This is a genomic window from Flavobacterium sinopsychrotolerans (assembly GCF_900110375.1).
Taxonomy (GTDB): Bacteria; Bacteroidota; Bacteroidia; order Flavobacteriales; family Flavobacteriaceae; genus Flavobacterium; species Flavobacterium sinopsychrotolerans.
On sequence record NZ_FODN01000005.1, the window covers coordinates 56,262 to 113,932 of the forward strand.

Annotated in this window: 57 protein-coding genes, 1 pseudogene and 1 riboswitch (2 of these 59 cut by a window edge); of the genes and pseudogenes, 32 read left to right on the forward strand and 26 right to left on the reverse strand. The window is 34.4% G+C overall.

The window, feature by feature from the left end; all coding sequences use genetic code 11:
* From BMX64_RS10180 to BMX64_RS10210, 7 genes are all read right to left on the reverse strand, one after another.
* Nucleotides 1-278, reverse strand: the 5' end (the start) of a protein-coding gene (locus BMX64_RS10180) for a YncE family protein (protein ID WP_091171392.1). It extends 781 nt beyond the left edge of the window; 278 of the gene's 1,059 nt are visible here — the first part of the coding sequence; it begins with the start codon at nt 276-278; its stop codon lies off the left edge, out of view.
* Nucleotides 279-281: 3 nt separating this feature from the next.
* Nucleotides 282-2,111, reverse strand: coding sequence for a TonB-dependent receptor (locus BMX64_RS10185; protein WP_091171806.1), 1,830 nt, complete (start codon nt 2,109-2,111; stop codon nt 282-284).
* Nucleotides 2,112-2,142: 31 nt separating this feature from the next.
* A riboswitch (cobalamin riboswitch) is annotated at nt 2,143-2,401 on the reverse strand.
* A 98-nt stretch (nt 2,402-2,499) separates the two neighbouring features.
* Complete coding sequence (gene cobC, locus BMX64_RS10190) at nt 2,500-3,024, reverse strand: alpha-ribazole phosphatase (protein ID WP_091171396.1); 525 nt, start codon at nt 3,022-3,024, stop codon at nt 2,500-2,502.
* Nucleotides 3,009-3,806, reverse strand: coding sequence for an adenosylcobinamide-GDP ribazoletransferase (locus tag BMX64_RS10195; RefSeq protein ID WP_091171400.1), 798 nt, complete (start codon nt 3,804-3,806; stop codon nt 3,009-3,011). The genes cobC and BMX64_RS10195 overlap by 16 nt, the downstream gene beginning before the upstream one ends.
* Nucleotides 3,807-3,863: 57 nt before the next feature.
* Complete coding sequence (gene cobT, locus BMX64_RS10200) at nt 3,864-5,534, reverse strand: nicotinate-nucleotide--dimethylbenzimidazole phosphoribosyltransferase (RefSeq protein ID WP_091171404.1); 1,671 nt, start codon at nt 5,532-5,534, stop codon at nt 3,864-3,866.
* Nucleotides 5,535-5,540: 6 nt separating this feature from the next.
* Nucleotides 5,541-6,047 carry a bifunctional adenosylcobinamide kinase/adenosylcobinamide-phosphate guanylyltransferase gene (gene cobU, locus BMX64_RS10205; protein WP_091171409.1) on the reverse strand — a complete coding sequence of 169 codons (507 nt, stop codon included), beginning with the start codon at nt 6,045-6,047 and terminating at the stop codon, nt 5,541-5,543.
* Nucleotides 6,048-6,049: 2 nt separating this feature from the next.
* On the reverse strand, nt 6,050-6,307 hold the full coding sequence (locus tag BMX64_RS10210; protein ID WP_244273285.1) for a C1orf53 family protein: 258 nt from the start codon (nt 6,305-6,307) through the stop codon (nt 6,050-6,052).
* On the opposite strand from BMX64_RS10210, the gene BMX64_RS15850 reads away from it, so the two are divergent.
* From BMX64_RS15850 to BMX64_RS10225, 4 genes are all read left to right on the forward strand, one after another.
* Nucleotides 6,189-6,434, forward strand: coding sequence for a hypothetical protein (locus tag BMX64_RS15850; protein WP_244273286.1), 246 nt, complete (start codon nt 6,189-6,191; stop codon nt 6,432-6,434). The genes BMX64_RS10210 and BMX64_RS15850 overlap by 119 nt on opposite strands.
* 90 nt (nt 6,435-6,524) lie before the next feature.
* On the forward strand, nt 6,525-7,667 hold the full coding sequence (locus BMX64_RS10215) for an ABC transporter substrate-binding protein (protein ID WP_091171417.1): 1,143 nt from the start codon (nt 6,525-6,527) through the stop codon (nt 7,665-7,667).
* 1 nt (nt 7,668) lies between these two features.
* Entirely contained in the window at nt 7,669-8,700 is a 1,032-nt protein-coding gene (locus BMX64_RS10220; protein WP_091171421.1) for an iron ABC transporter permease, read from the forward strand.
* Nucleotides 8,700-9,482 (forward strand): ABC transporter ATP-binding protein, encoded by a 783-nt coding sequence (locus BMX64_RS10225; protein ID WP_091171424.1) that lies wholly within the window; start codon nt 8,700-8,702, stop codon nt 9,480-9,482. Before BMX64_RS10220 ends, BMX64_RS10225 begins: the two co-directional genes overlap by 1 nt.
* Before the next feature lie 33 nt (nt 9,483-9,515).
* Here the strand turns inward: BMX64_RS10225 and BMX64_RS10230 are convergent, their stop codons facing one another.
* The 3 genes from BMX64_RS10230 to BMX64_RS10240 all read right to left on the reverse strand — a co-directional run bounded on the left by BMX64_RS10230 (nt 9,516) and on the right by BMX64_RS10240 (nt 12,305).
* The gene (locus tag BMX64_RS10230; protein ID WP_091171428.1) at nt 9,516-11,126 is read right to left on the reverse strand and encodes a class I SAM-dependent methyltransferase; all 1,611 of its coding nucleotides are present in this window, start codon (nt 11,124-11,126) and stop codon (nt 9,516-9,518) included.
* A 93-nt stretch (nt 11,127-11,219) separates the two neighbouring features.
* The gene (locus BMX64_RS10235) at nt 11,220-11,696 is read right to left on the reverse strand and encodes a tRNA (cytidine(34)-2'-O)-methyltransferase (RefSeq protein ID WP_091171432.1); all 477 of its coding nucleotides are present in this window, start codon (nt 11,694-11,696) and stop codon (nt 11,220-11,222) included.
* A 24-nt stretch (nt 11,697-11,720) separates the two neighbouring features.
* Nucleotides 11,721-12,305, reverse strand: coding sequence for a pseudouridine synthase (locus BMX64_RS10240; protein ID WP_091171437.1), 585 nt, complete (start codon nt 12,303-12,305; stop codon nt 11,721-11,723).
* Nucleotides 12,306-12,404: 99 nt separating this feature from the next.
* Between BMX64_RS10240 and BMX64_RS10245 the strand changes: the two genes are divergently transcribed.
* From BMX64_RS10245 to BMX64_RS10265, 5 genes are all read left to right on the forward strand, one after another.
* A complete protein-coding gene (locus BMX64_RS10245; protein ID WP_244273281.1) occupies nt 12,405-12,842 on the forward strand; it encodes a hypothetical protein in 438 nt (145 codons plus the stop codon).
* A gap of 264 nt (nt 12,843-13,106) precedes the next feature.
* Nucleotides 13,107-14,477 carry a DNA recombination protein RmuC gene (gene rmuC / locus BMX64_RS10250; RefSeq protein ID WP_091171441.1) on the forward strand — a complete coding sequence of 457 codons (1,371 nt, stop codon included), beginning with the start codon at nt 13,107-13,109 and terminating at the stop codon, nt 14,475-14,477.
* Nucleotides 14,478-14,482: 5 nt separating this feature from the next.
* The gene (locus BMX64_RS10255) at nt 14,483-14,848 is read left to right on the forward strand and encodes a 6-phosphogluconate dehydrogenase (protein ID WP_091171446.1); all 366 of its coding nucleotides are present in this window, start codon (nt 14,483-14,485) and stop codon (nt 14,846-14,848) included.
* The gene (locus BMX64_RS10260) at nt 14,849-15,394 is read left to right on the forward strand and encodes an acyl-CoA thioesterase (protein WP_091171450.1); all 546 of its coding nucleotides are present in this window, start codon (nt 14,849-14,851) and stop codon (nt 15,392-15,394) included.
* 192 nt (nt 15,395-15,586) lie between these two features.
* Entirely contained in the window at nt 15,587-16,126 is a 540-nt protein-coding gene (locus tag BMX64_RS10265; RefSeq protein ID WP_091171454.1) for a YceI family protein, read from the forward strand.
* Nucleotides 16,127-16,128: 2 nt separating this feature from the next.
* On the opposite strand, the gene BMX64_RS10270 is transcribed toward BMX64_RS10265, so the two are convergent.
* Nucleotides 16,129-17,043, reverse strand: coding sequence for a TIGR01777 family oxidoreductase (locus BMX64_RS10270; protein ID WP_091171459.1), 915 nt, complete (start codon nt 17,041-17,043; stop codon nt 16,129-16,131).
* 117 nt (nt 17,044-17,160) lie between these two features.
* Here BMX64_RS10270 and BMX64_RS10275 point away from each other — a divergent pair, with 117 nt between their 5' ends.
* From BMX64_RS10275 to BMX64_RS10315, 9 genes are all read left to right on the forward strand, one after another.
* On the forward strand, nt 17,161-17,820 hold the full coding sequence (locus BMX64_RS10275; protein WP_091171462.1) for a TetR family transcriptional regulator C-terminal domain-containing protein: 660 nt from the start codon (nt 17,161-17,163) through the stop codon (nt 17,818-17,820).
* A complete protein-coding gene (locus tag BMX64_RS10280; protein ID WP_091171465.1) occupies nt 17,820-19,127 on the forward strand; it encodes an ABC1 kinase family protein in 1,308 nt (435 codons plus the stop codon). Before BMX64_RS10275 ends, BMX64_RS10280 begins: the two co-directional genes overlap by 1 nt.
* Entirely contained in the window at nt 19,127-19,261 is a 135-nt protein-coding gene (locus BMX64_RS10285) for a DUF2256 domain-containing protein (RefSeq protein WP_082014130.1), read from the forward strand. The genes BMX64_RS10280 and BMX64_RS10285 overlap by 1 nt, the downstream gene beginning before the upstream one ends.
* The gene (locus BMX64_RS10290; RefSeq protein ID WP_091171471.1) at nt 19,237-20,541 is read left to right on the forward strand and encodes a DASH family cryptochrome; all 1,305 of its coding nucleotides are present in this window, start codon (nt 19,237-19,239) and stop codon (nt 20,539-20,541) included. The genes BMX64_RS10285 and BMX64_RS10290 overlap by 25 nt, the downstream gene beginning before the upstream one ends.
* Before the next feature lie 8 nt (nt 20,542-20,549).
* The gene (locus BMX64_RS10295) at nt 20,550-22,034 is read left to right on the forward strand and encodes a cryptochrome/deoxyribodipyrimidine photo-lyase family protein (RefSeq protein WP_091171476.1); all 1,485 of its coding nucleotides are present in this window, start codon (nt 20,550-20,552) and stop codon (nt 22,032-22,034) included.
* 56 nt (nt 22,035-22,090) lie between these two features.
* Nucleotides 22,091-22,375 carry a TIGR03643 family protein gene (locus BMX64_RS10300; RefSeq protein ID WP_091171480.1) on the forward strand — a complete coding sequence of 95 codons (285 nt, stop codon included), beginning with the start codon at nt 22,091-22,093 and terminating at the stop codon, nt 22,373-22,375.
* 61 nt (nt 22,376-22,436) lie between these two features.
* Nucleotides 22,437-23,120, forward strand: coding sequence for an SDR family NAD(P)-dependent oxidoreductase (locus tag BMX64_RS10305; protein WP_091171484.1), 684 nt, complete (start codon nt 22,437-22,439; stop codon nt 23,118-23,120).
* A 152-nt stretch (nt 23,121-23,272) separates the two neighbouring features.
* A complete protein-coding gene (folE, locus tag BMX64_RS10310; RefSeq protein WP_241258514.1) occupies nt 23,273-23,884 on the forward strand; it encodes a GTP cyclohydrolase I FolE in 612 nt (203 codons plus the stop codon).
* 123 nt (nt 23,885-24,007) lie between these two features.
* A complete protein-coding gene (locus BMX64_RS10315) occupies nt 24,008-25,426 on the forward strand; it encodes an SDR family oxidoreductase (protein ID WP_091171488.1) in 1,419 nt (472 codons plus the stop codon).
* A gap of 80 nt (nt 25,427-25,506) precedes the next feature.
* On the opposite strand, the gene BMX64_RS10320 is transcribed toward BMX64_RS10315, so the two are convergent.
* The 7 genes from BMX64_RS10320 to BMX64_RS10350 form a co-directional block, all read right to left on the reverse strand.
* A complete protein-coding gene (locus BMX64_RS10320; protein ID WP_091171491.1) occupies nt 25,507-26,802 on the reverse strand; it encodes a cryptochrome/photolyase family protein in 1,296 nt (431 codons plus the stop codon).
* Nucleotides 26,802-27,263: an SRPBCC family protein gene (locus BMX64_RS10325; protein ID WP_091171495.1), complete on the reverse strand. Its 462-nt coding sequence runs from the start codon at nt 27,261-27,263 to the stop codon at nt 26,802-26,804. Before BMX64_RS10325 ends, BMX64_RS10320 begins: the two co-directional genes overlap by 1 nt.
* Nucleotides 27,264-27,443: 180 nt before the next feature.
* Nucleotides 27,444-27,884 carry a sterol desaturase family protein gene (locus BMX64_RS10330; RefSeq protein ID WP_091171498.1) on the reverse strand — a complete coding sequence of 147 codons (441 nt, stop codon included), beginning with the start codon at nt 27,882-27,884 and terminating at the stop codon, nt 27,444-27,446.
* Nucleotides 27,885-27,929: 45 nt separating this feature from the next.
* Nucleotides 27,930-28,769 carry a phytoene/squalene synthase family protein gene (locus BMX64_RS10335; protein WP_091171502.1) on the reverse strand — a complete coding sequence of 280 codons (840 nt, stop codon included), beginning with the start codon at nt 28,767-28,769 and terminating at the stop codon, nt 27,930-27,932.
* A 1-nt stretch (nt 28,770) separates the two neighbouring features.
* Nucleotides 28,771-30,246 (reverse strand): phytoene desaturase family protein, encoded by a 1,476-nt coding sequence (locus tag BMX64_RS10340; protein ID WP_091171507.1) that lies wholly within the window; start codon nt 30,244-30,246, stop codon nt 28,771-28,773.
* A gap of 36 nt (nt 30,247-30,282) precedes the next feature.
* Nucleotides 30,283-31,182 carry a MerR family transcriptional regulator gene (locus BMX64_RS10345; protein WP_167543054.1) on the reverse strand — a complete coding sequence of 300 codons (900 nt, stop codon included), beginning with the start codon at nt 31,180-31,182 and terminating at the stop codon, nt 30,283-30,285.
* 431 nt (nt 31,183-31,613) lie between these two features.
* A complete protein-coding gene (locus BMX64_RS10350) occupies nt 31,614-33,656 on the reverse strand; it encodes a CotH kinase family protein (RefSeq protein ID WP_091171508.1) in 2,043 nt (680 codons plus the stop codon).
* A 388-nt stretch (nt 33,657-34,044) separates the two neighbouring features.
* Between BMX64_RS10350 and BMX64_RS10355 the strand changes: the two genes are divergently transcribed.
* From BMX64_RS10355 to BMX64_RS10380, 6 genes and pseudogenes are all read left to right on the forward strand, one after another.
* Nucleotides 34,045-34,680: a phosphoribosyltransferase gene (locus tag BMX64_RS10355; protein ID WP_091171511.1), complete on the forward strand. Its 636-nt coding sequence runs from the start codon at nt 34,045-34,047 to the stop codon at nt 34,678-34,680.
* Nucleotides 34,681-34,720: 40 nt separating this feature from the next.
* Entirely contained in the window at nt 34,721-35,356 is a 636-nt protein-coding gene (locus tag BMX64_RS10360) for a dienelactone hydrolase family protein (RefSeq protein WP_091171814.1), read from the forward strand.
* A 103-nt stretch (nt 35,357-35,459) separates the two neighbouring features.
* On the forward strand, nt 35,460-35,897 hold the full coding sequence (locus BMX64_RS10365; RefSeq protein ID WP_091171514.1) for a VOC family protein: 438 nt from the start codon (nt 35,460-35,462) through the stop codon (nt 35,895-35,897).
* 177 nt (nt 35,898-36,074) lie between these two features.
* A complete protein-coding gene (locus tag BMX64_RS10370; RefSeq protein WP_091171517.1) occupies nt 36,075-36,965 on the forward strand; it encodes a dienelactone hydrolase family protein in 891 nt (296 codons plus the stop codon).
* A 231-nt stretch (nt 36,966-37,196) separates the two neighbouring features.
* Nucleotides 37,197-38,240, forward strand: a pseudogene (locus BMX64_RS15855) (DUF4917 family protein).
* 218 nt (nt 38,241-38,458) lie between these two features.
* Nucleotides 38,459-39,430: a hypothetical protein gene (locus BMX64_RS10380; protein WP_091171522.1), complete on the forward strand. Its 972-nt coding sequence runs from the start codon at nt 38,459-38,461 to the stop codon at nt 39,428-39,430.
* Nucleotides 39,431-39,575: 145 nt separating this feature from the next.
* Here BMX64_RS10380 and carB read toward each other — a convergent pair whose 3' ends face one another.
* Nucleotides 39,576-42,428 (reverse strand): carbamoyl-phosphate synthase large subunit, encoded by a 2,853-nt coding sequence (gene carB, locus BMX64_RS10385; RefSeq protein ID WP_091171525.1) that lies wholly within the window; start codon nt 42,426-42,428, stop codon nt 39,576-39,578.
* A gap of 158 nt (nt 42,429-42,586) precedes the next feature.
* Nucleotides 42,587-42,748, reverse strand: coding sequence for a 50S ribosomal protein L34 (gene rpmH, locus BMX64_RS10390; protein ID WP_007136275.1), 162 nt, complete (start codon nt 42,746-42,748; stop codon nt 42,587-42,589).
* A gap of 164 nt (nt 42,749-42,912) precedes the next feature.
* Here rpmH and BMX64_RS10395 point away from each other — a divergent pair, with 164 nt between their 5' ends.
* Both BMX64_RS10395 and BMX64_RS10400 read left to right on the forward strand, forming a co-directional pair.
* The gene (locus BMX64_RS10395) at nt 42,913-43,428 is read left to right on the forward strand and encodes a hypothetical protein (protein WP_091171528.1); all 516 of its coding nucleotides are present in this window, start codon (nt 42,913-42,915) and stop codon (nt 43,426-43,428) included.
* A 159-nt stretch (nt 43,429-43,587) separates the two neighbouring features.
* Nucleotides 43,588-44,283: a TlpA family protein disulfide reductase gene (locus tag BMX64_RS10400; protein WP_091171531.1), complete on the forward strand. Its 696-nt coding sequence runs from the start codon at nt 43,588-43,590 to the stop codon at nt 44,281-44,283.
* Here BMX64_RS10400 and BMX64_RS10405 read toward each other — a convergent pair.
* Together BMX64_RS10405 and BMX64_RS10410 are read right to left on the reverse strand one after the other, a co-directional pair.
* On the reverse strand, nt 44,280-45,173 hold the full coding sequence (locus BMX64_RS10405) for a lytic transglycosylase domain-containing protein (RefSeq protein ID WP_091171534.1): 894 nt from the start codon (nt 45,171-45,173) through the stop codon (nt 44,280-44,282). The two genes, BMX64_RS10400 and BMX64_RS10405, sit on opposite strands and share 4 nt — an antisense overlap.
* A gap of 41 nt (nt 45,174-45,214) precedes the next feature.
* A complete protein-coding gene (locus BMX64_RS10410; protein ID WP_091171539.1) occupies nt 45,215-45,883 on the reverse strand; it encodes an alpha/beta hydrolase in 669 nt (222 codons plus the stop codon).
* Nucleotides 45,884-45,996: 113 nt separating this feature from the next.
* On the opposite strand from BMX64_RS10410, the gene BMX64_RS10415 reads away from it, so the two are divergent.
* Both BMX64_RS10415 and BMX64_RS10420 read left to right on the forward strand, forming a co-directional pair.
* A complete protein-coding gene (locus BMX64_RS10415; RefSeq protein WP_091171541.1) occupies nt 45,997-46,719 on the forward strand; it encodes a pirin family protein in 723 nt (240 codons plus the stop codon).
* A gap of 23 nt (nt 46,720-46,742) precedes the next feature.
* A complete protein-coding gene (locus BMX64_RS10420; protein WP_091171816.1) occupies nt 46,743-47,027 on the forward strand; it encodes a GNAT family N-acetyltransferase in 285 nt (94 codons plus the stop codon).
* Nucleotides 47,028-47,088: 61 nt separating this feature from the next.
* Here BMX64_RS10420 and BMX64_RS10425 read toward each other — a convergent pair whose 3' ends face one another.
* The 4 genes from BMX64_RS10425 to BMX64_RS10440 form a co-directional block, all read right to left on the reverse strand.
* Complete coding sequence (locus tag BMX64_RS10425) at nt 47,089-48,723, reverse strand: ABC-F family ATP-binding cassette domain-containing protein (RefSeq protein ID WP_091171544.1); 1,635 nt, start codon at nt 48,721-48,723, stop codon at nt 47,089-47,091.
* Nucleotides 48,724-48,897: 174 nt separating this feature from the next.
* Complete coding sequence (locus tag BMX64_RS10430; protein ID WP_091171547.1) at nt 48,898-50,361, reverse strand: alanine/glycine:cation symporter family protein; 1,464 nt, start codon at nt 50,359-50,361, stop codon at nt 48,898-48,900.
* Nucleotides 50,362-50,646: 285 nt separating this feature from the next.
* Nucleotides 50,647-51,822 (reverse strand): GlmU family protein, encoded by a 1,176-nt coding sequence (locus BMX64_RS10435; protein ID WP_091171551.1) that lies wholly within the window; start codon nt 51,820-51,822, stop codon nt 50,647-50,649.
* A 123-nt stretch (nt 51,823-51,945) separates the two neighbouring features.
* Nucleotides 51,946-52,197 carry a type B 50S ribosomal protein L31 gene (locus tag BMX64_RS10440; protein WP_039109118.1) on the reverse strand — a complete coding sequence of 84 codons (252 nt, stop codon included), beginning with the start codon at nt 52,195-52,197 and terminating at the stop codon, nt 51,946-51,948.
* 240 nt (nt 52,198-52,437) lie between these two features.
* Between BMX64_RS10440 and BMX64_RS10445 the strand changes: the two genes are divergently transcribed.
* The 4 genes from BMX64_RS10445 to BMX64_RS10460 all read left to right on the forward strand — a co-directional run.
* Nucleotides 52,438-52,968, forward strand: a complete 531-nt coding sequence (locus BMX64_RS10445; RefSeq protein WP_091171555.1) for a DUF4199 domain-containing protein — start codon at nt 52,438-52,440, stop codon at nt 52,966-52,968.
* Between the two features lie 5 nt (nt 52,969-52,973).
* Entirely contained in the window at nt 52,974-53,933 is a 960-nt protein-coding gene (locus tag BMX64_RS10450) for a glycosyltransferase family 2 protein (protein ID WP_091171560.1), read from the forward strand.
* Nucleotides 53,934-54,148: 215 nt separating this feature from the next.
* On the forward strand, nt 54,149-55,876 hold the full coding sequence (locus tag BMX64_RS10455; protein WP_091171566.1) for a phospho-sugar mutase: 1,728 nt from the start codon (nt 54,149-54,151) through the stop codon (nt 55,874-55,876).
* A gap of 79 nt (nt 55,877-55,955) precedes the next feature.
* Nucleotides 55,956-57,671, forward strand: the 5' portion of a protein-coding gene (locus tag BMX64_RS10460) for an ABC transporter ATP-binding protein (RefSeq protein WP_091171570.1). 135 nt of this gene lie beyond the right edge of the window; only the first 1,716 of its 1,851 coding nucleotides appear in the window; it begins with the start codon at nt 55,956-55,958; the stop codon falls past the right edge of the window.

Below are 57,671 nucleotides of genomic sequence, written 5' to 3' on the forward strand. Positions count from 1 at the left end.
ACTATATAACCAAACTCTCCATTAGCATTAAAATCCTGCGCTGTATCGCCCAGTAACTTCCCTTGATTAATCGCGGAATAAAGTGAATTTTGTTGCGTCACAAAATCATTGGTGATAAAAGAAATTTCAGCATTGGCTTTCCCAAAACCTCCTTCATTGATTATAAAAAAACCATTGTCATAAGCTCCCAGTGATTTTTCCTCATTTGTATCATTCGTACAAGACCCTAAAAATAAAGTGGAAGCCAAGACTGCGATTGTAAAAATTTTAAATTTCATGTGTTAATATTTAATTGTTAGAGTTAAATTATAGTTGCTACCAGGCATTGGTCTTACCTCAACGGTTTGGTAGTTTTCATTAAATAAATTCAGTGCTTGAATTCCTATTTTATAATGGTCCAATTCCCCTATTTTGTAATAGACACTAAGATTTGAAACCTGATATTCTTTCAATCTGTAATAATTATCCGCAGAGGTAAAAACTGCACCATTGAATAAATATTGATAATTTAAGGACCAATTTTTATAGGAGTAATCTGCATTCATGGTCATTTTATGATACGGAACATAAATCAGTTGTTTCTGATTGCTTTGATCCACAGACGAAGTATAGCCGTATGCCAAACTGATATTAAAATTATGTCCCCTGAAATTTTTAAAATAGCTTCCTGTTGCCTCTACCCCTTTATTTACAACACTTGCTGTGTTAATAGGCGTCCATTGTCCTGTCTCATTAGGAATCCAACGAATCATTCCTTTGGTTTGAATATAAAAACCTGTTAATGAAAATTTCAAAGCATTGATTTTTAATTCCTGACCCAATTCCATTTGATGGGAAAGTTCCGGAATGAGTTCATGGTTGCCGCTTCCTTCCCAGTATAAATCATTGAAAGAAGGCAGTCTAAAATTTTTAGATGTGTTCAATTTAATGCTGTACATTTCAAGTGGCTGGTAAACTAACCCAAAAGAATATAAAAAGGGATTTCTATAATTTGTGGCAACTTCCTGTCTTACGCTTGCTTCATATTGCATAACGGGACTTAATGTATGTTTAACTAACAGGCTTGCAGCGCCTATACTTCTTTTGGCATTATTAATTGAGGTCCCAAAACCATTAATTTGCGTAAAATCAACAACTGAATTGACGGTGAAGTTTTTTGTTGGAGAATAATCTAAATCATATTTTATTATTTTAGTTTTGGCGCCACCTTCACTAAAAATATCTTTATCCTTATTCTCATAATACTTGTAATTTTCAGTAACATACGCTAATTTCAACTTAGAAGTGAAATCTTTATGTAAGCCAACCCACTCCAGCAAATTTCTTGTGTTCAAATCATAATATTTGCTCACAGAAATGGAAGCTAAAGTCCCGGAAAAATGCCGTAAACCGTCATATACCTGACTATAAAAATTAATTTTATGATTCAAATTGATTTTATAACCAAAACTTCCATTTAAACTGGTGTTGTAATAATCTCCATTTTGATTTTTTTGATTTGAATTGGGATAACTATAATCGTTATCCGAGCTATTTCTGGAGACACTAAACTGAGAAGCAACTTTCTCATCAGAGGCAATAAGCTGATAATAATATCCTTGCGTATTAAAACTTCCAAAATTCATTCGTAAAAGATTCTGAAATTGTTTTTTGAAATGGAGCTCATTGTTCAAATGAATGCTCCCACCTATAGCTGAACTACCATAAATTCCGCTACCACCACCAGTTCTTACAGAAACATTAGTATAACCCAAAGGGGTTATGGTATTAAAATCCGTTTGTCCCAGAAGCTGTGAATTTATGTTAATTCCATTCCAAATCACTGCTGTTTGTGCAGCAGTTGTACCTCTGAAGGAAACAGAAGAAGTCATTCCATTTCCATATTCTTTCAGATAAAGCAAGCTATTGTATCGCAATAAATTGGTCAATGAACTGTAATTCCTCTGAATCATAGAATCATTTAATACCTGAACCTGTAGTGTTTTTGAATATTTTTTTAAAGCGCCGTCAGTTACAATTACTTCGTTTAAAGAAATTGCAGGTTTATTTTGAGCCAAAACACATTGGCACACACTTAAAAAACAAAATAAAAGTATTTTTTTTGTAGTCATAATTTCTGAACTCTTTTTCCCGAGAGTTCGATATTTGTTACGTAAAAAGGCAGGTCTCCTGGCTTGCGTCTTGTTGTTAACCTTCCCATCCAACAAGCGGACAGTGGTTTTGTAGATAACAACAAGCTTATTAGCTTACAGTTGCGGGTACAGCCCAGGATTTTGATTTAGAAATTTTGACTTACGATTTATTTAAAAACCTGTAATCTAATTATCTACAATCAGTCACCTGATTCCCTTTTAATGCTGAATTGAAAACAAAAACAGCAACCTCAATACGGCGGCAAAGATAACGCTTTAATCAACTAAAAATCAATTTTTAATGTCAATTAAAATAAATTTGAAAACAAAATACATTGAATCAACAACTTACGTAAAAATAAAAAACTTACCAATCTATTTTCAGTACTGAGCCATAATCGACTTTATTCTGAAAAGCATCTTTTAATGGTAAGCTTGCTATTTTGCATAAGATACTTCGAATTACTCCTGCATGGGCAACAATAACAACTGGTTTTAAAGTGTCTTTTTGAAATTCGTTCATCATAAAGTCAACAACTCGATTGTACAAATCAACAAATGACTCACCGTTAGGAACCCGAACGTTTACAAAATCATTCATCCAAGGTGTAAAATCATTCACAGGAATGTCATCCCAATTTTTCAATTCCCAATCCCCAAAATTCATCTCCATCAAGCGATGATCTGTAATTACAGGCGTTTTTGCTATATAATTAGCTAATTGTGCACAACGGATTAGCGGGCTGGAGAACACCTTTGCCTGGTCAGGAATTTGTGCTTTTATAGTTTCAAAATGTTCCAGATAAGGTTCCAAAATCCCCACATCAGATTGTCCGTAGCAAATACCTTTTTCACAAATCGTTTCGGTATGACGCACTAAATAAATTTCCATAAAGCTAGTATTGATATATAAAATATGACTTCGCAAACCTGTTGTGCAGCTCCCAGACAATCTCCGGTATACCCGTCAATCCATTTATAAAAATAACGAGCCAGAAAAAATCGAGTTAAAAAAATGGGTATTAAAACCAATACTATTTGCCATTGAAAAAAAGACAATATAACGAGTGGCAGTAACCCAAAAAATAAGGAACCGACTACTTCTTGCCAAGCATACGTTTTTGCGATAGGTTTACTTTTGCTTGTTTCATCATCTCTGGAATAGGAATAAGTGAATATAATGGTGATTGCCACAAAACGACTTACTGATTGTGCCGTAACAAATAAAAGAAAAATCGTCAATGTAGCATTAGGAGTCAGCATCGAGGATTCAGCAATCATCTCGCTTATTACTTTAAACTTAAGTACTAAAAGCAGCAAAATACCAATTGCTCCATACGCTCCAATCGCGCTGTCTTTCATTATTAAAAGAATTTTTTCTTTGGTCCAGCCTCCACCAAAACCATCACAAACATCAGCAAATCCATCTTCATGAAAGGCACCAGTAGTTAGAATTCCAGCAATAATTCCCCAAATAACGGCTGTTTCAGTTTCTAAAAATAACGAAGCCAGATAGTAGGCTACAAATGAAATAGTACCAACTATCCAACCAATCAGCGGAAAGTAACGCGTTGCTTTGTTTAAATAATCAGGATTGTGGTCTATGTTTTTAGGACACGGAATTCGGGTGTAAAACATCAAGGCTGTAAAAAACAGGTGTATTTCTCTTTTCATATTTTGTTGAACGCAGATAAACTTATCGTCGTTTTTATTTTAAATTTATATTTAAGATTACTCTTGATCAACACCGGCACTTTCAAAACTTGCCATTTTATTCAAAAAAACAACCGCTGATTGAATTATTGGAAAGGCGACAGCACAACCAGTTCCTTCGCCTAAGCGCAAATCCAATTGTAAAATAGGTTGTACTCCCAGATAATCCAACAATTTTCGGTGTGCTTGCTCTGCAGAACAATGACAAAAAATTGCATTTTTTTTGACTCCAGGATTTATTTTAAAGGCTATCAAATACGCTACACTACAAATGAAACCATCAACCAGAATAAGCATATTACTTTGATAGGCAGATAACATTCCAGCTGCCATCTGCAGAATTTCAAACCCTCCAAAGTAAGCCAGTTTCGAATTTAAATCGGGCTCTCCTGAATAATTTTCAATTGCTTTTTTTAAAATTTCATTTTTTTTAATTAATTTTTTATCGCCAACTCCTGTTCCCCTACCCACACAATCCGCAATAGATAATCCAGTGATTACGCTCATTAAAACAGAGGCTGTAGCAGTATTTCCTATACCCATTTCTCCAAAACCTATGCAATTGCTCCCTTTTTTTGCAAGCACAGAAACGATTTCTTTTCCTTTACTAAAACACAATTGCAATTCCGTTTGGCTCATTGCTGGACCATGCAAGAACGATTGTGTTCCTTTTCCAATTTTTGCAGAAATCAGATTAGCATTTGTTGGAAAATCATAATTAACACCCGCATCAACAATAGATAAAGCAATACCATGCTGTTTACAGAACACATTTATCGCTGCTCCACCTTCCAGAAAATTTAGCACCATTTGTCGCGTTACGTCTTGCGGATAAGCGCTTACACCATGATTTGCAATTCCGTGATCAGCGGCAAAGGTCACTATGTTAGGGTTTATTATTTGGGGCTCTAAACTTTGAAAAACTTCCCCAATTTGTTTGGCTATAGATTCTAGTACTCCCAAAGAGCCTTTTGGTTTTGACTTATGATCAATTTTATATTGTAATGCATTTGAAAAATCAGTGGAAACGATTTGATCATTAAAATTCGGAATTTCCATTTTATAATGGGATAAATTAGTGATTTCTGTCACCGAAGGCACCTCCGATTTTTGCTTCCAATTTAATTGTTGCAACATAGGCTGGTTTTCATAATTTGTAGCAGGTTTGCCCACACAGAAATATCCCAAAGGCTCCATGTGATCAGGCAACCCTAATAAATGCTTGAACTTATAATAGTTCAAAATAGAAACCCAACCCATGGAATATCCTTGTTCAGTAAGCGACAGCCAAATATTTTGCGCCGCACAAACCGAACTAAACTTTACGGCTTCATTGCTTCCTACGGTTCCAATTGTGAAATTATTGAGTACCGAACGATCGTAACAAATCACTAATCCAAGTGGCGCTTCCTCAATAGCTTCTAATTTCAAGGATTTGTAACTTGCTTTTTGATCTTCATTATCGGTCAGGTTTACGGCTTTTTTATCATATTCCAAAAATAATTCTTTGACCGCTGACTTAATTTCAGCTGACTTAATGGTATAAAATCTTGTCGCATCCGTTAATCCTACTGAGGGAGCCCAATGTCCGGCTTGCAGTGCTTTTTTAAGAACAGCATCAGGGACCTCATCATTCGTAAAATGACGGGTATCACGACGGGATTTTATAATTTCATCTAAATAAGTCATTTGCAATTATTTGATTTTAACTGAAATTCCGGAAACCATCAACACAACATTATCGGCATTTTTAGCTAAATATTGGTTCATCCAACCTTGTAATTCGGTAAATTTCCTGCCAATGTGAGTATCGGCATGAACGCCCATTCCTATTTCATTGGTTACAATAATAATAGTTGCATTTTCTTGATTGGCAATAGCGTCAAATTCAGCTTTAGCTTGTTCTAAGCACAAGGGAACATCATTTTTGGTATCCACGAAAAAGTTCGTTAACCAAAGCGTAACGCAATCGATAATGGCTACTTTCCCCGAAAAATCAATTTCGCTCAAGTGTTTTTCTTTTTCGATATTAATCCATCGTTCGTCACGGTCTTTTTGATGGCGATCGATTCTCTTTTGGAAATCATCATCCCATTTTCGGGCTGTAGCCACATATAGTGGTTTATCCGACAATCCTTTTGCTAAATTTTCGGCATAGCTACTCTTACCGGAGCGTTCCCCGCCAGTTATTAAATATATCATTTTTATATTTTTTTAAATCCATACGGACAATGTCTACATCCGTTGGTACAACAATGTCCTCTTTTGAGATGAAACCAAGCCTTGAAAACATAGTTCCCGTTTTCTAAATAATAGTCGATTCCTTCTATGAGATGAGTTGTTTTGGGTAAATCTTTAGCTTTATTATTTGTTGCAGTTTCAGAAGACAGAGTTGCAACATATTTGTCAATTTTAGTGGAGCAAGCAGCTGTAAAGCAGCTGAAACAGAGACAATCTACCACTTCTGTCGGTGTAAAAATGGGCGGAAAATTTTTGCACCAACATTTACTTCCTTCAGGTGTGTCCCCGCAATTAAAAGGAGTTCTGCAAGCAGAACAGTTTTTTACTTTAATGCTATTCATTTTGTAAAGATAGTATTTGTTCAATTTTTTACTGCTAAAAATAAACAAGAAATTTTATAAATTTGGTATACCTTTGTTGCTATCGAAAAATTAAATCATGAAGTTCTCCATTAGATTAATCCTTTTTATTTTGTCTTTTTCAACTTTCGTTGGATGTAAAAAAAGCGAAACCTTAAAGGTAAAAGAACCCACAAATTCAAAAAATGCAATCGAATATGCCTCGGGCTTTTCTATAAATAAATATGAAGGATATTCAATAGTGACGGTTTCAAATCCTTGGCCCGAAGCCAATAAAGACTTCACGTATATATTAAAAGAAAAAAACGGTAGCATTCCTGACAGCCTAAAAAAATATAATATAATTCCAGTTCCTTTAAAATCAATTGTCGTTACCTCAACAACTATTATTCCTTTTTTGGAAATGCTGGGAGTTGAAAAATCACTGGTGGGTTTTCCTCATACCGATTATGTTTCTTCTGAAAAAACCAGGAAACTAATTGATGCCGGCACTGTTAAAAACATAGGGCAAAACGAAAAATTAAATATGGAGCAGCTCATTGAATTGGAGCCTAACTTAATCGTAACCTTTGGCATTGACAACAACAATCCTATGATTGATAATTTACAAAAAAGTGGTCTTAAAGTACTCATTCAAGCGGACTGGATGGAACAAACTCCACTTGGCAAAGCTGAATGGATCAAGCTTTACGGTGCTTTATTTGGAAAAGAAAAAGAGGCAAAAACACTTTTTGATGGAATTGTTAAAAATTATAATGACGCGATACAATTGATTGCAACCAAAAAACCTACAGCTACAGTTTTATACGGATCAATGTATCAAGATCAATGGTATGTAGCAAAAGGAAATAGCTGGGTAGCGCAATTTATGAAGGACGCCAAAGCAAATTATTTGTGGGCAAATGTTGCAGGAACAGGAAGTCTTAGTTTGCCTTTTGAAAAAATATTAGAGAAAGCAAAAACGGCAAAATATTGGATTGCAACAGGTTCTTTCAAAAGTATTGCTGAATTTAAAAATAGCAATACGCATTACAGTCAATTTGATGCTGCAAAATCTAAAAATGTGTATACTTTTGAAAGTAAATTAGGCGCAACGGGAGGAACCATTTATTATGAATTGGCACCAAGCAGACCAGATTTAGTATTGAAAGATTACATTAAAATCTTCCATCCGGAACTGCTTCCAAATTATACTTTTACTTTTGCACAAAAACTAAACTAAATTGGCGAATCAAAAACGAAATACGATTCTATTTTTTTTACTTACCTTGGGACTTGTTCTTTTGTTTTTTGTAAACATTAGTTTTGGTTCCATAACGATACCTTTTAAAGAAATTTATACTAGTTTAACTGGTGGTCAAGCGAGTAAATCCACCTGGGAATATATCATCATCAATTATCGTTTACCCAAGGCCATTACAGCAATTCTTGTTGGAATGGGATTATCCATAAGTGGTTTGTTGATGCAAACTTTGTTTCGGAATCCATTGGCAGGACCTTATGTTTTAGGACTGAGTTCCGGTGCCAGTTTAGGTGTCGCTTTTGTAATATTAGGAGCGAGCTTACTTCCTCCTTTTTTAAGTACAATTTTGTTATCTTCTTATGGTGTAGTTTTAGCCTCAACTATTGGAAGTTCTGTTGTATTACTTGCCGTTTTATTGGTTTCTCAAAGGCTTCGCGACACCATGGCCATCTTAATTGTAGGGCTAATGTTTGGTAGTTTCACCAGTGCAATAGTAGGTGTTCTTACGTACTTTAGCTCGGCTGAACAATTGCAAAAATTCACCTTTTGGTCCATGGGGAACTTAGGAAATTTGTCATGGTCTTCTATATTAATTCTAACCGTTTGTGTGGGGATTGGTTTGTTATTAAGTCTGTTTAGCATCAAACCGCTTAATGCGTTGCTATTGGGTGAAAATTACGCTCGCAGTTTAGGTTTGAATTTCAAAAAAACACGATTGATTATTATTTTTGCAACGAGTATTTTAGCAGGAAGCATCACGGCGTATGCAGGTCCAATTGCCTTTATAGGACTGGCAGTTCCCCATATAGCAAAATTAGTATTTCAAACCAGTAATCATTCCGTTTTGTATTGGAGTACATTACTTTTAGGCGCTTCGATTATGCTTATTTGTGATGTACTTTCAGAATTGCCCGGATTGGAAATCACTTTGCCAATCAATGCTGTGACTTCGATAATTGGTGCTCCTGTGGTCATTTGGTTATTGGTTAGAAAACGAAAAATGATTGCCTAATGGAAAATAAAATTATCTTACAAGCGTCTCAAATCACCATAGGTTATTCTCATAAAAAAGAAGAAATCGTAGTGGCTTCGGATATCTCTATTTCTTTAAAAAAAGGAAAACTGATTGCTTTAATTGGTGCGAATGGCATTGGAAAATCAACGCTTTTAAAAACGATAACTGGAATCCAAAAACCGCTTTTAGGTGCCGTTTTCTTGAATGAAAAGAAAATTACTGATTACGAACCTTTGGACTTGGCACAAAACCTAAGCATCGTTTTAACCGAAAAATTACCTCCCAGTAATTTAACTGTTTTTGAACTCATTGCTTTAGGAAGACTGCCCTATACGAATTGGATGGGAACATTATCTGATATTGATATTGTCAAAGTGAATGAAGCTATGGTCTTAACTCAAATCAGTCATTTAGCCACCAAAAAACATTATGAAATTAGTGACGGGCAATTGCAAAAAGTCTTGATTGCACGAGCTTTGGCACAAGATACTCCATTAATAATTTTGGATGAACCTACTACCCATTTGGATTTATTACATAAGGTGGCTTTGTTCAAACTTTTGAAAAAGCTCACTCATGAAACTGGAAAATGTATTTTATTTTCTACTCATGATATTGATATGGCGATACAATTGAGTGACGAAATGATTATTATGACTCCTGAAACTGTGCTTCAAGACGAGCCTTGCAATTTTATTTCAAAAGGAAGTTTCAATACCTTATTCAAAGATGAACATATTATTTTTGATGCTGATAAAGGAAAATTCATGATTGTTTAGTTCCAACATTTCACTATTCAGTCCAAAATCACACTATCCAATTCCTTTAAATAAATTTATACTCACTGTTGCAATAGGAGAATCCGGGAATCTCCTGAAAAAATTAGTATCCGGATACAATCCTGCTTCAGCAGCGATTTTGTGCAAAACAGAAATTTCCACGATGTATTGATCCGAAAAACCATGCGTGGCATCATAAGCCGTAGCAGCCGTTTTTCCTAAATTAGCAGCGGTAAAATTTGGAGCAATAGTATGCAATTCAATCATTAACAATCCAAATTTCCGAACGTACGGCGACCATTTATTCAAATGTTCCAATAGATTATCTTCTACAAGACCATTACTGATTCGCTCTCCCCTATGCGCAAATGCGCCCGTTGAATGACTTACTCTGTCTTTGGTAACATGTTTTGGCATTTCCCAAATTCGGTTATGATCCAAGAAGGTTCTCACATTGAGTAAATCTTTCAAATCAATGTTATAATTTTCCAATAAGTCATTGGCTAACAAATTAGGCTGCCCAATATCGCCCCAAATTACTTTGGCCCAAATATCGGCTTTGATTAAATTGGCTCGGGTTACTTTCAAGGCCACCTGATTATAATCAGCACCAACCAAGAATAAAGGATAATCGTCCAGCATTTTTCCGCGAAGCGTTTGTCTTTCGATTACGTTATAAATATGTTCTATAAATGCTCCATTGCCACAACCCATATCGAGAATTCCTTTCGGCTGGTCTTCTATTGGTAAATTGAATAATTTGATGATAATTTCATCTACGACTTTAAAATAAGTATCGTGAGCACCTGCGCTTCCCCAAACATTCATTTCCCGGTCTACATGAATTTCATCTTCATCTTCGGCAATCGTACGGAGTATATTTGGGTTACCAAAAATCAAATCCTCTATTTTACTGAAAGTAGGCAAATAGGAAACTGTAACTCCATAAGCAGAGGCTCTTTTAGCAAAAAATAACCCCATTTCCGTAAACTGATAGTTGCCTTTTTTTTGGGTAAACCAACCTAAATCAGTAAAGAAATCGAGAATGATTTTGAAATTTTCGGGAGATTTATGAAATTCTTCAGGGCGGAAAGAAATCTCCATAAAATACTTATGAAACATACCGCTCATACCCAATCGCACTAATATTGGTCCAACCAAACAACCTTCAATATGCGTTAAAATCTGATGCTGAATTTCATTGGTCAGTGGATCATTCGAAAATGAAATTTCATATTTTTTTTTATATAAATCGAAAATTAAACCCAATCGAGCGAATGGGATATCGTCTAATAATCGTGTGCGAAATTGCATCGTGAAATGTAGTAAATCAAGCACATCTTCATACAAATAGAACATCGAAAAAGCAATCGCGCTTTTGTTGTTTATGCTGAATTTAATTTGGTCTGTAGAGGTGTTTATGTGATAATCCAAGAATCCTTGGGAACACAAAACACGTAAACCCACATTGAGATAGCCTTCATTGGCTTTAAACTGATCCGAAAGTTCTGTAAGTTTGACTTCTTTTTTGTCAAGAATATAGGACAGCACTCCTTTTTCATGCAAAACATACGCTACAGGTGCGGTAACCAAACCATCCAAATGTTTAAAAATGGTGCTTCTAAGAGTAATTTTATCAATCATAAAAAGTACGTTTTAAAGGAGAAAAAAACACAATTCAATCAAGAATGATCTACTCAAATATATGAAATTTCAACCACAAAATTACGTTACTTTTTACAAGTCCAAATTTACAACTTCCCTTTTACTAGTGATTTGTCTCTTTGCTTCGCCAATGACAAACGCAACCGAATTTGCAATATTAAAACTTCTAATTAGAGGTGACATAGGAATTGTCAGATGGTTGGGGAATTCATTTAAAACAGCTTCGCTCAAACCCTTACTTTCTTTCCCAAAAACCAACCAGTCACCATCCTGAAAATCATTCTCTAAATATGATTTTTCGGCATGGGAACTCATCAGGAAAACTCGGGATAAATCCGGAATTTGTGCTTTCCATTCGGCTACATTTTGATATTCCGTAACATCAAGATGTACCCAATAATCCAAACCGGAACGTTTTAGGTTTTTATCATTAATGACAAATCCAAAAGGATGAATTAAGTGCAAACGACTTTCGGTGCCTACACATAATCGGCCTATATTTCCGGTATTATTTGGTATTTCCGGTTCTACTAAAACGATGTTTAACATTGTAATTATTGTTATTTTTTATTGTTATTTTTCATTCGAATAGACTGCAAAATCAGACACTTCCAAAACTTCTCCTGCCTGCAAATCATTGAGATGTACGTTTCCTATTCGAACACGAACCAAGCGTAACGTTGGAAAACCAACAGCGGCAGTCATTTTTCGGACTTGGCGAAACTTCCCTTCATTCACCGTTATCGAAGCCCAAGATGTCGGACCGTGGCGTTCATCCCGTATTTTTTTTCCTCTGGCTCCAAAAGCAGGAATCTCATGTATCAAAGATGCTTTGCAGGGTTTGGTAATATACTTGGTTCCATTAAAACCAATTTCTACCCCTTTTTGCAATTCATCAATAGCGTCTTGATTAATAATCCCGTCGACTTGAACATAATATTCTTTGTCTACTTTTTTGCTTCGAATGATTTCGCTCATCATTCCGTCCGTGGTCAATAACAACAATCCTTCTGAATCTTCATCAAGACGACCTATTGCCATTGTTCCTTTGGGAAAATCATGCAATTCACCCAACAGTTTCTTTTTTCTTTTTAATTCGTAAATAAACTGACTCAGATACCCGTAAGGCTTATGAATGATGAAATGAGAATGAGACATTTTAGTGTATTAGTTGTGCGTGCAAAGATAGTTTTGTTTTCGCTGGATTTAAAATAGTGTTGCCCTACATTTATTGGTGTAAACCAAAAGCTATGTTAAATGATTGAATTACTTCAAATTAATGACGTAACATTATGGAAGTTAAGCGAATTAACTTTAAAATTAAAGAGTATGGAAAGCAATGATTTAGGTTCAAAAAAAACAAATAATAAGCAAAATATAAACGAAGGATTTAGCGGTAAGAATCTAGCCCAAAATACGAATCCTGAAGTATCGCATTTGAAATCAGAAATAGAAACTGATGCACATGGAGACCAAAAAATTGTCCAAAGAGCACGAAATATAGAAGGAACTTTAGAACAAAATGAGGACACTACTCCTGTTAATTTAAGTTCTGATATTGCTAATGTTTCTGAAGAACAAGCTAAAAAAATGGTAGAAAATAAAGATCATAACTCAGACATCATTCCAAACCGATATCCTAATGAGCATCCTGATAATAAGGAAGACAGAGGAAATATTAAACTGGATGAATAACAATTGATTTTGTTTAAAAAGGCCAATACGAGTTAGATTCGTATTGGCCTTTTTATTTTTAAATCTAAATTACTGCCTCCTTATTTTTCCAATCCCAATCAATAAAGTTCCAAAAAAAAGAAAAGCCAACAACATAAAAAACTTTTAGGCAAGAACTCATTTTTTTAAATTTTAGAACTGTAAAAACTTCCGTTACTATTTTACTTTCTAAAAGGAAACCAGGAAACTTTTGTTTATTTTTACAAACTTACAAAAAGAAATTCTATGTCAAATATGCTTCCGTTTTTATTGATTTTCATCGTTGCGCTCGCCATTGGTATTTTCATCGGTAAAATCATTTTCTCTGCCCGATTCCAATCCGAAAAAATCAGTTTAGAAGAGAAATTAATCGCTTTAAATTCTCAATTCAATCAACTGAAAGAGCAGATTATAGCTGACAAAACTACTTTCGAAAAGCAATTAGAAAACACCAACGCTGAGAAAGAAAGCATTCGAAGTGAGAAAGACAGCTTAGCGATCCAACTTTCAAAAAAGGAAGTTGATTTTGAGAATCTTTGGGAACGAAACAAAGAACAGAAAGAAGAAGTCGAGAAATTACAGGAAAAATTCACCAAGGAATTTGAGAATCTCGCCAACAAAATATTAGACGAAAAATCCAATAAATTCACAGAGCAGAACAAGGAAAATATGAAAAATATCTTGACCCCTTTACAAGATAAAATTCAATTGTTCGAAAAGAAAGTCGAAGATACCCATAAAGAAAGCATTGATTATCATGCGGCTTTGCGCCAACAAATTCTTGGCTTGCGAGAAATGAATATACAGATGAGCAAAGAAACCATCAACCTGACCAAGGCTTTGAAAGGCGACAGCAAGATGCAGGGAAATTGGGGAGAACTAGTTTTGGAACGCGTTCTTGAAAAATCAGGATTAGAAAAAGGCCGTGAATATGAAGTACAACAAGCCTTTACTACAGAAGATGGAAACCGTGTTTTTCCGGACGTTGTCATCAATCTGCCTGATGGCAAAAAGATGATTGTCGATTCAAAAGTTTCTTTGACCGCTTATGAAAAATACATCAATGAGGAAGATGATATTTTAAAAATAAGTTATTTAAAAGAGCACGTTACTTCCATCAAACGCCACGTAGAACAATTGGGAAATAAAAATTACCACGATTTATACCAAATAGAAAGTCCGGATTTTGTCTTATTATTTATCCCGATTGAACCCGCTTTTGCCATGGCGCTGAATGAAGATACCAGTTTGTACAACAAGGCATTCGAGAAAAATATTGTCATTGTTACGCCTGCCACTTTATTAGCTACTTTGCGAACGATTGACAGCATGTGGACCAATCAGAAACAACAAGAAAACGCACTCGAAATTGCGCGACAAGCGGGCGCTTTGTATGATAAATTTGAAGGTTTTGTAGCAGATTTAATCAAAATTGGAAAAAAAATAGACGAGAGTAAAATAGAATACAGCGGAGCGATGAATAAACTCGTAGAAGGAAAAGGAAACCTAATTGTGAGTGTCGAAAAATTAAAAAAAATGGGAGCTAAAGCAAAAAAAGCGCTTCCAGAAAGCATATTAAACAGAGCCGAAAAAGACGAAAATCAATTATTAAATTAAACAAAATGAGAAAATTTTTAATGGTTATTACAGCGATATTGGTGTTATCTATTGTAGGTTATTTTACTTTTTTATACAATGCCACCTACAGCGAAGGAGTACGTTCCGGCGAATTAATAAAGGTGAGCAATAAAGGTGTCGCTTTCAAAACGTGGGAAGGTGAAATAAGCCAGGGGATTTCCGGCGCACAAATATTTTCTTTTTCAGTATTGGACAGTGAGGAAAAAGTGATTGCTGACTTACAAGAATTTGAAGGGCAATACGTGCAGGTAAATTATGTGGAACGTTACCGTACCTTTCCTTGGTGGGGCGATACTCGTTATTTTATTACAGAAGTTAAGAAAGTAAATTCTCCCTTTAAAATAAAATAGATGAATCGTACCTTTAAAACTGTTGCTTCCTCTGACATTAGTATTTCGGAATTAATGTTGCCTTCGCACACTAATTTTAGCGGTAAAATTCACGGCGGATATATCTTATCCTTGCTGGATCAGATTGCGTTTGCCTGTGCCTCAAAATTTTCAGGGAATTATTGTGTAACTGCTTCGGTAGATACCGTAAATTTCCTCAAACCAATTGAAGTGGGTGAATTGGTGACGATGAAAGCCAGTGTCAATTATGTAGGTAACAGTTCCATGATTATTGGCATTCGGGTTGAGGCTGAAAATATTCAAACCGGAAAAATTAAGCATTGCAATTCCTCTTATTTTACGATGGTCGCCAAAGATAGCGAGGGCAAAAGCATGTTAGTTCCTGGATTAATTCTGTCGAATATGAATGATGTACGTCGTTTTTGTAATTGCATCAAACAAATTGCCTTAAAAAAAGAAAAAGACCTGCACGAAGAAGAGTTTGATTACACCTCAAAAGAAGCATTAGAAGGCTTAAAAAAATACAATATCAAGTTAGAGCTATAATCATGGATAGTTATTAACTTTCTAATTGATGAAAAATAGTGTTCTAAGAATTTTTTATCAAAAGCATTTCAATGCAATTTCTCATTAAAAAGGCTAGCAAAAATTAACTGATTCTCAAATTTTTCTACGGATCAACACTTTAGTTTCTTATATTTTTTTTGTAACTTTAAGTAATTTAATTCATAAATCATTATGAAAAAAATTACGCAAATAGTACTACTCATTATTGCGACTACAACTTCTGCTCAAGAAAAAATGATGTCTTACGCAGGAATTACAAATTTTGAGGCTTCAATTCCTTTTTTTGAAGAAGTAAAAGCAATAAATGAAAAAACCACCTGTATTTTGATAACCAAAACAGGCCAAATCGCTTGTTGGATCAACATTAAAGATTTTGAATTTAAAAGAGATTTAATGCAAGAGCATTTCAATAAAAATTACATGGAAAGCAACCGTTTTCCAAAAGCTGTTTTTAAAGGTAAAATTGAGAAATTTGATTTAAAAAACCTTAACTCAGAATCTAGTCAATACCTAATCACCGGCAAAATAACCATACGGGGAAGAACTAAAAAAATAGTGATCAACGGAACTCTGAAAAAAGTGGATAAAGGAATTGAACTCTATTCCACATTCCCATTAAACACGGATGATTTTAATATTGAAATTCCTTTTATAGTGCGAAGCAAAATATCAAAAAATGTAAACACTCAAATTATTTGTGTCTTACAATAAATCTATTTTGTTAAACAATTCCTTAAAGCACCTTCTAGATTTTTAAATTGAAATTTAAAACCGGTTTGTTCAATTTTATTCGAAGAAACCCTTCTCCCTGTCAATACAATTTTAGCCATTTCACCCATCGCTAATTTCAAAACAAAAGCAGGAACATTAGGCAGCCAAATAGAATATCCAAAAACACAGGCTAATGTTTTAGAAAAAATAGAATTCGTCGTATTGTCATTTATTGCTGCATTATACGGTCCGGCCATATCTGGATTAACAATTGCCTGATAGTAAATCGAACACAAATCGTCCACATGTATCCATGGCATATATTGTTTACCCGAACCCAAGGCGGAACCCAATCTGTATTTGAAGAGCGGAATCAATTTCTTCAAAAACCCTTCGTTTTTCCCTAATACCAATCCGGTGCGGATCTTCACGGTTCTAATATTCAAATTCTCAATAAAATCAAGAGAACCTTCCCATTTCTGGCAGGTGTATCCCAAGAAATCATTTGCCGGTTTCATATCTTCCGTACAAATTTCCTCTCCATTTACAGCACCATAAATACCAACAGCCGAAGCTGAAATAAAAGCATCCAGTGTTTTATTGTTCTTTTTTAAAACGGAATACAATAATTGAGTGGATTTTTCCCGGCTATCTATAATTACTGCTTTTCTTTTAGCAGTCCATCTTTTCTCAGCAATATTTTCTCCAGCCAGATGAATTATATAATCCGCTTTTAAAACGGCGCTTTCCTCAATAGTCTGATTTGAAACATCCCATTTATAGTAGAAAATGTCTCCTTTATTTTGTTTTTCACTTCTACTTAAGATGGAAACAGAATATCCTTTGGCTATCAATAAAGTAGTCAAATGTCTTCCGATAAATCCCGAACCGCCGCTTATTAAAACATTTTTTTTCATAATAGTGTAAAGCTAATGATTTATATCGACATAAAATTATATTAAATTTTGTTTAACTTTATTAATATATAGTTAAACATTCACTATCTTTATACTCTAATTTGAAACACAAGAAAAATGGCTACTAAAAAAACAATAATGACTAAGGACAAAATAGTTTCAATGTACATGAATTATGTATTAGAGCACAGTGAAAAACCAAAATCAGTATATCATTTCACAAAAATAAATGATTTTACAGAAACGGAGTTCTATGCATTTTTTGGGACTATTGAAAGTATTGAAAAAGAAATTTTCAAAATGTTTGTAGAAAAAACTATCGATTTGCTGAACAAAAACAAGGAATACGAGATGTATGACATGAAAAGCAAAATGTTAAGTTTTTACTTTACTTTCTTCGAAATTTTGACAGCCAACAGAAGTTATGTCGTGCTTGTTTTACAAGAGCACAACAATCAGTTGAAAAAATTAATGCAGCTTTCCGGACTAAGAAACAGTTTCAAAAATTTTCTTACTGAAATCATTTCAGATGATTTTAGAACACAACAAGAAAAACTTCAAAATTTCCAGGAGAAAACATTTCAGGAAACATCTTGGATTCAACTTTTATTGACACTAAAATTCTGGTTGGATGATTCCTCTCCTGCTTTCGAGAAAACGGATATCTATATTGAAAAATCAGTAAAAGTGACTTTTGAATTAATGAACATTGCTCCTATAGACAGCTTAATCGATTTTGGAAAATTTATTTTCAAAGAAAAAATATACAACAAGTAATGAAAACGATAGACTACATCCCTACTTCAAAAATTGAAAGAGCTACAAAACTGATGCAAACCGGTGCAAAAGTTGGCGTGAACTACTTGAAATATTACGGAGAAAAAATGGTTAATTCTGATTTGACTCGTGATAAATTAAACGAAGATAATGCTGAAGATATTTATGACGGACTAAAAAGTTTGAAAGGAAGTGCACTCAAAGTAGCGCAAATGCTAAGTATGGATAAAAGCTTTTTGCCACAAGCTTATGTTGAAAAATTCTCGTTGTCTCAATTCTCTGTTCCGCCACTTTCGGCTCCATTGGTATTGAAAACGTTCAAGACAAATTTTGGGAAAACACCGTATGAAATTTTTGACGAGTTCAATGCAAATTCCGTTAACGCAGCAAGTATCGGACAAGTTCACGTTGCTGTAAAAGACGGTAAAAAACTAGCTGTAAAAATTCAATATCCAGGCGTAGCCAATAGTATTTCGTCAGATTTGGCTTTGGTAAAACCAATAGCGATTAGGATGTTTAACCTTCAAGGGAAAGATTCGGATAAGTATTTCAAGGAAGTCGAAGATAAATTAATTGAGGAAACCAATTATTTATTGGAACTGAAACAAAGCCAAGAAGTTGTTGAAGCCTGTAACAAGATTGAAAATCTAGTTTTCCCAAATTACTATTCTGAATTTTCATCGGAGAAAATTATCACGATGGACTGGATGACAGGAATTCATCTTTCGGAATTTACCAATAGAAATGACAATCAAGAAATTGCAGACAAAATTGGTCAGGCATTATGGAATTTCTATATGTACCAAATTCATATTCTGAAAAAAGTACATGCTGATCCGCATCCTGGAAATTTCTTGGTAAACAATGAAAACCAATTGGTAGCACTGGATTTTGGTTGTATGAAACAAATTCCAAATGATTTTTACACTCCATATTTTGAATTGATTGACAAAAAAGTCATTAATGATTCCAAAATATTCAACGATAAATTATTTGAATTGGAAATTTTACGTGTGGATGATTCTGCAGCGGAAATAGCTTATTTCACCGAAATGTTCCATGATTTATTGTCCTTGTTTACAAAACCGTTTCAAGCAGAAAAGTTCGATTTCTCGGATGAATCTTTTTTTGAAAGCATCGCACAATTAGGAGAGCGTTTTTCAAAAGATACCAATTTGAGAAAAATGAATGGAAATCGCGGATCTAAACATTTTATCTACATGAACCGAACGTTTTTTGGTTTGTACAATTTGATGTTTGATTTGAAAGCGACAATTGTGGTTAATGCATTTGAAAAATACAAGTAGTGAAGAAGGAAAATCTGCCTTCAAAAATGTGTTTGGTCTGTAACCGACCTTTTAGCTGGCGGAAAAAATGGGAAAAAGTTTGGGACGAAGTCAAATATTGTAGTGAAAAATGCAAAAGAAACAAAAAGGGTTAGTTTGGTTTAGAAATGATTTGAGAGTGCATGATAATGAATCGTTGACAAATGCTATTGATGAAAATGAAACCGTAATTGCGGTGTATTTTTTTGATCCAAGGCATTTTGAGGATACTAATTTTGGATTTAAAAAAACAGAAAAGTTTCGCGCTAAGTTTTTGATTGAATCGGTAACAGCATTGAAACAAAATTTGGAAAAATTGAATATTCCGCTTTTGGTTTATCACCAAAAACCTGAAGATGCGATACTCGAAATAATTACTCAAAATGAAATCAGTTCTATTTACTTCCAAGAAGAATGGACGAGTGAGGAAATGGAAGTTTTGGAGAATGTAAAATCGAAAGTTTCAGATTCAGTAGCTTTCAAAAGCATATACAATCAGTTCTTATTCCATCCTGAAGAGATTCCGTTTGACATTTCATCGATTCCAAATGTTTTTACACAATTTAGAAATAAGTGTGAAAAATCAACAAAAATCCGTCCTGAATTTACAGTTCAACCGATGCAGGAAGACAATTTAATTACAAACGAAACTGTAATTCCCAGCATGGAAACATTAGGTCTTACTGATTTTAAAATGGATTCTAGAACGGCGTTTCCTTTTCGCGGTGGTGAAGATGAGGCAATAAAACGATTGCAAAATTATTTTTGGGAAACCAAAAAACTAAGTGTTTATAAATTGACCCGCAATGGATTAATCGGTACTGATTTTAGTTCGAAATTTTCTCCTTGGTTGGCAAACGGTTCCATTTCGGCGAAAACTATTTATTGGGAAATTATTAAATATGAACAGCAAATCGGGAAAAATGAATCCACCTATTGGTTAATTTTCGAATTGATTTGGAGAGATTATTTTAAACATATATCGTTGAAAAACGGCAATTCAATTTTTAAAATCGGAGGGATTTTAGACAAAAAATACGTTTGGAAAACCAACCAATCAGCCATAAATCATTGGATAAACGGTACTACAGACGAACCATTTGTAAATGCCAATATGATTGAAATGCAACAAACGGGATGGATGAGCAATCGCGGCAGACAAAACGTAGCGTCATTTTTTGCAAAAGAATTACTAATAGACTGGCGCATTGGAGCTGCTTATTTTGAAGCAATGCTAATTGATTACGATGTACACAGCAATTATGGGAATTGGATGTACGTTTCAGGAGTTGGTAACGATCCTAGAGACCGAAAATTCAATATTAAATTACAAGCGTCCAATTACGATGGACAATCAAAATTTCAGAAATTATGGTTGCAACAACAATTATTTTAAAAAGATAAATGAATACAAATAAAAAACATATTAATGTAGTTTGGTTCAAAAGGGATCTTCGTTTACAGGATAATGAGGCGATTTTTAATGCAACAAAAACTGGCATACCCACATTGTTGCTTTATGTATTCGAAAAATCTTTAGAAAATGATTCACATTATAGTCCAAGACACTGGAATTTCATCAAGCAATCGCTTGTAGACATCAATAAACAACTGGAAAAATCGAACACACAGGTATTAGCGGTATCTTCAGAGGTGCTTCAAGTTTTCAATATTCTTGAAGAAACATACAAAATTGAAACCGTGTATTCACATCAGGAAACCGGCTTAAAAATCACTTACGAAAGAGATAAAACTTTCAAACGCTTTTGCAAAAACAATCAAATTAATTGGATTGAAAATACCAACAACGGAATTTTCAGAGCCTTACGTAACAGAACGAATTGGGTTTCAAAATGGGAAGACTACATGAATCAACCGCAATTTATTTTTGATGGGAAACCAGATAATTTTCTAAATACGGAAGCAATATTGGAACTCGAAAAAGCTTTAGAAAAAACCAATTTAGAAACTGTTCCGGATGCTATTTTCCAAAAAGGTGGCAGCAACATGGCCCAGAAATATTTGCAAACATTTTTTGATGAACGATACCACAATTATAATTCTCATATTTCGAAACCTTTATTAGCTCGAAAAAGTTGTAGCAGATTATCACCCTATATTGCTTGGGGGAACTTATCGTCCAGACAAGTGTTGCAAAAAGCAGCTACGTTCCTCTTGACCTGCAACAACAAAAAACAAATTGATTCCTTTGTGTCACGACTGACTTGGCAAGCACATTTTATCCAAAAATTTGAAATGGAAGAAGTCATGGAGTTTGAAAGTGTTAATAAGGGATTCCATTCGTTAAAAAAGAAAGTCAATGAAAATTATATTGAAGCTTGGAAAACGGGACAAACCGGATTTCCATTGATTGATGCTTGCATGCGTTGTCTCAATGAAACTGGCTATTTGAATTTTAGAATGCGTGCGATGTTGGTGTCCTTTTTTACTCATAATTTATGGCAACCTTGGCAAGAAGCGACGCAGCATCTATCACAAATGTTTCTGGATTTTGAACCTGGAATACATTTTCCGCAGTTGCAAATGCAGGCTGGCGAAACCGGAATCAATATGTTACGTATATATAATCCAATAAAGAACAGTTATGAACACGATGCCGATGGAGAATTTATAAAAAAATGGGTACCGGAACTGCGCGATTTGCCACGAGCTTTTGTACATGAACCCTATAAAATGACCTATTTAGACCAAAAATTTAACGATTTTGAAGTTGGAGTTAATTATCCGAAACCAATTGTAAACATGGAAAGAACCAGAAAATTTGCGAGTGATTTTTTATGGAAAATGAAGAAAAATCCCTTGGTAAAAGAAGAAAGTTCACGGATTTTAAAACTTCATACCATGGCAGATATTGGCGATAGCGAATAATTTTCAACAACAATTTCAAAAAAAATCAATAGCAATTTCAAAAAAAATAGAATCTCGTGACTGAAAAAAAAGAACTTACTGATTTAGACAAAGACCGAATCATAGAAATGGCTTGGGAAGACCGCACCACTTTTGATGCGATTTTAATGCAATTTGGATTAAAAGAACAAGAAGTGATCGACCTGATGCGCACCGAAATGAAACCTTCGAGTTTTAGAATGTGGCGCGAAAGAGTGCAAGGCCGAAAAACAAAACATGAAAAATTAAGGGATTTTCGAGAAGGCCGTTTTAAATGTACGATGCAAAGGCAAATTAACAACAACAAGATATCCAAACGATAATTTTTCGATAATTAAGAAACAAATCCAAAATAAATTTTAAATAACTGATTGAATAATACATATGAAAAACATAGTAATCATTGGTGGTAGTAAAGGAATTGGTAGTGCCATTTTGTTGCAACAATTAGAGACAAACTTGGTTTACAACATCAGCAGAAATGCACCTGAAATCACGCATCCCAACCTGAAACATTACTCATTAGATGTTCTAAAAGATACACTTCCAGAAATAGAAGCTGTAGACACCTTGATTTATTGCCCAGGTTCTATTAATTTGAAACCGATTGGAAGTTTGAGCATCGATGATTTCAGAAATGATTTTGAAATAAATGTGATTGGCGCTGTAAAAGCCATTCAAAAATATTTACCTGTCTTAAAAAAAGGAACAAACCCTTCGATTGTTTTATTTAGTACAGTAGCTGCAAAATTAGGAATGCCGTTTCATGCGAGTATCGCTACTTCAAAAGCAGGAGTAGAAGGATTAGTAAAATCATTGGGAGCAGAATTGGCTTCGGTAGTACGCATCAATGCCATTGCTCCGACGATTACCGAAACATCACTTTCGGCAGGTATTTTAAGAAATGACCGAATGAAAGAAAACATGGTAGAACGCCACCCGATGAAAGGCTATCTAAAACCGGAAGAAGTAGCTAATATGGCCAACTTCCTAATTTCGGAAAGCGCCAAATCAATTTCAGGTCAGGTTTTCGAAATGGATTACGGAATCGTGACCTTTAAAATCTAAAAAAGTAGTTATTCCCAATCTAAAAAATAAATTCTTTAACGATTAAAGAAAAAAGAGTTCTAGAATTTTCTTAATTCCTTAATGGTTAAAAAAAAGTTTAAACAAATCCAATAAAATAATTAGCCAAATTTAAAATTATAATACTGCATCGCATGATAAAAGAAATGAAAAGTTACGAGAAAATTGAACAATACGACACCGAAATTACAGAAGCATTAGCAGATAATTACAAAGTTATCATTGAGAATTTAGGTGAAGATGTTACGCGCGAAGGACTAGAAAAAACACCAGAACGTGTCGCCAAAGCGATGCAATATTTAACTCATGGTTACGGATTAGATCCATTAGAGATATTAAAATCGGCAATGTTTACTGAAGACCATCAGCAAATGATTGTGGTAAAAGATATCGAAGTCTACTCGATGTGTGAACACCACATGTTGCCATTTTTTGGAAAAGCACATGTGGCTTATATTCCAAATGGTAAAATTGTAGGTTTAAGTAAAATACCAAGAGTAGTTGATGCTTTTGCCAGAAGAATGCAAGTGCAGGAACGATTGACGGACCAGATTAAAAATTGTATTCAGGACGCTTTGAATCCACTAGGTGTAGCAGTTGTAATTGAAGCGCAACACATGTGTATGCAAATGCGAGGGATTCAAAAGCAAAACTCGGTTACCACGACTTCTTCTTTTACAGGAGCTTTCGAGAAAGACAAAACAAGAAAAGAATTTATTAGCTTAGTTTCCAATAAATTAAGTTAATTTTAATTTCTGGAGAACTTACTGAATAAAAAAAAGTACACAGATTTAACAGATTAATACCGTTTATTTCGTTAGTTGAAAATTGGAGTTAATTCGTGTAATTCGTGGCAAAAAATACAAACTATGAAAATTCTCTTAACAGGCGCAACAGGTTATATCGGGAAGCGACTTTTGCCTTTGTTGGTGGCACAAGGACATGAAATAATCTGTTGTGTAAGAGATAAAAATAGGTTTTATTGTCCAATAGAATTTCAAAAAAGTGTTACGGCAATTGAAGTTGATTTTCTAAAACAAGAAACATTGACAGCCATTCCCGAAAATATTGATGCGGCTTATTATCTGATTCACTCCATGTCAGGATCAGCCTCTAATTTTGATGAATTAGAAAGTTTATCGGCGCTGAATTTTGTGCAACGCTTGAATGAAACCAAAGCAAAACAAGTGATTTATTTGAGCGGAATTGTCAATGACAAATCATTATCCAAACATTTATCTTCCAGAAAAAAAGTAGAAGAAATTTTAAATACAGGAACTTTTGCCGCAACTACTTTGAGAGCGGGAATTATTGTGGGTTCTGGAAGCGCATCGTTTGAAATCATTCGGGATTTAGTGAATAAACTTCCTATTATGATAACTCCAAAGTGGCTCAATACTAAATGCCAGCCGATTGCAATTCCGGATGTTCTCGATTTTTTATCCAAATCATTACTGAATCCACTTACCTACAATCAGAGTTTTGACATTGGCGGACCCGATATTTTAACGTACAAAGAAATGCTTTTGGGTTTTGCAGAAGCAAAAAAATTAAAGAGATGGATCTTCACTGTCCCAATAATGACACCAAAATTATCTTCTTATTGGCTCTATTTTGTAACCTCAACATCGTATAGACTCGCATCAGCACTAGTTAGCAGCATGAAAGTCGAAGTAGTTTGCAGTGATAACAGAATCAATGAGTTATTGCATGTTACGCCGATGTCCTACAAACAAGCGCTTTCCCGTGCATTGATAAAAGTAGACGAAGATAAAGTAGCTTCGAGTTGGAAAGATTCCTTGGTCAGCGGACGTTTTAGCAGAAACATGTCGGAATATTTGAAAGTTCCAAAAAAGGATTGCTACATCGACCGTCGCAAAATGGAAATTATAGATCGTGATTTCACCATCAACAGGATTTGGTCCATCGGTGGTGACACAGGTTGGTATTATGGTGATTGGTTATGGAATTTACGAGGTTTTATTGATAAATTATACGGTGGCGTAGGTTCTAGAAGAGGAAGAACAAACCGACATGATATACATTCTGGTGATGCCTTGGATTTTTGGCGCGTTTTGTATGCCAATAAAGAAGAAGGAAAATTAATCTTATTTGCCGAAATGAAATTACCTGGTGAAGCTTGGTTAGAATTTAAAATTATAGGAAATACTTTGTATCAAGCGGCAACTTTCAGACCCAGAGGAATTTGGGGAAAATTATACTGGTATTCCGTTTTACCCTTTCATGGGTTTATTTTCGAAGGAATGCTGCAGAAACTGATTAAATAATTTTATTTTTTAAATATATAAGTCATTTAAGTTTTTATTTGAACTTTCTAAAACTTAAATGCCTTATATGTTAAATCTTTTTATTTCAAGATTCCGGCTTTGTAAGTCGCAATCGCTCGATCTCTCGCCATGGCGTGTTCTACCATAGGTTTTCCGTAACCTAAATCGAATTCTTTAATCCATTTTCGGATGTAGATTCCTTTCTCATCGAATTTTTTCTGTTGAATCTCTGGATTGAAAACACGGAAATAAGGTGCGGCATCACAACCGGTTCCTGCTGCCCATTGCCAGTTACCAACATTGGCAGACATATCGTAATCCAGTAGTTTTTCGGCAAAATAGGCTTCACCCCATTGCCACTGAATCATTAAATGTTTAATCAGAAAACTGGCGACCACCATGCGAACTCTGTTGTGCATGTAACCCGTTTCATTAAGTTGACGCATTCCTGCATCGACCATTGGATAACCAGTTGTTCCCGAACACCAACGTTTGAAATCTTCTTCATTATTGCGCCACTCAATTCCATCATAAGCCGATTTAAAGTTTTGGGTTACAACTTTTGGGAAACTGAATAAAATTTGCATGAAGAATTCTCTCCAAATCAGTTCACTCAAAAAAACATCATTTTTATGAAAGGCCCAATTGACTAATTTCCGTACGCTTACGGTTCCAAAACGCAAATGCGGTGACAGATAAGAAGTTTTGTCCAAGGCTGGAAAATCTCTTATATCTTGATAATTTGCAATGAATTTTAAATTGTGTGGCTTAACTTTTATGGGACTTTCTTCGAAACCTATTTGTTCCAAAGTTGGAAAATCAAAACTATTTTTATGGAAATTAGAAAAATGGGATTCCGTATTATATTCCTGAACCGGCGCCATTGATTTGTATTTCTCTAACCATTTATTTTTAAAGGGAGTGTAAACCGTGTATGGCAATCCGTCCGCTTTTGTGATTTCTTTTTCCTCGAAAATCACTTGATCTTTAAAAGAATAAGCAATGGTTTTATTTGTTTCCAAAAGTTCACAAATTGCTGTATCACGTTGTATCGCGTACGGTTCGTAATCTTTGTTGAAGAAAACTTCTTTAACATCATATTCTTGTAAAAGTAATTGCCAAACATTGAAAGTTTTTCCTTTTTTGACCAGAAGTGAGCTTCCAATTTCCTGTAATTGCGTATTTATTTTCGAAAGTGAATCATGGATAAAACCTACTCTGGCATCATTTTTTGGTAAACTATCCAAAATGGAATCATCAAAAATAAACAATGGAATCACTGGATATTTTGACCGTAACGCTTGAAATAAACCTACGCTATCTTCTAAACGCAAATCACGTCTGAACCAAAATATAGAAACTTCTTGCTTGCTCATTACTTTGAATTAAACATTTCGTCCACTTTAATTACACGGTACTCGAAAATGGATTTCAATTTATTTTTAACGACCAATGTGTTCATAATTCGGCCCAGAAAACCAAGTGGCAACCCGTAATGCACTACATCAGTCATTTTAGTTCCGTTTGGTGTGGCTTCAAAAAAATGTTTGTGGTGCCAAAAACTGTATGGACCAAAACGTTGTTCGTCTATGAAATAACTATTTTCTTTTACTTGTGTTATTACAGTCATCCATGACAAAGTGATTCCAAAAAGTGGCGTTACTTTATACTGAATAATTTGTCCCGGATACATGGATTTTTGATCAAAATCTGTGATTTGAAAACCCATTCCTTCCGGTGTAATTTTCTGAAGATTTTTTGGATTTGAAAAAAAGGACCAACATTCTTCGACAGTTGCATTTACGTGCTGAACGGTTTCTTGTTTATATATTTTCATGGTTGTGTTTTAAATATAAATGCCTTCATGGAACACTGCGTTCGCGTGAGGGATAAAAGTGGAGCTCTTTTTATAATTGGCCTCGTTTTTTTAGAACGAAACCAGCTATAAAAAAGCGGAAACGGATAGCCCGACCCCGCTGTAACGCTAGTGAAAGCGAGGTCACGCCCCAATTGAACTTTACATTTTATAATATTTGAAAGGCACAAATAACATTCCGAAACACTCGCCGTGTTCCTTACCCAAATGTTTGTGATGCACTTTGTGTGCTTTTCGCAAGCCTATTAAATACTTGTTATTGGTATTTTTAAACCACTTAAATCGTTGGTGAATCAAGACATCGTGAATCATGAAATAACAGAATCCGTAAAATGTGATTCCGAGTCCAATGAAAAAGAAATAATTCATTCCGCCTTGAACGCCAAAGTAGAAAAGAACGATGCTAGGAAGAGCAAAAATCACAAAGAAAATATCATTTCGTTCGAAAATATTTGCGTATTTTGGTTGGTGATGATCGGCATGAAAATACCACATCAAACCATGCATTATGTACTTATGCGTAAGCCAGGTCACACATTCCATAAATAGGAAAACACCCAAAAAGATTAAAAAGGAAATCATTATTTTTTTATTTAATTAAAAATATACTTTTCAAAACAGGCATTATTATACCAATTTTAATTTATAGGTTACAAAAGATTGCGCCAAAAGACCCGCTTTTGTATAATTAGAAACCCGAATTCTTGCATTTCCAATTTCATCGCAAGGCGTGTTTTCTAATTTTTTCAGTAGTTTTTTGTAATACACAAATGCGGTATAGACACCAAACTTAGCTTCTATTGGCAACTTTACAATCCCTTGATAGGCGACTTTAAAATCTTCTTCGATTTCATTGATGATTGCTGTTTTGGCTTTTTCATCGAATGAGTTCAAATCCACACCAGGGAAATAATTTCGGTTCAAAACTAAATTATCGTCCTTCAAATCTCTCAAAAAATTAACTTTCTGGAAAGCAGAACCCAAACGCATGGCTTCGTCTTTCAGTTGCTCGTATCGTTTATTGTCACCGGCTACAAAAACCTTTAAACACATTAGCCCTACGACATCCGCAGAACCATAAATGTAATCATCGTACTCTGCTTTGCTGTGATAATCTGATTTTATCAAATCTAATTTCATACTTTTCAAGAAAGCCTGAATTAAATCATCGGAGATATTGTATTGTTTTACCGTTTGCTGAAAAGAGTTCAAAATTGGATTCAGACTGATTCCTCTTTCCATTGATTTGTAATACTCATCCTCAAACTCAGTGATTAAACTTTCTTTGTCAAAACCGTGAAATGAATCTACAATTTCATCCGCAAAACGAACAAATCCATAGATACTATAAATCGCATCTCTTATACTTGGCGACAACATGTAAACCGCCAGAGAAAAAGAGGTGCTATAGTTTTTTGTAACTAGTTTGCTACATTTAAAAGATACATCATCAAATAATTGCTTCATATTATTGCTCTGAAAATTGCTTATTAATTAATTCTGACACTAATTTTCCAGAAATTAATGCTGGTGGAACACCTGGTCCCGGAACGGTCAATTGACCTGTGAAATATAAATTCTTTACTTTTTTGCTTTTCAATTTTGGTCTCAAAAAAGCGGTTTGCAATAACGTATTCGCCATTCCATATGCATTTCCTTTATAAGAGTTGTATTCCGAAACAAAGTCATTTTTACAAAATGATTGTTTAAATATAATATTATTTTTTACACTTTGCTTTGTTAATGTTTCAAAACGATCCATTATTTTATCAAAATATTCTTCTCGCAACGCTTCAGTATCATTGATTCCAGGCGCCAAAGGAACAAGGAAAAATCCTGATTCCATTCCTTCGGGAGCGGCAGTTTTATCTGTCACTGATGGAAAATTGGCATAAAACAACGGTTCTTTTGGCCATTGTGGTTCATCATAAATATCCTTGGCATGCTGATAAAAATCAACATCAAAAAACAACGCATGATGCGAAATATTTTCTATTTTTTTATTGAAACCAACATAGAATAATAATGACGAAGGAGCAAAAACTCGGCTCTCCCAATATTTCTCAGAATACGCACGATGTTCCTGATCCAATAATGTTTCAGTATGATGGTAATCGGCACCGCTCAAAATCAAATCGGATGCAATCGTTTCGCCATTGACCAATAATCCTTTGGCCGTTTTATTGTTCACGATTATCTTTTCAATATTAGAATTCGTTTTGAATTTCACCCCTAATTCCAACGCTAAACTTTCCATCGCACGAACTACATCAAACATTCCAGTTTTTGGGTGCCAGGTTCCAAGACCAAAATCGGCATAATTCATAAAACTGTAAAACGAAGGCGTATCGGATGGTTTGGCTCCAAGAAACAAAACGGGAAATTCCAGAATTTGAATCAACCTTTCATTTTTAAATTTCTTTCGAACATCTTTACTGATGTTGCTAAAAAACTGTCCAACTTTTTTAGCTGTTTCAACGGTTATTAACTCCAGTGGAGAAACTCCCGGACGATACACTAAATCTTTAATGGCAATATCATAATTGCTTTTGGCTTCAGCCATAAAATCATTTAGTATGGTACCGCTACCTTTTTCGATTGCTTCAAAAGCGAAAATAATATCCGTTAAATTATCCGCAATTGTAATGAAATCATCGATCCCATAATACACTCGGTATGCTGGAGATAACTTTATCAACTCGTAATAATCCGACGTTTTTTTATCAAAATCTGCAAAAAAACGATCGAACACATCCGGCATCCAGTACCAACTTGGCCCCATGTCAAAAGTGAATCCCTCCATTTTTAATTGTCGTGCTCTTCCGCCAATTGTTGGATTTTTTTCATAAACGGTAACATCGTGGCCACTTTGTGCTAAATAACAAGAAGCAGCAAGCGAAGAAAACCCAGAACCTATAATTGCAATTTTTTTTATTTCTTTCATTTGTTTAGCAAATATACAAAAAGTTTAAACAAAAAATTAAATTTCATCTACTAATTCAGAAATAGAATTGAAAATTGATATTTTATCTGAAAGCCCTTCTTTATTTATAAACTCCACCAAGCGTCCAGCATACCATAATTCAGTGGTATCATCTAGCAATTCATTGGACATTTTTTGAATGTATCCATCCAATATATCTCTTTCAGGCTGCACTGTCATATAAGAAACAAAAACAATGGAATTGAAATGTTTTTTTAAATCTTTTAGATTATCAATAGGCATACTTTCCCCTAAATAAATGGTTTTATAGCCATGCAATAGAATCTCATAATTCAGATACATCAAGCCCAATTCATGAATTTCATTCATAGGGAGTGATAGGACAAAAACTTTATCGAATTTGGTTTGCTTTAAAATTTGAAGTTTTTCAGTATTTATTAATAATTTTTGCTTGATTAAATAACTGATAAAATGTTCATGAGCAGGCGTTATGGTATCGGATTGCCACAATAATCCCAGTTCATTCATTAGCGGTATAAAGACTTGATGAAAAACTTCCTTAAATGATTTTTCAGCTATTAACCAATTGTACGTATTGAAAAACAACTCTTGATCAAAGTTCATCATCGCCATTTTAAACTCACTAATAGCATGACTTTTGGCTGTTTTACTCGAAATTATTTCGCGCACTAATGAAGGTATTTTATCTTGGGGATAAGTCGCTATTTTTGAGATTTTATAGCCATAATCATGTAATAAAGTAATATTTAAAAGTTTTTGCAAACTGGCCAAATCATACAAACGAATGTTAGTATCCGTACGCATGGGCTGAAGAATATCATAACGTTTCTCCCAAATACGTATGGTATGCGCTTTTATCCCTGAAAGGTTTTCAAGGTCTTTAATACTGAACACATTTTTTACATTGTTTATCATTTATCGAAATTTAATAAACAAATGTAAAATAAAATTACTTATAAACTCTCATAATACCCCCGAAACTTTTTTAAAACTAAAAAAACTTCCAAACATTCTTAAAGAAAAATAAGTTGGAAACGACCATTGAACCTCTACTAATCCCTTATTTCATGGGTACTATTTTATATTTCTTCATTTCAAAAATAATTAACTCGCTTTTTTCTTTGCCAAAAATTGAATTGTAAATAATTTCAAATTACCAATTGTTAAATCCTAAAATATAAGTTCACAATTAAAATCCATTCTACATTGAAAAAGGGGATACAATTCCATAAATTGATTCTCCGTAGCAATCCAAACTGGATTTTATAAACATCAAAAAACAGATAAGCAATAGTATAAACTTTTACTTATCTGTTCTCGATAATAATTAACTTTTTTGTCCGAAATTATTTTTTCATGATTTTTCTGTTGGTAAAACCGTCTTCATTATATATCGTTAGAAAATAAATACCACTGGAATAGGCACTCAAATCCATATTTATATTTTCTGAGGTTTCCTTAACTTCAGCAACTAAAGCACCCAAAACATTAAATATTTTAATCCCACTCATTGGAGCGCTTGCCTGAATAGTTACCACATTTGTCACTGGATTAGGATAAATTAAGAGTGATGACGCATCCGCAAAAGAATCTCTGGATAAAGCGTCACTAGTTGTAGCTTCCCAACTTGATGCTAAATTATTATCTAATGCAGTACTTATTAATTTAAGATAAGTTCCGCCTCCATCCGGTGTTGTTGGCCAGGGAGCAGCATCAAAATATTCTACTGAATCAATGATATTTCCATCGGCGTCGGCCAACACAATTTTTTGAGATTTATTCGATAAGTTTCTGGTAAACTGACCAAAAGGCACCTCGCCATATTTACTTTGAAAAGTAGCGCTATTACTCGCTAAATAAATTGTTTCGTTTGCTCCAATGGTCGAATTATAAGGAAATTGATACGTCAACCCTAACTGTCTAAAGTAAACCCCAGAAAGATTTACTGAGCGATCACTTATATTTTGAAGTGCAATAAATTCCAAATCATTACTTACCGGAAAACTAGTTGATGTTTTTGGATTGTAATTAATTTTAGTAATTACCAGAGGGGGTACCGAAACATTAGAACAGTTTGAAAAAGATCCTATATTATTCGTTATCCATGTGGATCTGTCAGCAATAAAGGTTCTAATTTTATTTACATCCGTGCTATGATCGTCTAAAGTGCCCCATCTTTGATTCTCACGCGGTATAGCCTCACTAATATAACTTAAGGCATTATCCATATAAGTAATCAGGGCATCTTTGTTTAACGGCTGACCCGGAGCTTTTACTTCGTTCCATCGTTTGGAGAGCAAACATTTGAAATCTCCGTTATCGAATAAATAACTCCAAAATGGCGGTCCTATTCTATTGCCATTATTAAATTGCCATTGATCCACGTGGCTGCTATTTGTGAACGTACTTCCAAATCCTTGGTTAAAATCCCAAACCGGTCCTGCCCGTAATTTTCCACCACGGTCTTTATGAAAAAAGGTACTGGACTGGTACACATCCGCATTAGAACTTAGTTCATTGACCAACATGAAATCAACAAAAGAAGGCACATCAATAATCGTTCTATAGCCATCTTCCAAATCATCGTCATAGGCGTGGTCTTGCATTCTATTAAACTCCGCTTCAATATACTGGGTTTGCTCCAGTGTTGCATTTTCAGGTTTAGGCAAATCATGTACAAATTTAGTTTCATCCATCCAAAACGCTACAGGGTCGCCACCGGTAGTTTTATCCGCTTTTGTAATATATCCGCCTGTTATATTAGGCAAAGAATTATCCGTTGCTTCAATCTTTAAAACATTGACCCGATTTTCATTTGATTTAATTTTTTCCTGAAAAACATACAATCCTTTATAATCGCCATTTATCATTACCTCACAGTATTCCGTTTTAGTTGCATAGTTCCCCAATTGTCTAGCCATATAGTAGGCCAAATAATCCCTAACTAATGATGGATCAAAACCCAATCCATTCAAAATCCAGTCGTTCTCACTTGGCATTCCCAAAACGCTCACATTATTATTTGACGTATTATCTGCTTTCAAAGTCGTCAGCGCATATTGTTTTTTTGGCAAAGTTTGAGTGGATGAGCCTCTGATTTCTATACCTATTCTACCACTATAATTCAAAAATTCAGCTGTGTTTTGATCCGTAAGATAGTTTCTGGTTCCGTCTGGCCTTTTGATAATTTTCATGCTGGCTAAAACTTTTGGATCATCCAGAATTTCGAGAGGCAAACCAGTGTTCGGATCATTATCGGTCGTGATAATGATAATAGGTAAATTACTGTCCGTAAAAGTTTGACCCGTTACGGAATAAGAAGTAATTAGTACAATCAACAAAATGATTTTGGAAATTGTATTCAGCCAGGTAATGTACAATTTTTTCATGATCTGATTTATTATTAAATTAAAGCATAAATTTAATAATAAAAACAATATAAAACATTGATAATCAATTATTTATAATATTTATTTTTAAATAATATAAAATGAAAATTGGATGTTTTTTGCTCAAGAAATAGCAACAGTAACTTTGAACTAAATTATTAATGAAAGAGCTTAATTCTTTAATTGAAACTTTTACATCCAAAAAGAAAAAAGACGGAGCTAGAAAAATCAAAATTTACATGCTAGAATAACGGACTTTGGTTAGTCTTTTGAAATTCAAATTTTACAAAGCAAAAATTTAGCCATAAAACAATACAAATATAACCTATATAACTGAAAATCAGTACATTTGTAAATATTATTTTTTAATTCAATAAAATACCGTGCTATGTATAACGAGATATTAAAAGATAGAATTGAAGCCGGTTTATTGCTTTCAGAGAAATTAAAAAAATATCAGAATAGCAATACCATAATTCTCGCCGTTCCAAGAGGCGGAGTGCCTGTAGGATATATAATTGCGAAAAGCTTACATCTTCCTTTGGATATTGTGTTGTCAAAAAAAATAGGACATCCTAATAATAAAGAATTTGCGATTGGCGCAGTTTCCATGGATTCTATGACTATTGATGAACATCCGGAAGTGCCAAAGAAATACATTGAAGATGAAATTATCCGCCTTCGAAAATTGATGCAGAATAAATACGAAATATACATGGGGAATCGCGAACCACTGGATATTAAAGGAAAAAACATAATATTAGTCGATGATGGAATAGCAACAGGAAACACGTTATTAGCCAGTATTACTATGTTGCGCAAAAGGAACCCTGCAAAAATTATTGTTGCAGTTCCTGTATTGCCTTATGATACAGTTCCCGTTTTCGAGAAAAATGCTGATGAGTTTGTCTATCTGATTGCTTCAAAATATTTCAGAGGCGTTGGTAGCTTTTACGAAGATTTTAATCAAGTAGAAGATGATGAAGTGATTCGGTTATTAAATGTTACAAGCCCTATTGAATGAGATTTTAATCTACAAGTATTCATTTTTAAATGCATTGATTATGAAAAAATTCGATTTGGATATTCCATTATCCTCCGTAACCTTGAAAGGAGATTTAGTGATTCCTGAAAATGCAACCGGAATAGTTGTCTTTTCACACGGAAGCGGCAGCAGTAGGTTCAGTTCCAGGAATAGAATGGTGGCAGAGTTGGTACAAAAACAAAACATAGCCACATTTTTGTTCGACTTGCTAACGGAAGAAGAAGACCGTGTTTATGAAAGCAGGTTCAACATTGATTTATTAGCCAATCGGTTGATAGAAACCACACAGTGGCTTATGGAGAATGATGATACTAAAAGCTTAGCTATAGGTTACTTTGGAACCAGTACCGGCGCGGCATCAGCCTTACGCGCAGCAGCCCATTTCAAAGAAACCATAAGAGCGGTGGTATCTCGTGGCGGCCGTCCTGACTTAACCATTACAGAACTGCCACAAGTGACCGCTCCCACTTTACTCATCGTGGGCGGTCTAGACGTTCCCGTCATTACCATGAATAAAATGGCCTATGATCAATTAGAATCCACAAAAGACATGAAAATAGTGGAAGGGGCAACACACCTTTTTGAAGAACCGGGAAAACTGTTAGAAGTGGCTGATTTAGCCATTGACTGGTACAAAAAGTATTTGATGCAATAGCAATCTGGCTGTAGCATAACAAATTACAACCTAAATTTTAGGGATGATTTATTCTGTTTGTATCATACGGTTTAATTGATTATCAACTAAAAAAACAATTATCATGGTAACAGTAAACACCTACATAATCTTTAACGGGTATTGCGAAGAAGCATTTCTATTTTATAAATCCATTTTTGGTGGCGAATTCTCTTATTTTGGGAGATTTAGGGACATGCCAACGACGGACGGCAAAACCTGTCCACCTGCAGAAGCAGAGAAAATAATGCATGTTTCCCTACCTATCAGTAAAGAAACGGCCATCATGGGAAGTGACAGTTTCGAATCATTTGGAACTGAAACCATTTATGGAAATAACTTTTCGCTTTCCATCAATACCGAAAGCAAAGAAGAAGCAGACAAGCTCTTCAATGCCCTTTCTGACGGTGGAAAAATTACAATGCCTATGGAAAACACCTTTTGGAATGCCTATTTTGGAACATTTACCGATAAATTTGGAGTGAATTGGATGGTAAATTTTGATTTGGTGGAAGGAAAATAAAAGTAGTACCACAAGCATGGAGCAAAATATTCAGCCACGGATTTCACGAATTCCCATTATTTAATTCGTGGAACTCGTGGCTTCTTTTTGGGAAATTAATCTTCAAAAAAACGAAAGGATGACTATTGCTAAAAACAATCGCTTTTTTTCTTAAATTAGTTGAATCAAATAAATGCTATGAAAAAACTAACCAAAGAAGATATCAGTCAGGAAGTGTTTGACTTGTACGATGACTATGCACACAATAAACTTGATAGAAGACAATTTGTCGAGAAATTATCCTTGTTTGCGGTAGGAACGCTCACGCTTCCTTCGCTTCTTAGCTTTATGACACCCAATTACGTGGATTCTATATTAATAAAACCAGAAGATCCAAGGCTAAAATCAGCATTCATCACCTATGATTCTCCCAAAGGCGGAGGAAAAATTAAAGGACTTTTATCGCAACCCACAGGAACCCAAAAGAAACTGCCAGGAATCATCGTTGTACATGAAAACCGCGGACTGAATCCGTATATTGAAGATGTAGGACGAAGAGCCGCTGTGGAAGGATTCATCACTTTGGCACCGGATGCTTTATCGCCACTGGGCGGTTATCCCGGAAATGATGATGCCGGACGAGAATTACAAAAAAAACGTACCCGCGAAGAAATGCTCGAAGACTTCATTGCAGCCTACGAATACCTAAAATCGCACAAAGATTGCAATGGTCGTATTGGTGTGGTTGGATTTTGTTTTGGCGGTTGGATTGCTAATATGATGGCGGTAAAAATCCCAGATTTGTGTGCCGCAGTTCCGTACTATGGCGGACAACCCACAGCAGCCGAAGCCGAAAAAATAAAAACACCCATCATAGCGCAATATGCCAGTTTAGACACTCGCGTAAATGAAGGTTGGCCCGCTTTTGAAGCCATCCTTAAAAAGAACAAAGTAGAACATACCGCTTATTTCTATAAAGGAGTGAATCATGGTTTTCATAACAATACCACACCCAGATACGATGAAAAAGCCGCCACTTTATCTTGGACACGAACCATTGATTTTTTTAAGGAAAAATTGAAGAACTAATTTCATTTTTTAAAAGTCCCTTGATTGGGGCTTTTTTTATTTTTTAAGAAAATACTGCTAAAATTAAATATAACCCAAGATTTTATTATATTTGAAAATAAATAAATTCTGACGTTTATCAGACTAATCCACCTTATTTTGGGATGATATGTTTGATTTTGTCAGTGGCATATTAGTTAACTGATAGCTTTGCTGAACGAAACAACAACTAAAACCAAATAAAAACATAGAATGGAAATTGATAAATTAGATTCCTACCAAACAGTTATTGCATACTTGAAAAAGAAATCAGATAGGAATAGACATTTATTACTTGGAAATGGTTTTAGTATGGCTTATGACCATAAAATATTCTCATACAACGCTTTAAGCACTTTTATAGAAAATTCAAATGATGAATTTCTAAAAAAATTATTTGAAGTTATTAAAACAAAAAATTTCGAATTAATAATGGATTATTTAGATAATTTTTGTGAAATAGCACAAGTTTTTAGCGAAGATAAAACATTGGTAGATAAAATTCAACAAGCAAACGAAACATTAAAAAATAGTTTAATTGAAGCAGTAAAATCATTACATCCTGAACACGTTTTTAGTATCTCAGAAGACAAAAGCAAAAAATGTTATAAGTTTTTGGAAAATTATTTAGGGGAAAATGGTAACATATTTTCGACCAATTATGATCTACTTTTATATTGGGTTCTTTTACGTAATGAATCCAAATTTCATATCGATGGTTTTGGAAGAGAATTAGAAAATCCAAATTTTAAAAAAGATCACTAAGAACCAGAATTTGGAGATTTAATTTGGGGAGTACATAAAGACAAACAAAATGTACATTATAACCACGGAGCATTACAATTATTCGATACAGGAATTGAAATTATAAAAGAAGTTTATGATTCAAATAACCTATTGGATAACATTAGCAAGAGAATGAACCGAAAAGAATATCCAATTTTTGTAACCGCAGGAAACGCAGATGAAAAACTAAACCATATTATGCATAATAAATACCTTTCTACTTGTTATGATAATTTATCAAATATCACTGGTTCTTTGGTGACATTTGGATTTAGCTTTAGTGATAATGATACACACATAATAACTGCAATAAATAGAGCTTGTAAATTTGATAAAGAAAAAAGAACAAAACTTTTAAGTATATATATTGGAGTTTTTAGCGATAGTGATTTAGCAAGCCTTAAAAAAATGGAAAATCAATTTGCCTGTAAAGTTAGTTACTACAATGCTAGAACTGCTGATATCTGGTAAATATTAAGAAAATAAAACTCAAAATATACAAAAAGGCATCAGTTAACCGCCGTTTAGCAATATGTCGGGTTTAGGCTTAATTGACGATGTTTTTGTACTTATAAAATTAGTGTTTAACCAAAAGAAAAATCTTAATTTAGTCGCTAAATCTTATCAAAGCCAAGGAGATCTTGACCGCAGATTTACCTTAAAATATAGAATTTAACGCAATTTAAACTATGAATAAAGCTAGAATTGAAAATACTAACGAGATTGTTAAAGCCGACACTTTACTTAAATTTTATCCAAATTATAGTGATCTTATATTTGTGTGTATTGATGAGAAATGTTCTATCCGAATGGCTCCAACATGTATAAAAAAAACAGAGCGAAAGAAACCGCATTTTAAAAAGTATAGAAATAGAGAACACATAGAAACTTGCGAATATGCCACTTTAAGTGAATTATATCAAAAAGGTAAAAATCAAAAACTAAATAAAATAGAAATTAATAAAATTGGTTATCCATCAGTTTTTAATTTAAATGAAAATAAGGGCGATGATGTAGAAAAAAAATCTTCTCAAGCGAAACTTGATGATGGTGATGAAGGAGTAACTGGTCGTGGTGGTGGAATATCAAAAGTTTATGAATTTGATAGTGAAAATATCAAATTTGATAGGAGCAACAAAGTTCAAAGTGTTGATAGAATTGTAGATTGGTATTTAGGATTTCCTCATAATAGAGATGTTCAGATAGAAATTAACGACAAAAAAATTCAATATCGATATTTTTTCAAACGTATAATAGACAATACTGATCCATTAAGTTTGCAAAATGATCGAATATTTTATGGTAAAATAATGCTATCCGAAACAAACAAAAATGTATTTAATAAATATACTGAAAGTGTATTTTTAACTTTACTTGGTTTCAAAAAGAAAGATGAATTAGAAAACAAAATATATAACTATTCTGTAAAAATTGATAAGAAGTCAATATCTAAACGTATGTTATCAAGATTGAGAAATAAATATGAATCATTATTTGAAGAAGCGCATTTAGATTTAAAAAATGGTTCAAATGAACCTAACGTAGGATTATATGTTTTTGTATATGGATCAATTGATGAAAACAATGATACAATATTGAATGTCAAACAACATCATATCACATTTAGATATGACGAAGTCAGAAAAACAACTATTGAATAATATGATAAAAACCGATATCGCTAATATACCACAATCGTTAGCGCAGTTTTGCAAACTGTGCCCGCAACAATAAGCCACTAATACAAAACATAATCCCACAAAAAAAGCCCCATTCGGGGCTTTTTCAATATATAAACTCAAATTTTTATTTACTCAAATACATTTTTCTTCTTGAGTACAATTCGTAGAATTGATCGTCTTTCAAGTCATCAATAAACAAGATGCTTTCTCCTGTTGATTTCATTTCTGGTCCTAATGCTTTGTTCACATTATGGAATTTGCTGAAAGAGAAAACGGGTTGCTTGATGGCAAATCCTTTCAACTGTGGGTTAAAAGTAAAATCGGTTACTTTATTGTGACCTAACATTACTTTAGTTGCATAGTTCACATAAGGTTCTCCGTATGCTTTTGCAATAAATGGAACCGTACGAGACGCTCTAGGATTTGCTTCAATGATATAAACGATATCATCTTTTATCGCAAACTGAATGTTGATTAAACCAACAGTTCTCAAAGCCAACGCAATATTTTTGGTATGGTCTTTTATTTGTTGCATCACAAATTCGCCTAAGTTAAACGGTGGCAAAGTCGCGTTACTATCGCCAGAGTGTACTCCGCAAGGTTCGATGTGCTCCATAATTCCTATGATGTACACATTTTCTCCGTCGCAAATTGCATCAGCTTCCGCTTCAATTGCACCATCTAAATAATGGTCTAAAAGCAATTTATTTCCTGGAATCGTTTTCAATAAATTCACAACATGCTCTTCTAGTTCTTGCTTGTTGATTACAATTTTCATTCCCTGACCACCCAACACATAAGATGGACGAATCAATAATGGAAAGTCCAAAACATCTGCTAATGCCGAAGCTTCGTCAGCCGTTTCAGCAATTCCAAATTGTGGGAAAGGAATTTTTAAGTCGGTTAAAAGTTCAGAGAAACGTCCTCTGTCTTCGGCTAAATCCAAAGCGTCAAAGCTCGTTCCTATAATTTTAATACCGTATTTAGATAATTTCTCCGCTAATTTCAGCGCCGTTTGTCCACCTAATTGCACGATTACACCTTCTGGTTTCTCGTGTTGAATAATATCGTAAATATGTTCCCAGAAAACTGGTTCGAAATACAATTTATCGGCTGTGTCAAAATCAGTCGAAACCGTTTCTGGATTACAGTTGATCATGATGGTTTCATACCCACATTCTTTGGCGGCAAGCACCCCGTGAACGCAAGAGTAATCAAATTCGATTCCTTGTCCAATTCTATTTGGGCCTGAACCAAGAACGATTATTTTCTTTTTATCTGTAACAACACTTTCATTGTCAACATAACGTGTACCGTCTGCTTTTTCTATTTCGGCTTCAAAAGTCGAGTAATAGTAAGGCGTTTTTGCTTTGAACTCCGCAGCACAAGTATCCACTAATTTGAATACACGATTGATATTCATTTCTGTACGCAACGTATGTACTTGACTTTCCAGACAACCCATCATGTGCGCGATTTGTCTGTCGGCAAAACCTTTTTGTTTCGCTTCTAATAACAATTCTCTTGGCAAAGATTCTACTTTATAGTTAGAAATTTCTTTTTCTAAAGTATACAGTTCTTCGTATTGTTTCAAAAACCACATATCAATTTTAGTGATTTCATGAATGCGGCTCAACGGAATTCCCATCGCAATAGCATCATAAATCACAAAAACACGATCCCAACTCGCAAAAGTCAGTTTCTCGATAATTTGTTCGTAGTTCGTGTATCCTTTTCCGTCAGCTCCTAAACCATTTCTTTTGATTTCCAATGATTGAGTTGCTTTGTGCAGGGCTTCTTGGAACGAACGTCCAATTCCCATTACCTCACCAACGGATTTCATTTGAAGTCCTAACGTTCTGTCAGCACCTTCAAATTTATCAAAGTTCCAACGTGGAATTTTCACAATCACATAATCCAAAGTTGGTTCGAATAAAGCCGAAGTCGATTTGGTAATTTGATTTTGCAATTCATCTAAGTTGTAACCCAAAGCCAGTTTGGAAGCAATTTTTGCAATTGGATAACCCGTTGCTTTTGATGCCAAAGCGGAAGAACGAGATACACGAGGATTGATTTCAATCGCTACAATGTCTTCTTTATCGTCCGGCGAAACGGCAAACTGCACGTTACAACCTCCGGCAAAGTTTCCGATGCTTCTCATCATCAAAATCGCATAATCACGCATTTTTTGAAAAGTCGTGTCAGACAAAGTCATTGCTGGCGCAACCGTGATGGAATCCCCGGTGTGAATTCCCATTGGATCCATATTTTCGATAGAACAGATAATCACAACATTGTCGTTTTTATCTCTCAAAAGTTCCAATTCATATTCTTTCCAACCCATTAAAGCCTTATCAATTAAAACTTCATGAATTGGTGATGCTTCTAAACCTCTGGTTAAAAGTTCATCAAAATCTTCTTTTTTATAAACAATTGCTGCTCCGGTTCCACCTAAAGTAAACGAAGGACGGATTACTAACGGGAAACCAAATTCCTGAGCGATTTCTTTTCCTCTAAGATAAGACGTACATATTTCTGCAGGAGCAGATGGCACACCGATTTTCTTAAGAAGGTTTTTGAACTGCTCTCTGTCTTCGGTAATATTAATGGCGTTTACATCAACCCCGATTAATTTCACTCCAAAATCAGCCCAAATACCTTTTTCATCGGCTTCCAGACACAAGTTCAAAGCGGTTTGTCCTCCCATTGTAGGCAAAACAGCATCGATTTGAGGATGCGCTTTCAGGATTTCAATGATAGATTTAGTCGTCAGTGGTTTCAAGTACACATGATCGGCCATGGTTGGGTCGGTCATAATTGTTGCCGGATTGGAGTTGATCAAAATAACTTCAATTCCTTCTTCACGAATAGAACGGGCAGATTGTGATCCTGCATAATCAAATTCGCACGCTTGACCAATAACAATAGGACCTGAACCTATTATTAAAACTGATTTTATAGATGTATCTTTTGGCATTGTGTTGTAATTATTGTGTTGTGTAGTTGTTGTTTTGAAAAGATTAAAGTTACTGAACTCAAACCTTTTACCTGTAAATCTTTAACTTTTTTTAACGAATAGGTATAAAAAAAGGCGATACTAAAAAAAGTAACGCCTTATTTATGTTTATAAAAACATTATTTTTTGTGTCTTGGTTCGCAAGAAACAGTCAATTTATGTCTTCCTTTAGCTCTTCTACGCGCAAGAACTTTTCTTCCATTAGCAGAAGCCATTCTGTCCATAAATCCGTGCTTATTTCTTCTTTTTCTTTTCGATGGTTGAAACGTTCTTTTGCTCATTGCTTTGTATCTTTAAAATCTTATTTATATGTCTTTCTATTTTCGAATAACTGTTATTCTAAAACCGAGTGCAAATATACAAAGACTTTTTTTTCTCACAAGTAGTTTTGTAAAAATATTTTCAATTCATTTTACTATATTTGTGATCTTAAAATAATCACACTATGTTTCACAGAAATATTAAACTTATTATCGCCGGACTTATCATCGTTACTGGCATTTGGCAATTCACAGAAAGTAATATCGGTAACGGAATTTTCCTTCTAATATTGAGCGCAATTCCTATTTTCCTTTACTTTAAAAACGAATTCATCTTATTAGCCTTTTTAAAACTAAGAAAACAAGATTTTGAAGGAGCAAAAAAATGGTTGGCTTACATCAAAAATCCGGAAACAGCTTTGATCCAAAAACAACAGGGCTATTTCAATTATTTGCACGGAATCATGCTTTCGCAAACCAATATTAATCAAGCAGAAAAATATTTCAAAAAAGCGATTGAACTTGGATTATCAATGGATATGGATTTGGCTGTAGCCAAATTAAACTTAGCTGGAGTTGCCATGACACGTCGTCGTAAACTTGAAGCCACTTCCCTATTGAACGAGGCTAAAAAATTAGACAAACAGAATATGCTGAAAGATCAGATTGTCATGATGAAAGAACAAATGAAGAAAATATAATTTCTTCCAAGAATAACTTCAACAATTAAAAAAACCATTTGTATCCGCAAATGGTTTTTTTTATTCCTAAAATGCTAATTAACGGATATTTAAGCGATTTGACGATTATTTTATTTAGAAACATTTTTTTTACATAAATTTAATCTCCAAAAAAAAAATATGACGAGAAAAATACTCTTACTATCCTTTTTACTTTCTTTTTCAAGTAACTACTCCCAAGATAGTATTGCCTATTTTTCTGATGCCTTACGATTAAATATCAATTCTTATAATGCTGCAAGTAACCATGCTTTTGAAAATAAAGATTTTAATGAAGGCAAACGGTTATTTGACTCACTCGTACAATACAAACTTATAGGCACTCGATTTGATGATTTTACGGTTAAGGGATACAATTCTAAAGACGTAATATTAAACAACATCAACAAGCCTATTTTATTAGTAACTTATGCGTCATGGTGCATCTTAAATAAAGGAGATGCTCCAGCATTAAATGAATTGGCAAAAAAATATCCTGACGACTTACAAATTGTCATTATTTTTTGGGATAAAAAACAGAACCTAAAAAAAATAGCCAATCAATTCAGCAATGCAATCAAAATATGCTATGCTAACGAGTCCTACGCTAATGATTTCCGAATCATCGCAACATTAAAACATACGTTAGGAATTCCTACTGTATTTTTTATTGATGAAAACAAAAAGGTAGTAAACATCAACCGTGTTAAAAATCATTACAAACCAAAAATTTCATTTGACACAGCTTTAACCATCAGTTATGATCTTTTTGACCAAATGATCAATCCTCCTTTAAATAAAATAACTCCTAATTCTGGCATAGCCAACAACAATTAATAACCCTTCAAAGGAATTTCGATTTGATATTTCTTACCGGTTTCATTCAGCAATTTTGTTTCCCTGAGCCAAGGATTGTGAATCTTCAAAATTTTATAATTGATCCCTTCGCTTTTTGCAAAATCAGCCAAATCCGTAATCGAGCTGTCAATTTCTATTTTTCGAGTTGGCAAAGCGCTATACAAATCTTCGGAAGCAATGGTAAAACCATATTTTACGGGATTCTCCATAATTTCTTTCAAAGCTAAAATCCTAAATACATAGCGAGACGTTTCTTCCGTAAGCAACAAATCATAATAATTGGATACTTTCTGAATTCCAATTTGTTTATTCACACCTGTCATTCCTCCATTATAGGATGCTGCCGCTAAGGTCCAACTTCCAAACTTTGTTTTAGCACTTAAAAAATAACTGCAAGCCGCTTCCGTTGATTTTTCTAAATCATAACGCTGATCCACATTTTCAGTCACTTCCATTCCGCGTTCTTTGGCGGTTTCCGGCATAAATTGCCAAATACCTCTTGCTCCTGCCGGCGAAACCACATTTACCAATCCACTTTCTATAACGGCCAGATATTTAAAATCATCCGGAATACCATTCTTTTTCAAAATAGGTTCAATTACAGGAAAAGCACGATTGGCTCTTTTTATGACCAAAATAGTAGAAGCGTGAAGATTTACATTTACCAACAATTCCCGATCCAATCGTTCCTTCACATCCGATATTTTCAATGGCGTTTCTTCGCCTGCAAAATCCAATTTTACAGGAAAATTAGAAACGGTTTCTTCTTTAATATCTTTTACTTTGGTGTCATTTGTGGTTGCAAAAATAAATATCCCACTCGCAAAAATCACGGTAACCATCAAGGCAACCTTATTTATCAATTTCATCTTTTCTTTTTTAGGCCTTTCATATAGTCATAAAAGTGCGTTTACTTCTTTTCGGTTCCCAATATAATGGAAGGCAAATTTTCATTCAACCATTTATACTTATTTAAAATCATAATGTGTGTCCCTCCTTTTACAACGATACAATTCTTGATATATTTGATTGGAAAAACATCATCAGCGTCTCCATGTATGTGAATTACGTTTTCATCCATAACGGTTCTATCCCATAAAATCACTTGTTCCACTGCCCAATTCAAATAACGAATATCCCGAACGGAAAGGAATTTTTCATATAATTTCAGTCTTTGATTTACTTTTTCTCCGAAAGAAAATTTAGCCAGACTTTCGATATTTGCAAAGAGACTCATAGGAATTAGTTTATAGGCTTTGGTGGTTTTAGCAATTTTCAGTCTTCGAGGAAATTCAGAATTACATCGTACACTCGAAATAATGATGACCTTGCGCGCATTAACATATTTAGCCATTTCCTGAACTAAGATTCCTCCAAAAGAAACACCAATCAAAACAGGATTCTCATGCTTTATTTTCGCAGTAATTCTCTTGGCATAATCCGTCAAAGATTCATTGTCCAGCGGAATTTCCCATTCTAATAAATGGATTTCAAACACCTCTTCGGGAAGTACAATTCGCTCAAAAATGGCAGCACTTGACGCCAAACCTGGCATTAGATACACGGGGATTTTACTCATAATTGTTTTAACGATTTTATAACAAAATTCAGTCTTTTTATAGCGAATTTTGTATAAAATTAATTTTTTTATTCAAACCCTATCCACTTTTTACTTTATATTATCAATAATTTATGACAACACAACTATTTGAATCAAATACAAGAGGCAAGGCCGATTTTGGATGGCTTAAGGCCAATTTCTCATTTTCTTTCGGAAATTATTTCAACCCTGAGCGTTTACAATTTGGAATGTTACGCGTTTTAAATGATGATACCATCGCAGGTGGAACAGGTTTTGGCACACATGGCCACGCCAATATGGAAATTTTTACGATTCCCCTTGAAGGCGGCTTAAGACATCGGGACAGTATGGGAAATGAAGGCGTAATTGGTTTTGGAGAAGTCCAAGTGATGAGTGCCGGATCCGGAGTAGAACATTCTGAAATGAATGCCAGCCAGAAAGACGAAGCCAAAACATTACAACTATGGGTTTTTCCTGACACCGAAAACTTAACTCCAAGATATGACCAGAAATCATTTGATATTGAAAATCAAATCAATACCTTTGTAAACATCGTTTCGCCAAATGATCAAAATGATGACAATGCACTTTGGGTTTACCAAAAAACCTTTTTCCATTTAGGAATATTCGATAGCAACACCAGTTCGACATACAAGGTTCGAATTCCTAAAAACGGTGTTTATTTATTTTTGATTGAAGGCGAAATAGAAGTTAATAATCAAGTTTTGAAGGCAAGAGATGCCATGGGAATTACAGATTTTGATACGTTTGACATCAAGATTATTACCAAATCAAAAATACTTTTGGTAGAGGTACCAATGAATCAGAGTTAATTATTATGGATGCAGCAAGCACGATGGAAATCAAAGACAACACTTTTTCTAGACAATTTGAAACTATAGTCGATCAAGGATTAGTTTCTGTTGAATATTCTTTTCAGGAGAAGAAAATATTTCTAACAAAAATAAATGTTCCTGAATCGTTCGAAGATGAAGAATTCGTTTCTAATTTTCTAAAAAATATTATGGAAATAGCGATTGAACAAAAATTGAAAGTTGTTCCTATTCTTCCAAAAATAGTTTTGTTTTTCAAAAAAAATCCTATTTACAAAGAGTTACTTCCTCCTGGAATTAGACTCTAATAAAAAGCGGCTGTATTTTTAGAATACAGCCGCTTTTTGATTTATAAAAATGTTAAGAGTATTATTTCTCTATTTCTCTCATGCTATCCATTTTCTTGTTGGCTAAGAAACCGGTAATATCTTCAAAATGTTCCACGACTCTTTTGTTTCCAAATTCGAAAACCTTAGTAGCCAATCCGTCTAAGAAATCCCTATCGTGAGAAACCAGAATTAAAGTTCCGTCAAAATCACGCAAGGCATCTTTGATAATGTCTTTGGTTTTCATATCCAAGTGATTAGAAGGCTCATCCAGAATCAATAAATTCACGGGTTCTAACAATAATTTTATCATTGCCAAACGTGTTTTCTCTCCACCTGAAAGCACTTTTACTTTTTTAGTCACATCATCGCCCTGAAACATGAATGCACCTAAAATATCTTTTATTTTTGTTCGAACATCACCAACTGCGATATCATCGATTGTTTCAAAAATAGTGGCATTTTCATTTAATAAAGAGGCTTGATTTTGAGCAAAATAACCAATTTGTGCATTATGTCCAATTTCTAGACTACCGCCATTGATTTCAATTTCTTTCATAATGGCTTTAATCATCGTCGATTTTCCTTCACCGTTTTTCCCTACGAAAGCTACTTTTTCCCCTCTTTCAATCACCATATTTGCATTCGAAAAAACTACATGGTCTCCGTACGATTTTGATAAATCTTTCACTATCACAGGATATTGTCCGGAACGTGCTGCTGGTGGGAATTTAAGTTTCAATGCCGAAGTATCCACTTCGTCAACCTGAACAATAACTAATTTCTCTAACATTTTAACACGAGATTGAACGGCATCCGTTTTAGAAAATGTCCCTTTGAAACGGTCTATAAAAGTTCTGTTATCAGCAATCATACGTTGCTGCTCATCGTACGCTTTTTGTTGGTGCACGCGTCTATCTTTTCTCAACTCTAAATAATGAGAATATTTTGCTTTGTAATCATAAATACGACCCATTGTAACTTCGATGGTACGGTTCGTAATATTATCAACAAAAGCCCTGTCGTGAGAAATTACCACAACTGCTTTGGCGGAATTAATCAAGAAATCTTCTAACCATTGAATACTTTCGATATCCATGTGGTTGGTAGGCTCATCCAGCAAAATTAAGTCTGGTTTTTGCAAAAGGATTTTTGCCAATTCGATTCGCATTCTCCATCCACCAGAAAACTCTGAAGTTTGACGGCTAAAATCTTCGCGAACAAATCCCAAACCGATTAGAATTTTCTCTACTTCAGCTTCATAATTTACTTCTTCAATAGCATAAAATTTCTCGCTTAAATCCGAAACTCTTTCGATTAATTTCATGTATGCATCACTTTCATAATCGGTACGAACTGTCAATTGTTCATTGATTTCGTCAATTTCGGCTTTCATACCGAAAATTTCACCAAACGCTTTTGACGTTTCTTCCATCACCGTTGCGCCATCTGTAGTCAATAAATGCTGGGGCAAATAGGCCACAACTGCATCTTTTGGTGCCGAAATATTACCGGTTGACGGCTTGCTTTGCCCTGCAATAATTTTAAGCAGCGTTGATTTTCCAGCTCCATTTTTACCCATAAGGGCAATCTTATCATTTTCATTTATAGCAAAAGAAACATCACTAAAAAGTGTCGTTCCACCAAATTGTACGGAAATATCGTTAACTGTAATCATTGTAATGTTGATTTGTAGATTCGGCTATTCATTTATTCTAAAAGTTGAAAACCAAGTTGTTTTTAAAAAGTGCAAAGATAGATTAATTAAGTAATTTGTTTACTATAAAATAAAAGCTTCCAGAAAGAGATTAAAAATTCAATTTCTGGAAGCTTTCAAAAAGAAATACTCGCACTATACTTCTCTATTTTTATTGATTTCGTCCCAAATTGGCGCATTCATAACACCAATATTCTTTGGATGAAAAACAGGATTTTGACCCTCTTTCTTTTGTTTTTCATAATCTTTTAATGCTGCAAAAGCTGGTTTCTGTAACAGCAGAATTGCAATAATATTACACCAAGCCATAATCCCTACACCAATATCACCAATATTCCATATTAATTTTGCTTCATTGACACAGCCATACATAACAACCACTATCATAACAATTTTTAATACTCGGTTAAAAATGGGAGAATTTATTTTTCTAGTCAAGTACGAAATATTAGTTTCAGCAATATAGTAATAAGCCAAAATAGTCGTAAAAGCAAAGAAGAATAAAACAATTGCCACAAATAAAGAGCCAAAACCAGGAAAAACACTATTCATAGCACTTTGTGTAAATCCTGTTCCAGCAGTAACGTTCTGCGCTCCTTCGTATAAAAATTCAGTTGCGCCATTTGCACCTAAAACTGGGTTTTCGACATTATATTTACCTGTAATTAATAACATAAAACCTGTTGCACTACAAACCAATAGCGTATCAATATAGACTGAAAAAGACTGGACTAAACCTTGTTTAACCGGATGCGAAACATTTGCTGCAGCAGCAATATGTGGTGCAGTTCCCTGTCCCGCTTCATTAGAATAAAGTCCTCTTTTTACACCCCATTGAATAGCTAATCCAATAACAGCTCCAAAGCCCGCTTCCTGACTAAAAGCACTTGTGAAAACCAAAGAAATAACGCCAGGAAGCGCTTCGAAATTCATCCCAATTATTACTAATACAATCAAAAGATAACCAATAGCCATAATAGGAACCACCACTTCAGTCACTTTTGCAATTCTTTTTACTCCGCCAAAAATAATCGCTCCAAAGACAGCAGCAACAATGACAGCGGTAATTCTGGAGTCAAGATTAAAAGCATTGTTCAAACCGTCAGCCACCGAATTCGATTGTATACCCGGTAATAAAACACCTGCTGAAATAACGGAAACTATGGCAAATAAGACGGCAAACCACTTTACGCCCAATCCCCTTTCGATATAAAAAGCGGGACCTCCGCGAAACTGTCCCAAATGTTTTTCTTTATAAATTTGTGCAAGAGTGACCTCAACAAAAGCAGTACTCGCTCCTAAAAAAGCAACAACCCACATCCAAAATAAAGCACCAGGACCTCCAAAAGTTATGGCTGTAGCCACTCCGGCAATATTTCCCGTACCAACTCTTCCTGCCAAAGACATTGATAAAGCTTGAAAAGAAGAAACTCCAGATTCTGAACTTTTTCCATCAAACAACAAACGGAACATTTCCTTAAGATGCCGCAATTGAAGAAAACGTGTCCGAATAGAAAAATAAAGCCCCGTTCCTAAGCACAAAATTATTAAAGGTGTACTCCAAACTATTCCATTTATCATCTTGATAATCTCTTCCATATATTCAATTTAGATTAATAATCTCAAAAACTAATTTTTATAAAACTATGTCATTAAGCTAAAGAAAACTAACTAAGAGCCATCTAAAACCTTACTAAATACTTAAACCACTTAAAAACAAAAGATTGAAAAAAGCATTGTTTTTACTCAAAAGGAGAATTTGCCCTACCCTTTTTCTTATTCAAAGGAAGAATTCCACTTCTATTCAATTAAAAAAAAATGCTCTATTCGATTGAATAGAGCATTTTCCTGTCTTTAATAATTATAATTCAATAGCACAAACTATTATTCTTTTCTCCACTTTTTTGATTCTTCAAAAACATGTTCTAGAATTGCGGCTTCTCTTTCGTCAAAATCTACGTTTCTGCGACTCATCACCAATCGAGCCGTCTCAAAAGCTTTTTTAGTTATATACGTGGTAAAACCGGAAGCGCCACCCCAAGAAAAACTCGGCACAAAATTGCGAGGAAATCCGCTGCCAAAGATATTAGCGCTCACTCCTACTACCGTTCCCGTATTGAACATCGTATTAATTCCGCACTTGCTGTGGTCTCCCATCATCAATCCACAAAACTGAAGTCCCGTTTTAGCAAAACCTTCCGTTTCATAGCTCCACAATTTTACTTCTTCGTAATTATTCTTTAGATTAGAATTATTACTGTCCGCTCCAATATTACACCATTCCCCAAGAACAGAATCTCCTAAAAATCCGTCATGCCCTTTATTTGAATATGCAAAAAGCACCACGTTTTTTACTTCACCACCAATTCTGGAATAGGGTCCAACGGTTGTGGCACCATATACTTTTGAAGCCATTTTTACTTGTGCATTTTCGCACAAGGCAAAAGGTCCTCTAATTACGGAACCTTCCATTATTTCTGAATCTTTACCAATATATATAGGACCTGCAGAAGCATTTAAAGTAACAAATTCTAATTTTGCCCCTTCTTCAATAAATATGTTTTCCGGCGCAATAACATTGACACTTTTTGGAATGGGTTGTGATTTTCTATCCTCAGTCAGGTATTCAAAATCCTCTCGAATCGCAGCATCATTTTTAGAAAAAATATCCCAAGTATGTTCCACTGTTATGCAATCATCAGTATATTCAATAATTTCATAGGTATCAAAATCTACTTCTTCCTGCTCCTCATTTGTATAAAAAGCAATCACTTCATCGCCTTTAAAAATAGCTTGATTCGGTTCCAGATTACTAACCATCTCCGCTAAAACATCATTAGGAAGAAAGGAAGCATTTATCATTACATTTTCCTCTAATTCTACCATTGGAAATTTCTCTGACAAATATTCCTCCGTCAACGTAGTTGTAGTAGAGCCCAGACGTATTTCCCATTTTTGACGAATCGTCATGATTCCAATAAGAATATCCGCAACAGGACGTGTGAAAGTAAAAGGCAATAAGGCGTTCCGAGCGGGACCGTCAAAAAGTATGTAATTCATTTATAAAGTTTCAAAGTTAGCAATCCCGAAGTTTCAGGACAAAGTTACAAAGTTTTCAAATAAATTAAATAAAAAAAAGCCTTCCAAAAGGAAGGCTTTGATGTATTTAAAAACAAGTTAAAATTATTTAACGTGTTTAGCGTATTTAGTTTTGAATTTATCAATACGTCCTGCAGTATCAATAAGTTTAGATTTACCTGTGTAAAAAGGGTGAGAAGTTCTAGAGATCTCCATTTTTACAACTGGGTATTCAACACCATCAACTGTTAATGTTTCTCTTGTATCTGCAGTAGATTTAGTGATAAAAACTTCGTCATTTGACATGTCTTTAAATGCAACTAATCTGTAATTTTCTGGGTGAATTCCTTTTTTCATCTTGTTAATCTTTTTTATTTGTTAATTATAATTTGTCTTGAAGCTTTTCTTCTAACAGAAAAGGTATAAACTCCTTATAACTTTTTGTTTTACAATATTATTTTGAGTTTGCAAATTTACAATTATTTTCCAATAAACAAATCTTTGCATCACTTTTTTTATATAATCGTAAAAAACGATTTTTAGCTCCGAATATATTGGGAATTGTTATATTTGTGGATTAATTCTAAAACAACAACAATGATAAATGAAATTATTAAAAAGAATGGAATAACCTTTGGAGTAACAATTGGAATTGTTTCTGCATTAATTACTTCAACAATTTACGCTATTGATTTAAATTTGTTTACTTCTTGGTGGATTGGAGTTTTAAGTATTTTGGTTTATCTTACATTGGGAATTGTTTTACTTTCGAAAACAAAAAAAGAACTGAACAATGTTTTCTCTTTCAAGGATGCTTTTACGACTTACTTCATAGCTACACTAATAGGTATTTTAATTTCAACTCTTTTTAATGTTCTTTTATTCAATTTCATTGATCCTTCTGCTAAAGAGACTTTAAGTGAATTAATGATTAAATATACTGTCAATATGATGCAAAAATTTGGAACACCAGCATCAGCCATTAACGAAGCTATCGCAAAATTAAAAGAAAACAATCCTTACTCTACATTAGAACTATTAAAAGGATCCGTTTTTAGTATTGTTTTTAGTTCAATTTTCGGATTAATTTTGGCAGCATTCTTTAAAAGCAAATCTACACAAGAATAAAATTAATGAATTTATCTGTACTCATACCGCTTCTTAATGAAGAGGAATCGCTTAATGAACTTTACAATTGGATCATCAAAGTGATGCAATCTCATAATTATACGTACGAAATCATTTTTCTGGATGATGGAAGTACCGATAATTCATGGTCTATTATAGAAGGATTTGCCCAAGAAAATCCTCATGTAAAAGGCGTTCGTTTCATGAAAAATTTTGGAAAATCACAAGCGTTGCATGCTGGTTTTGCAAAAGCACAAGGCGATGTCATTATTACTATGGATGCTGACTTGCAAGACAGTCCAGAGGAAATTCCGGGATTGTACGACATGATTACCAATGGGAAATATGATTTAGTTTCCGGATGGAAAAAGAAACGCTACGACTCCGTAGTGGCTAAAAACTTACCTTCTAAATTATTCAATTGGGCTGCGAGAAAAACATCAGGAGTGGAATTGAATGATTTCAATTGCGGATTGAAAGCCTACAAAAATATTGTGGTAAAAAATATTGAAGTTTCGGGTGAAATGCACCGATACATTCCGGTTTTGGCAAAAAATGCCGGTTTTGGAAAAATTGGTGAAAAAGTAGTACAGCATCAAGCCAGAAAATATGGTGAGACCAAGTTTGGTATGGAACGTTTCATAAATGGTTTCTTGGATTTAATTACCATTTGGTTTCTTTCCCGTTTTGGGAAAAGGCCCATGCATTTATTTGGCGCCATGGGATCGTTAATGTTTATTATTGGGTTTATGCTTGCCGGATATATTGGTGTTTCAAAACTTTATCACATGTATAATGACATGCGCTATAGTCTGGTAACGAATAATCCTTGGTTTTACATCGCACTAACCACAATGGTTTTGGGAACACAATTATTTTTGGCTGGATTTCTTGGCGAAATAATTTTGCGAACAAAAAATAACGAAGAGCGCTATAAAGTGTCAACCGAGGTTAATTTTCTATAGTTTCAACTAAGACTAAATGTAAAATAATAGTTCTCGTTTGCACAATGCCTAGCCCTGATAATAGCGGCATCCTTTTCTAGCCCTGAACTTGTTTCAGGATCCTGAAACAAGTTCAGGACTAGAAAAGATATAGCGAATAGCAGAAAATAGCTCCTAAAAAACAAAAACAACATTACTTAAATTTTAAAAAAAATTAAAAGTAAAAACAGACATAAATGGATATCAAACAAAACATTTTGGATGCGGTAAACGAATGGCTTACCCCAACATTTGACCCAGCAACTCAGGAAGCTATTAAAGAATTGATGACTACATCACCGAAAGAACTGGAAGAGAGTTTTTATAAAAATCTTGAATTTGGAACCGGTGGAATGCGCGGTGTTATGGGTGTAGGAAACAATCGCATCAATAAATATACGCTTGGAAAAAGTACGCAAGGACTATCAGATTACATGCGTACTGCATTTCCTAATCAGCCTTTGAAAGCAGTTATTGCTTACGATTGTCGTCATAATAGCGATACATTGGCCAAATTAGTTGCAGATGTTTTCTCTGCCAATGGAGTTGAAGTGTATTTGTTTTCGGATATGAGACCTACTCCAGAATTATCATTTGCTGTAAAACATTTAGGCTGTCAGTGTGGTATTGTTCTTACTGCATCACACAATCCGCCAGAATATAATGGATACAAAGTGTATTGGGAAGATGGCGGACAAATTGTCCCTCCAGAAGACGAGGGGATTATCAATGTTATCGAGAATTTGAATTACAACCAAATCAAGTTCACTGCCAATGAAGACTTGATACATTATATTGATACGGAAGTTGATGAAGCTTTTATCAAATCGACTATCGAAAATGCGAGTTTTGGAACTTCGGCTGCAGCCAAAAAAAATCTAAATATTGTTTTCACTTCTTTGCACGGAACCTCTATAAAATTAGTTCCTGATACTTTAGCGCAAGCGGGCTATTCTAATGTGAACATTGTGGAAGAACAAAGAGTACCGAATGGTGATTTTCCAACCGTTAAATCTCCAAATCCAGAAGAACCGGAAGCATTGACGATGGCGTTGGCATTAGCTGATAAAACCAATTCGGATATTGTGATTGGAACAGATCCTGATTGTGACCGTTTAGGTGTTGCTGTTCGAAATAACGAAGGGCAAATGATTTTACTCAACGGAAATCAAACTATGATTTTGATGACTGCTTTTTTATTGGAACAATGGAAACAAGCAGGAAAAATCAATGGCAAGCAATTTGTAGGTTCTACAATCGTTTCGACACCTATGATGATGGAATTAGCCACAAATTATAATGTAGAATGTAAAATTGGTTTGACAGGCTTCAAATGGATTGCCAAGATGATTAAGGATTTTCCTGAGTTGGAATTCATTGGCGGCGGTGAAGAAAGTTTTGGATACATGGTGGGTGATGCGGTTCGTGATAAAGATGCTGTTGCGGCTACTTTATTAATTTGCGAAATTGCGGCTCAAGCCAAAGCCAAAGGAAGTACCGTTTATAAAGAATTACTTAATTTATACATTGACAACGGATTCTACAAAGAACATTTAGTTTCACTGACTAAAAAAGGAATGGATGGTTTACAGGAAATTAATCAGATGATGATTGACATGAGAGAAAATCCATTGAAAGAAATCAACGGCCAAAGAGTCATTATGGTCGAGGACTACCAATCTTCCATAGCTAAAAACCTTTTGGACGGATCTGAGTCTACTATGACGATTCCTAAATCGAACGTATTGATTTATTACACCGAAGACGGTTCTAAAATTTGTGCCAGACCAAGCGGAACAGAACCAAAAATAAAATTCTACATCAGTGTAAATGCTGAATTGTATTCAGTAGAAGATTTTAAAGAAGTAGAAAGCACCTTAAATAATAAGATCCAAAATATTATTGCATCAATGCAATTGAATTAATTAAAAACAAAATTGATTTTTCAGACAGACCTGATGAGTAGAGAACTCATCAGGTCTTGATGACAAAAAAACAACTTAAATGGACGCAAATTTCAAAAAAATTATTCCTTTCACAAACCCATATCGTTCTCATGTGATTTGGAATGTTATATTCAATATTTTTTACGCACTGTTTAGCACCTTGTCGTTTATTGCATTAATCCCAATGATGGATGTACTTTTTGGCACTAGTGAAAAAATCAATAAAAAACCTGTTTTAGAGTCTATTTTTGACATCATCAAATTTTCTAAAGAATACTTGTATTACAACATCACACTTCTGACAGAAAAGAATGGTCCTGAATTTGCCTTACTTTTAGTTATAGCCATAGTAAGCATCACTTTCCTATTTAAAAATCTATTTAATTACTTAGCATCCAATCATTTGATGCATCTTAAAAATGGTGTACTAAAGGATTTAAGAAATTCAATGTACCACAAAATCATCAACTTACCTGTTTCCTACTATTCCGAAAAAAGAAAAGGTGATATTATGGCTAGAATGTTAGGTGATGTAAATGAGGTTCAAAATTCTTTTTTTTCTATCTTAGAATTAATTGTTAAGGAGCCAATGACCATCGTATTCACGCTTGTTGGTATGATTGCAATAAGTTTCAAGTTGACCTTGTTTGTCTTTATTTTCATTCCTCTTTCAGGACTATTAATATCAAAGATTGGTAAATCCCTGCGCAGCAAATCCGAAAAAATTCAATATGAAAACGGTTATTTAATTTCGATTGTAGAAGAATCGTTATCAGGACTAAAAGTTGTTAAAAGTTACAATGCCGAATCAAATTTTAAACAAAAATTTAATGATTCAGTTACCCGAGTTTTAAAACTGTCTAACAGTATAGGAAAAAAAAACAACTTAGCTACACCTTTGAGTGAGTTCTTAGGGATCATTACTATTTGTGTATTGCTTTGGTTTGGTGGTAAAATGGTACTTGTAGACACATTACCTGATGGAAAAGCATTACTTGATGGAGCAAAATTCCTAGCCTACATGGGTCTAGCGTACAACATCTTAACTCCTGCCAAATCCATTTCTAAAGCCTCTTATTCGGTAAAAAATGGACTAGCAGCAGCCCAACGTGTTTTTGAAGTTTTAGAAGTAAAAAATGAGATTACAGACAGCGAAAATGCAATTAAAAAATTAACCTTTGAAGACAGTATAACAATAAAGAATATTAATTTCAGATACGAAGACGAGAACGTTTTAAAAGACTTTTCACTTGAAGTTAAAAAAGGTCAAACAGTCGCTCTTGTAGGACAATCCGGTAGTGGAAAAAGTACCATTGCCAATTTATTGACGCGTTTTTATGATGTAAATGAAGGCACAATTGCTATCGATGGAATTGATATCAAAGAGATGAACCTACATTCCCTTCGTGATTTAATGGGATTAGTTACCCAAGACAGTATTTTGTTTAATGATACTATAAAAGCCAATATCTCTCTTGGGAAATTAGACGCAACTGATGAAGAAATTGTTGCAGCATTGAAAATCGCCAATGCCTATGAATTTGTAAAAGACTTGCCATTAGGAATTCATACTAATATTGGCGACAGCGGTAACAAACTTTCCGGTGGACAAAAACAACGTTTATCGATTGCTAGAGCCGTTTTGAAAAACCCTCCAATTATGATTTTGGATGAAGCCACTTCAGCATTGGATACGGAAAGTGAAAAATTCGTTCAAGTAGCTTTGGAGAACATGATGCAAAACAGAACATCAATTGTGATTGCGCACCGTCTG

Coding starts and splice junctions, on each gene's coding strand:
- BMX64_RS10185 (WP_091171806.1), bottom strand. CDS start 2,111: ATGACTACAAAAAAAATACTTTTATTTTGTTTTTTAAGTGTGTGCCAA.
- cobC (WP_091171396.1), bottom strand. CDS start 3,024: ATGGAAATTTATTTAGTGCGTCATACCGAAACGATTTGTGAAAAAGGT.
- BMX64_RS10195 (WP_091171400.1), bottom strand. CDS start 3,806: ATGAAAAGAGAAATACACCTGTTTTTTACAGCCTTGATGTTTTACACC.
- cobT (WP_091171404.1), bottom strand. CDS start 5,534: ATGACTTATTTAGATGAAATTATAAAATCCCGTCGTGATACCCGTCAT.
- cobU (WP_091171409.1), bottom strand. CDS start 6,047: ATGATATATTTAATAACTGGCGGGGAACGCTCCGGTAAGAGTAGCTAT.
- BMX64_RS10215 (WP_091171417.1), top strand. CDS start 6,525: ATGAAGTTCTCCATTAGATTAATCCTTTTTATTTTGTCTTTTTCAACT.
- BMX64_RS10225 (WP_091171424.1), top strand. CDS start 8,700: ATGGAAAATAAAATTATCTTACAAGCGTCTCAAATCACCATAGGTTAT.
- BMX64_RS10230 (WP_091171428.1), bottom strand. CDS start 11,126: ATGATTGATAAAATTACTCTTAGAAGCACCATTTTTAAACATTTGGAT.
- BMX64_RS10235 (WP_091171432.1), bottom strand. CDS start 11,696: ATGTTAAACATCGTTTTAGTAGAACCGGAAATACCAAATAATACCGGA.
- BMX64_RS10240 (WP_091171437.1), bottom strand. CDS start 12,305: ATGTCTCATTCTCATTTCATCATTCATAAGCCTTACGGGTATCTGAGT.
- BMX64_RS10245 (WP_244273281.1), top strand. CDS start 12,405: ATGATTGAATTACTTCAAATTAATGACGTAACATTATGGAAGTTAAGC.
- rmuC (WP_091171441.1), top strand. CDS start 13,107: ATGTCAAATATGCTTCCGTTTTTATTGATTTTCATCGTTGCGCTCGCC.
- BMX64_RS10255 (WP_091171446.1), top strand. CDS start 14,483: ATGAGAAAATTTTTAATGGTTATTACAGCGATATTGGTGTTATCTATT.
- BMX64_RS10260 (WP_091171450.1), top strand. CDS start 14,849: ATGAATCGTACCTTTAAAACTGTTGCTTCCTCTGACATTAGTATTTCG.
- BMX64_RS10265 (WP_091171454.1), top strand. CDS start 15,587: ATGAAAAAAATTACGCAAATAGTACTACTCATTATTGCGACTACAACT.
- BMX64_RS10270 (WP_091171459.1), bottom strand. CDS start 17,043: ATGAAAAAAAATGTTTTAATAAGCGGCGGTTCGGGATTTATCGGAAGA.
- BMX64_RS10275 (WP_091171462.1), top strand. CDS start 17,161: ATGGCTACTAAAAAAACAATAATGACTAAGGACAAAATAGTTTCAATG.
- BMX64_RS10280 (WP_091171465.1), top strand. CDS start 17,820: ATGAAAACGATAGACTACATCCCTACTTCAAAAATTGAAAGAGCTACA.
- BMX64_RS10290 (WP_091171471.1), top strand. CDS start 19,237: ATGCAAAAGAAACAAAAAGGGTTAGTTTGGTTTAGAAATGATTTGAGA.
- BMX64_RS10295 (WP_091171476.1), top strand. CDS start 20,550: ATGAATACAAATAAAAAACATATTAATGTAGTTTGGTTCAAAAGGGAT.
- BMX64_RS10305 (WP_091171484.1), top strand. CDS start 22,437: ATGAAAAACATAGTAATCATTGGTGGTAGTAAAGGAATTGGTAGTGCC.
- folE (WP_241258514.1), top strand. CDS start 23,273: ATGATAAAAGAAATGAAAAGTTACGAGAAAATTGAACAATACGACACC.
- BMX64_RS10315 (WP_091171488.1), top strand. CDS start 24,008: ATGAAAATTCTCTTAACAGGCGCAACAGGTTATATCGGGAAGCGACTT.
- BMX64_RS10320 (WP_091171491.1), bottom strand. CDS start 26,802: ATGAGCAAGCAAGAAGTTTCTATATTTTGGTTCAGACGTGATTTGCGT.
- BMX64_RS10325 (WP_091171495.1), bottom strand. CDS start 27,263: ATGAAAATATATAAACAAGAAACCGTTCAGCACGTAAATGCAACTGTC.
- BMX64_RS10330 (WP_091171498.1), bottom strand. CDS start 27,884: ATGATTTCCTTTTTAATCTTTTTGGGTGTTTTCCTATTTATGGAATGT.
- BMX64_RS10335 (WP_091171502.1), bottom strand. CDS start 28,769: ATGAAGCAATTATTTGATGATGTATCTTTTAAATGTAGCAAACTAGTT.
- BMX64_RS10340 (WP_091171507.1), bottom strand. CDS start 30,246: ATGAAAGAAATAAAAAAAATTGCAATTATAGGTTCTGGGTTTTCTTCG.
- BMX64_RS10345 (WP_167543054.1), bottom strand. CDS start 31,182: ATGATAAACAATGTAAAAAATGTGTTCAGTATTAAAGACCTTGAAAAC.
- BMX64_RS10350 (WP_091171508.1), bottom strand. CDS start 33,656: ATGAAAAAATTGTACATTACCTGGCTGAATACAATTTCCAAAATCATT.
- BMX64_RS10355 (WP_091171511.1), top strand. CDS start 34,045: ATGTATAACGAGATATTAAAAGATAGAATTGAAGCCGGTTTATTGCTT.
- BMX64_RS10360 (WP_091171814.1), top strand. CDS start 34,721: ATGAAAAAATTCGATTTGGATATTCCATTATCCTCCGTAACCTTGAAA.
- BMX64_RS10365 (WP_091171514.1), top strand. CDS start 35,460: ATGGTAACAGTAAACACCTACATAATCTTTAACGGGTATTGCGAAGAA.
- BMX64_RS10370 (WP_091171517.1), top strand. CDS start 36,075: ATGAAAAAACTAACCAAAGAAGATATCAGTCAGGAAGTGTTTGACTTG.
- BMX64_RS10380 (WP_091171522.1), top strand. CDS start 38,459: ATGAATAAAGCTAGAATTGAAAATACTAACGAGATTGTTAAAGCCGAC.
- carB (WP_091171525.1), bottom strand. CDS start 42,428: ATGCCAAAAGATACATCTATAAAATCAGTTTTAATAATAGGTTCAGGT.
- rpmH (WP_007136275.1), bottom strand. CDS start 42,748: ATGAGCAAAAGAACGTTTCAACCATCGAAAAGAAAAAGAAGAAATAAG.
- BMX64_RS10395 (WP_091171528.1), top strand. CDS start 42,913: ATGTTTCACAGAAATATTAAACTTATTATCGCCGGACTTATCATCGTT.
- BMX64_RS10400 (WP_091171531.1), top strand. CDS start 43,588: ATGACGAGAAAAATACTCTTACTATCCTTTTTACTTTCTTTTTCAAGT.
- BMX64_RS10405 (WP_091171534.1), bottom strand. CDS start 45,173: ATGAAATTGATAAATAAGGTTGCCTTGATGGTTACCGTGATTTTTGCG.
- BMX64_RS10410 (WP_091171539.1), bottom strand. CDS start 45,883: ATGAGTAAAATCCCCGTGTATCTAATGCCAGGTTTGGCGTCAAGTGCT.
- BMX64_RS10415 (WP_091171541.1), top strand. CDS start 45,997: ATGACAACACAACTATTTGAATCAAATACAAGAGGCAAGGCCGATTTT.
- BMX64_RS10420 (WP_091171816.1), top strand. CDS start 46,743: ATGGAAATCAAAGACAACACTTTTTCTAGACAATTTGAAACTATAGTC.
- BMX64_RS10425 (WP_091171544.1), bottom strand. CDS start 48,723: ATGATTACAGTTAACGATATTTCCGTACAATTTGGTGGAACGACACTT.
- BMX64_RS10430 (WP_091171547.1), bottom strand. CDS start 50,361: ATGGAAGAGATTATCAAGATGATAAATGGAATAGTTTGGAGTACACCT.
- BMX64_RS10435 (WP_091171551.1), bottom strand. CDS start 51,822: ATGAATTACATACTTTTTGACGGTCCCGCTCGGAACGCCTTATTGCCT.
- BMX64_RS10440 (WP_039109118.1), bottom strand. CDS start 52,197: ATGAAAAAAGGAATTCACCCAGAAAATTACAGATTAGTTGCATTTAAA.
- BMX64_RS10445 (WP_091171555.1), top strand. CDS start 52,438: ATGATAAATGAAATTATTAAAAAGAATGGAATAACCTTTGGAGTAACA.
- BMX64_RS10450 (WP_091171560.1), top strand. CDS start 52,974: ATGAATTTATCTGTACTCATACCGCTTCTTAATGAAGAGGAATCGCTT.
- BMX64_RS10455 (WP_091171566.1), top strand. CDS start 54,149: ATGGATATCAAACAAAACATTTTGGATGCGGTAAACGAATGGCTTACC.